At 73.9% G+C, this 55,383-nt stretch carries 53 protein-coding genes and 7 tRNA genes (1 of these 60 cut by a window edge); 22 read left to right on the top strand and 38 right to left on the bottom strand.

Translation table 11 applies throughout. From position 1 onward, the window contains the following. On the top strand, positions 1–810 hold the 3' portion of the coding sequence (locus tag ACSU53_RS26060) for a hypothetical protein (RefSeq protein ID WP_437031524.1). Its footprint begins 846 nt before the window's first position; the window shows 810 of its 1,656 coding nt (coding positions 847–1,656); its start codon lies off the left edge, out of view; it ends in the stop codon at positions 808–810. Between the two features lie 127 nt (positions 811–937). On the opposite strand, the gene ACSU53_RS26055 is transcribed toward ACSU53_RS26060, so the two are convergent. From ACSU53_RS26055 to ACSU53_RS26040, 4 genes are all read right to left on the bottom strand, one after another. Then, positions 938–1,486, bottom strand: coding sequence for an HIT family protein (locus ACSU53_RS26055; RefSeq protein ID WP_432058776.1), 549 nt, complete (start codon positions 1,484–1,486; stop codon positions 938–940). A 91-nt stretch (positions 1,487–1,577) separates the two neighbouring features. Beyond that, positions 1,578–3,554, bottom strand: a complete 1,977-nt coding sequence (gene thrS, locus ACSU53_RS26050; RefSeq protein ID WP_437031522.1) for a threonine--tRNA ligase — start codon at positions 3,552–3,554, stop codon at positions 1,578–1,580. A 93-nt stretch (positions 3,555–3,647) separates the two neighbouring features. After that, positions 3,648–4,946, bottom strand: a complete 1,299-nt coding sequence (locus tag ACSU53_RS26045; protein ID WP_437031520.1) for a hypothetical protein — start codon at positions 4,944–4,946, stop codon at positions 3,648–3,650. After that, a complete protein-coding gene (locus ACSU53_RS26040; RefSeq protein ID WP_437031517.1) occupies positions 4,943–5,509 on the bottom strand; it encodes a DUF4365 domain-containing protein in 567 nt (188 codons plus the stop codon). Before ACSU53_RS26040 ends, ACSU53_RS26045 begins: the two co-directional genes overlap by 4 nt. 169 nt (positions 5,510–5,678) lie before the next feature. Here ACSU53_RS26040 and ACSU53_RS26035 point away from each other — a divergent pair, with 169 nt between their 5' ends. Continuing rightward, positions 5,679–6,404 carry a 3'-5' exonuclease gene (locus tag ACSU53_RS26035; protein ID WP_437033410.1) on the top strand — a complete coding sequence of 242 codons (726 nt, stop codon included), beginning with the start codon at positions 5,679–5,681 and terminating at the stop codon, positions 6,402–6,404. Positions 6,405–6,463: 59 nt separating this feature from the next. On the opposite strand, the gene ACSU53_RS26030 is transcribed toward ACSU53_RS26035, so the two are convergent. From ACSU53_RS26030 to ACSU53_RS26015, 4 genes are all read right to left on the bottom strand, one after another. Beyond that, positions 6,464–6,535: transfer RNA gene (locus tag ACSU53_RS26030), tRNA-Val, on the bottom strand. Between the two features lie 39 nt (positions 6,536–6,574). Then, entirely contained in the window at positions 6,575–7,024 is a 450-nt protein-coding gene (locus ACSU53_RS26025) for an SRPBCC family protein (RefSeq protein ID WP_437031515.1), read from the bottom strand. A gap of 433 nt (positions 7,025–7,457) precedes the next feature. Then, positions 7,458–7,529 (bottom strand) — tRNA-Val (locus tag ACSU53_RS26020). Between the two features lie 101 nt (positions 7,530–7,630). Next, positions 7,631–8,092, bottom strand: a complete 462-nt coding sequence (locus tag ACSU53_RS26015) for a TIGR02611 family protein (RefSeq protein ID WP_437031513.1) — start codon at positions 8,090–8,092, stop codon at positions 7,631–7,633. 191 nt (positions 8,093–8,283) lie between these two features. Here ACSU53_RS26015 and ACSU53_RS26010 point away from each other — a divergent pair, with 191 nt between their 5' ends. Together ACSU53_RS26010 and ACSU53_RS26005 are read left to right on the top strand one after the other, a co-directional pair. After that, complete coding sequence (locus tag ACSU53_RS26010) at positions 8,284–8,697, top strand: SsgA family sporulation/cell division regulator (RefSeq protein WP_004002642.1); 414 nt, start codon at positions 8,284–8,286, stop codon at positions 8,695–8,697. A gap of 349 nt (positions 8,698–9,046) precedes the next feature. Beyond that, positions 9,047–9,610, top strand: a complete 564-nt coding sequence (locus ACSU53_RS26005) for a CGNR zinc finger domain-containing protein (RefSeq protein ID WP_437031511.1) — start codon at positions 9,047–9,049, stop codon at positions 9,608–9,610. Positions 9,611–9,690: 80 nt separating this feature from the next. On the opposite strand, the gene ACSU53_RS26000 is transcribed toward ACSU53_RS26005, so the two are convergent. Further along, on the bottom strand, positions 9,691–9,843 hold the full coding sequence (locus tag ACSU53_RS26000; RefSeq protein WP_362093212.1) for a hypothetical protein: 153 nt from the start codon (positions 9,841–9,843) through the stop codon (positions 9,691–9,693). A gap of 221 nt (positions 9,844–10,064) precedes the next feature. Continuing rightward, positions 10,065–10,508 (bottom strand): hypothetical protein, encoded by a 444-nt coding sequence (locus ACSU53_RS25995; RefSeq protein WP_437031509.1) that lies wholly within the window; start codon positions 10,506–10,508, stop codon positions 10,065–10,067. 491 nt (positions 10,509–10,999) lie between these two features. Between ACSU53_RS25995 and ACSU53_RS25990 the strand changes: the two genes are divergently transcribed. Continuing rightward, positions 11,000–11,524, top strand: a complete 525-nt coding sequence (locus ACSU53_RS25990; protein WP_437031507.1) for a DsbA family protein — start codon at positions 11,000–11,002, stop codon at positions 11,522–11,524. Between the two features lie 46 nt (positions 11,525–11,570). Here the strand turns inward: ACSU53_RS25990 and ACSU53_RS25985 are convergent, their stop codons facing one another. The 3 genes from ACSU53_RS25985 to ACSU53_RS25975 all read right to left on the bottom strand — a co-directional run bounded on the left by ACSU53_RS25985 (position 11,571) and on the right by ACSU53_RS25975 (position 14,331). After that, complete coding sequence (locus ACSU53_RS25985) at positions 11,571–12,395, bottom strand: GNAT family N-acetyltransferase (RefSeq protein WP_437031504.1); 825 nt, start codon at positions 12,393–12,395, stop codon at positions 11,571–11,573. Positions 12,396–12,459: 64 nt separating this feature from the next. Continuing rightward, positions 12,460–13,281: an aminotransferase class IV gene (locus tag ACSU53_RS25980; protein ID WP_437031502.1), complete on the bottom strand. Its 822-nt coding sequence runs from the start codon at positions 13,279–13,281 to the stop codon at positions 12,460–12,462. Then, positions 13,282–14,331, bottom strand: coding sequence for a chorismate-binding protein (locus tag ACSU53_RS25975; protein ID WP_437031500.1), 1,050 nt, complete (start codon positions 14,329–14,331; stop codon positions 13,282–13,284). Between the two features lie 177 nt (positions 14,332–14,508). Between ACSU53_RS25975 and ACSU53_RS25970 the strand changes: the two genes are divergently transcribed. The 5 genes from ACSU53_RS25970 (at position 14,509) to ACSU53_RS25950 (ending at position 14,986) form a co-directional block, all read left to right on the top strand. Beyond that, positions 14,509–14,581: transfer RNA gene (locus ACSU53_RS25970), tRNA-Gly, on the top strand. Positions 14,582–14,618: 37 nt separating this feature from the next. Further along, a tRNA-Cys gene (locus ACSU53_RS25965) sits at positions 14,619–14,692 on the top strand. A 1-nt stretch (position 14,693) separates the two neighbouring features. Further along, a tRNA-Val gene (locus ACSU53_RS25960) sits at positions 14,694–14,765 on the top strand. 34 nt (positions 14,766–14,799) lie between these two features. Further along, positions 14,800–14,871, top strand: a tRNA-Val gene (locus ACSU53_RS25955). Positions 14,872–14,914: 43 nt separating this feature from the next. Continuing rightward, positions 14,915–14,986, top strand: a tRNA-Val gene (locus ACSU53_RS25950). 70 nt (positions 14,987–15,056) lie between these two features. On the opposite strand, the gene ACSU53_RS25945 is transcribed toward ACSU53_RS25950, so the two are convergent. The 3 genes from ACSU53_RS25945 to ACSU53_RS25935 all read right to left on the bottom strand — a co-directional run bounded on the left by ACSU53_RS25945 (position 15,057) and on the right by ACSU53_RS25935 (position 16,770). Continuing rightward, positions 15,057–15,338 carry a zf-TFIIB domain-containing protein gene (locus ACSU53_RS25945; RefSeq protein WP_164438894.1) on the bottom strand — a complete coding sequence of 94 codons (282 nt, stop codon included), beginning with the start codon at positions 15,336–15,338 and terminating at the stop codon, positions 15,057–15,059. 81 nt (positions 15,339–15,419) lie between these two features. Then, a complete protein-coding gene (locus tag ACSU53_RS25940; RefSeq protein WP_437031498.1) occupies positions 15,420–16,385 on the bottom strand; it encodes a phosphotransferase in 966 nt (321 codons plus the stop codon). Positions 16,386–16,560: 175 nt separating this feature from the next. Then, positions 16,561–16,770: a hypothetical protein gene (locus ACSU53_RS25935; protein ID WP_437031496.1), complete on the bottom strand. Its 210-nt coding sequence runs from the start codon at positions 16,768–16,770 to the stop codon at positions 16,561–16,563. Positions 16,771–17,332: 562 nt separating this feature from the next. Here ACSU53_RS25935 and ACSU53_RS25930 point away from each other — a divergent pair. Continuing rightward, complete coding sequence (locus tag ACSU53_RS25930; RefSeq protein WP_437031494.1) at positions 17,333–18,778, top strand: protein kinase domain-containing protein; 1,446 nt, start codon at positions 17,333–17,335, stop codon at positions 18,776–18,778. Positions 18,779–18,883: 105 nt separating this feature from the next. Here the strand turns inward: ACSU53_RS25930 and ACSU53_RS25925 are convergent, their stop codons facing one another. From ACSU53_RS25925 to ACSU53_RS25885, 9 genes are all read right to left on the bottom strand, one after another. Beyond that, on the bottom strand, positions 18,884–19,702 hold the full coding sequence (locus ACSU53_RS25925) for a TrmH family RNA methyltransferase (protein ID WP_437031492.1): 819 nt from the start codon (positions 19,700–19,702) through the stop codon (positions 18,884–18,886). 65 nt (positions 19,703–19,767) lie between these two features. Beyond that, positions 19,768–21,000, bottom strand: a complete 1,233-nt coding sequence (gene cobA / locus ACSU53_RS25920; RefSeq protein ID WP_437031489.1) for a uroporphyrinogen-III C-methyltransferase — start codon at positions 20,998–21,000, stop codon at positions 19,768–19,770. Between the two features lie 234 nt (positions 21,001–21,234). Further along, positions 21,235–25,341: a nicotinate-nucleotide--dimethylbenzimidazole phosphoribosyltransferase gene (cobT, locus tag ACSU53_RS25915; protein ID WP_437031487.1), complete on the bottom strand. Its 4,107-nt coding sequence runs from the start codon at positions 25,339–25,341 to the stop codon at positions 21,235–21,237. Positions 25,342–25,710: 369 nt separating this feature from the next. After that, entirely contained in the window at positions 25,711–26,919 is a 1,209-nt protein-coding gene (cbiE, locus tag ACSU53_RS25910) for a precorrin-6y C5,15-methyltransferase (decarboxylating) subunit CbiE (RefSeq protein WP_437031485.1), read from the bottom strand. Between the two features lie 124 nt (positions 26,920–27,043). After that, on the bottom strand, positions 27,044–27,682 hold the full coding sequence (locus ACSU53_RS25905) for a GNAT family N-acetyltransferase (RefSeq protein WP_437031483.1): 639 nt from the start codon (positions 27,680–27,682) through the stop codon (positions 27,044–27,046). Positions 27,683–27,852: 170 nt separating this feature from the next. Further along, positions 27,853–28,683, bottom strand: coding sequence for a MetQ/NlpA family ABC transporter substrate-binding protein (locus ACSU53_RS25900; RefSeq protein WP_437031481.1), 831 nt, complete (start codon positions 28,681–28,683; stop codon positions 27,853–27,855). Between the two features lie 80 nt (positions 28,684–28,763). Further along, the gene (locus ACSU53_RS25895; protein WP_164334018.1) at positions 28,764–29,501 is read right to left on the bottom strand and encodes a methionine ABC transporter permease MetI; all 738 of its coding nucleotides are present in this window, start codon (positions 29,499–29,501) and stop codon (positions 28,764–28,766) included. Next, positions 29,498–30,535, bottom strand: a complete 1,038-nt coding sequence (locus ACSU53_RS25890) for a methionine ABC transporter ATP-binding protein (RefSeq protein WP_437031478.1) — start codon at positions 30,533–30,535, stop codon at positions 29,498–29,500. Before ACSU53_RS25890 ends, ACSU53_RS25895 begins: the two co-directional genes overlap by 4 nt. 403 nt (positions 30,536–30,938) lie before the next feature. Next, a complete protein-coding gene (locus ACSU53_RS25885; RefSeq protein WP_437031476.1) occupies positions 30,939–31,589 on the bottom strand; it encodes an HAD family hydrolase in 651 nt (216 codons plus the stop codon). 115 nt (positions 31,590–31,704) lie between these two features. Between ACSU53_RS25885 and ACSU53_RS25880 the strand changes: the two genes are divergently transcribed. Continuing rightward, complete coding sequence (locus tag ACSU53_RS25880) at positions 31,705–32,064, top strand: hypothetical protein (protein WP_437031474.1); 360 nt, start codon at positions 31,705–31,707, stop codon at positions 32,062–32,064. 1 nt (position 32,065) lies between these two features. Continuing rightward, positions 32,066–32,482, top strand: a complete 417-nt coding sequence (locus ACSU53_RS25875) for a hypothetical protein (protein WP_437031472.1) — start codon at positions 32,066–32,068, stop codon at positions 32,480–32,482. A 111-nt stretch (positions 32,483–32,593) separates the two neighbouring features. Here ACSU53_RS25875 and ACSU53_RS25870 read toward each other — a convergent pair whose 3' ends face one another. From ACSU53_RS25870 to ACSU53_RS25860, 3 genes are all read right to left on the bottom strand, one after another. Beyond that, positions 32,594–33,091 carry a GNAT family N-acetyltransferase gene (locus ACSU53_RS25870; protein ID WP_437033408.1) on the bottom strand — a complete coding sequence of 166 codons (498 nt, stop codon included), beginning with the start codon at positions 33,089–33,091 and terminating at the stop codon, positions 32,594–32,596. Between the two features lie 45 nt (positions 33,092–33,136). Next, the gene (locus tag ACSU53_RS25865; RefSeq protein WP_437031470.1) at positions 33,137–33,643 is read right to left on the bottom strand and encodes a sigma-70 family RNA polymerase sigma factor; all 507 of its coding nucleotides are present in this window, start codon (positions 33,641–33,643) and stop codon (positions 33,137–33,139) included. A 75-nt stretch (positions 33,644–33,718) separates the two neighbouring features. Next, entirely contained in the window at positions 33,719–34,894 is a 1,176-nt protein-coding gene (locus ACSU53_RS25860) for a glycerophosphodiester phosphodiesterase (protein ID WP_437031468.1), read from the bottom strand. A 588-nt stretch (positions 34,895–35,482) separates the two neighbouring features. Between ACSU53_RS25860 and ACSU53_RS25855 the strand changes: the two genes are divergently transcribed. Then, positions 35,483–36,154: a lysophospholipid acyltransferase family protein gene (locus tag ACSU53_RS25855; RefSeq protein WP_437031466.1), complete on the top strand. Its 672-nt coding sequence runs from the start codon at positions 35,483–35,485 to the stop codon at positions 36,152–36,154. A 200-nt stretch (positions 36,155–36,354) separates the two neighbouring features. Here the strand turns inward: ACSU53_RS25855 and ACSU53_RS25850 are convergent, their stop codons facing one another. From ACSU53_RS25850 to ACSU53_RS25830, 5 genes are all read right to left on the bottom strand, one after another. Next, a complete protein-coding gene (locus ACSU53_RS25850) occupies positions 36,355–37,884 on the bottom strand; it encodes an MFS transporter (protein ID WP_437031464.1) in 1,530 nt (509 codons plus the stop codon). Next, positions 37,881–38,456, bottom strand: coding sequence for a TetR/AcrR family transcriptional regulator (locus ACSU53_RS25845; protein WP_437031462.1), 576 nt, complete (start codon positions 38,454–38,456; stop codon positions 37,881–37,883). Before ACSU53_RS25845 ends, ACSU53_RS25850 begins: the two co-directional genes overlap by 4 nt. Before the next feature lie 434 nt (positions 38,457–38,890). After that, positions 38,891–39,862 carry an aldo/keto reductase gene (locus ACSU53_RS25840; protein ID WP_437031460.1) on the bottom strand — a complete coding sequence of 324 codons (972 nt, stop codon included), beginning with the start codon at positions 39,860–39,862 and terminating at the stop codon, positions 38,891–38,893. 363 nt (positions 39,863–40,225) lie between these two features. Beyond that, positions 40,226–41,659, bottom strand: coding sequence for an argininosuccinate lyase (argH, locus tag ACSU53_RS25835; RefSeq protein WP_437031458.1), 1,434 nt, complete (start codon positions 41,657–41,659; stop codon positions 40,226–40,228). Between the two features lie 97 nt (positions 41,660–41,756). Then, positions 41,757–42,950, bottom strand: a complete 1,194-nt coding sequence (locus tag ACSU53_RS25830) for an argininosuccinate synthase (protein WP_403642680.1) — start codon at positions 42,948–42,950, stop codon at positions 41,757–41,759. Between the two features lie 477 nt (positions 42,951–43,427). Between ACSU53_RS25830 and ACSU53_RS25825 the strand changes: the two genes are divergently transcribed. From ACSU53_RS25825 to ACSU53_RS25805, 5 genes are all read left to right on the top strand, one after another. Beyond that, complete coding sequence (locus ACSU53_RS25825; protein WP_437031455.1) at positions 43,428–44,015, top strand: pyridoxamine 5'-phosphate oxidase family protein; 588 nt, start codon at positions 43,428–43,430, stop codon at positions 44,013–44,015. 3 nt (positions 44,016–44,018) lie between these two features. After that, entirely contained in the window at positions 44,019–44,744 is a 726-nt protein-coding gene (locus tag ACSU53_RS25820; RefSeq protein WP_437031453.1) for a L,D-transpeptidase family protein, read from the top strand. A 75-nt stretch (positions 44,745–44,819) separates the two neighbouring features. Further along, positions 44,820–46,202: a ferredoxin reductase family protein gene (locus tag ACSU53_RS25815; protein WP_437031451.1), complete on the top strand. Its 1,383-nt coding sequence runs from the start codon at positions 44,820–44,822 to the stop codon at positions 46,200–46,202. 41 nt (positions 46,203–46,243) lie between these two features. After that, a complete protein-coding gene (locus ACSU53_RS25810) occupies positions 46,244–47,404 on the top strand; it encodes an FMN-binding protein (protein WP_437031449.1) in 1,161 nt (386 codons plus the stop codon). A 55-nt stretch (positions 47,405–47,459) separates the two neighbouring features. After that, the gene (locus ACSU53_RS25805) at positions 47,460–48,197 is read left to right on the top strand and encodes an FAD:protein FMN transferase (protein ID WP_437033406.1); all 738 of its coding nucleotides are present in this window, start codon (positions 47,460–47,462) and stop codon (positions 48,195–48,197) included. A gap of 334 nt (positions 48,198–48,531) precedes the next feature. Here the strand turns inward: ACSU53_RS25805 and ACSU53_RS25800 are convergent, their stop codons facing one another. From ACSU53_RS25800 to argC, 5 genes are read right to left on the bottom strand one after another with little or no spacing between them, the layout of a single operon-like run. After that, the gene (locus tag ACSU53_RS25800; RefSeq protein ID WP_192230094.1) at positions 48,532–49,071 is read right to left on the bottom strand and encodes an arginine repressor; all 540 of its coding nucleotides are present in this window, start codon (positions 49,069–49,071) and stop codon (positions 48,532–48,534) included. 7 nt (positions 49,072–49,078) lie between these two features. Next, positions 49,079–50,287: an acetylornithine transaminase gene (locus ACSU53_RS25795; RefSeq protein WP_437031447.1), complete on the bottom strand. Its 1,209-nt coding sequence runs from the start codon at positions 50,285–50,287 to the stop codon at positions 49,079–49,081. Beyond that, positions 50,284–51,213, bottom strand: coding sequence for an acetylglutamate kinase (argB, locus tag ACSU53_RS25790; protein ID WP_437031445.1), 930 nt, complete (start codon positions 51,211–51,213; stop codon positions 50,284–50,286). Before argB ends, ACSU53_RS25795 begins: the two co-directional genes overlap by 4 nt. After that, on the bottom strand, positions 51,210–52,361 hold the full coding sequence (argJ, locus tag ACSU53_RS25785; RefSeq protein ID WP_437031443.1) for a bifunctional glutamate N-acetyltransferase/amino-acid acetyltransferase ArgJ: 1,152 nt from the start codon (positions 52,359–52,361) through the stop codon (positions 51,210–51,212). Before argJ ends, argB begins: the two co-directional genes overlap by 4 nt. Then, a complete protein-coding gene (gene argC / locus ACSU53_RS25780; RefSeq protein WP_437031441.1) occupies positions 52,358–53,386 on the bottom strand; it encodes an N-acetyl-gamma-glutamyl-phosphate reductase in 1,029 nt (342 codons plus the stop codon). The genes argJ and argC overlap by 4 nt, the downstream gene beginning before the upstream one ends. A gap of 261 nt (positions 53,387–53,647) precedes the next feature. On the opposite strand from argC, the gene ACSU53_RS25775 reads away from it, so the two are divergent. From ACSU53_RS25775 to ACSU53_RS25765, 3 genes are all read left to right on the top strand, one after another. Next, positions 53,648–54,016, top strand: coding sequence for a DUF6193 family natural product biosynthesis protein (locus tag ACSU53_RS25775; RefSeq protein ID WP_437031438.1), 369 nt, complete (start codon positions 53,648–53,650; stop codon positions 54,014–54,016). A gap of 220 nt (positions 54,017–54,236) precedes the next feature. Further along, the gene (locus ACSU53_RS25770) at positions 54,237–54,632 is read left to right on the top strand and encodes a hypothetical protein (protein ID WP_437031436.1); all 396 of its coding nucleotides are present in this window, start codon (positions 54,237–54,239) and stop codon (positions 54,630–54,632) included. 107 nt (positions 54,633–54,739) lie between these two features. Next, positions 54,740–55,282 (top strand): sugar O-acetyltransferase, encoded by a 543-nt coding sequence (locus tag ACSU53_RS25765; RefSeq protein ID WP_437031434.1) that lies wholly within the window; start codon positions 54,740–54,742, stop codon positions 55,280–55,282. Positions 55,283–55,383 lie beyond the last annotated feature (101 nt).

Genomic DNA, 55,383 nt, shown 5'->3' with positions numbered 1-55,383 from the left:
CCCGCCGACCCGGACCGCGAGATCAACCCCTTCCGCAGCTGGGACGTCATCAAGGCGATCCACGACCGGCTGCGCATGCTGGAGCGCGGTCCGCTGCACACCGGCGGTTTCACCAAGCCCTCCGTCCGCCACTGGATCGTCACGCCGATCGGCGAGAACGCCACCGCCGTGTCCCGGCCCGAGGGCACCGACGTGGAGGCGTACCAGGTCAAGCCGCACGCCATACAGGAGATCTGCAACAAGCAGCAGTTCGGCGCCGGCGACCGCCACTACCTCGGGGTCCAGTGGACCCTGTGGGACGGCCAGCTCGTCATCACCATGCTGATCACGGTGACCGTCCTCCACGAGACCCTGCGCATCGAGGTCACCGGCCACGCACTGGGCCCCGTGCACCCCCTGTTCACCACGAAACCGGCCGCCAAGGAGAAGACGGTCCAGAAGTCGGTGAAGTTCTGGGAGACCCGCACGGTCAAGCTCCCGCTCGTCGACGCGGACGAGGTGGTGCGCCTCGCCGCCCGAGCGCCGCTGACCTGGTACCCGCCGCTGCTGTACTGGCTGGGCGGCAAGCTGACCCTGCCCGAGCCGTTCGGCCTGCGGCACGCCTGGGCGGACAAGCCGTGGCGGCACCGCTTCATGGCCGACGACGCGCTGCGCGCCGCGACGCCCGTTCTGCGCGCGGTGCACTCCGCCGCGATCAAGGTCCTGGCGGAGAACGGCGTGGACACCGAGAAGTTCGGCGCCCGCTCCTCGGCCCTCAGCGGGGCGGTGCAGGAGGCGGCGCCCAAGAAGGCCGACCTCTACGACGCCTGAGGCGGGTGCCCCGGCCGGGGCACCCGCCGGCGCCGCGCCCTCCGGCCGCCCTCGTCGCGTCGTCGCCTTGTGTCCTCGCGTCGCGTCGCGTCGTCGTCGCCGGCTCGCTCGTCGCCGGTTCAGGCATTCAGGCCGAGGGCCAGGCGTCCGCCAGCATCTTGCGGGTGTCGCCCAGCAGTTGCGGCAGCACCTTGGTGTGCCCCACGACCGGCATGAAATTGGTGTCGCCGCCCCAGCGCGGGACGACGTGCTGGTGCAGGTGAGCGGCGATCCCGGCGCCGGCCACGGTGCCCTGGTTCATGCCGATGTTGAAGCCGTGCGCGCCGGAGGCGGCCCGCAGCGCGGTCATCGCCTGCTTGGTCAGCTCGCCGAGCTCGGCCGTCTCCTCGGCGGTGAGGTCCGTGTAGTCGGCCACGTGCCGGTACGGCACCACCATGAGGTGGCCCCCCGTGTACGGGTACAGGTTGAGCACCGCGTAGACGCGCTCACCGCGCCGCAGCACCAGTCCGTCCTCGTCGGACTTGGCCGGGATCGAGCAGAAGGGGCAGCCGTCGTCGGCACCGGGACCGGTCGGCTTGTTCTCGCCCTGGATGTAGGCCATCCGGTGCGGCGTCCACAGACGCTGGAACGCGTCCTGCGTCCCCACTCCCCACTGCTGCTCCGGCTCACTCGTCATGCGTGCAGCATATGGCGTCCCGGGGGGAGTACGGGACGGGCCCCCGGGGGATCGAACTCCCGGGGGCCCGTACCGTGGCGGGTCGGGCGGGTCAGACCTGTGCGCGCTCCTCGACGGCCTTCACGATCTTCGCGATGGCCTCGTCGACGGGGATGCCGTTCTCCTGGGAGCCGTCGCGGTAGCGGAAGGAGACGGCCCCGTTGGCCATGTCCTCGTCGCCCGCGATGACCATGAACGGCACCTTCTGCTTCTGGGCGTTGCGGATCTTCTTCTGCATGCGGTCCGAGGAGGAGTCCACCTCGACCCGCAGCCCGCGGGTCCGCGCCTGGGCCGCGAACCGCTCCAGGTACTCGACGTGCGCGTCGCCGATCGGGATGCCGGTCGCCTGCACCGGGGCCAGCCACGCCGGGAAGGCGCCCGCGTAGTGCTCCAGGAGCACCGCGAAGAAGCGCTCGATGGAGCCGAACAGCGCGCGGTGGATCATGACCGGGCGGGTCTTGGAGCCGTCCGCGGCCGTGTACTCCAGGTCGAAGCGCTCCGGCAGGTTGAAGTCGAGCTGGATGGTCGACATCTGCCAGGTGCGGCCGATGGCGTCCTTGGCCTGCACGGAGATCTTCGGTCCGTAGAAGGCGGCGCCGCCCGGGTCGGCCACGAGTTCCAGGTTCTGCTTCTCGGCGACCTGGCGCAGCGTCTCGGTGGCCTCCTCCCACGCCTCGTCGGTGCCGACGAACTTCTCCGGGTCCTTGGTGGACAGCTCCAGGTAGAAGTCGTTCAGGCCGTAGTCGCGCAGCAGGTTCAGGACGAAGGTGAGGGTCTTGTCGAGCTCCTCCGACATCTGCTCGCGGGTGCAGTAGATGTGCGCGTCGTCCTGGGTGAAGCCGCGGGCGCGGGTCAGGCCGTGCACGACGCCCGACTTCTCGTACCGGTACACGGTGCCGAACTCGAACAAGCGCAGGGGCAGTTCACGGTAGGAACGCCCGCGCGCGTCGAAGATCAGGTTGTGCATCGGGCAGTTCATGGGCTTGAGGTAGTAGTCCACGCCCTCGTCGAGCTGCATGGGCGGGTACATGCCGTCGGCGTACCAGTCCAGGTGGCCCGAGATCTCGAAGAGCTTTCCCTTGGTCGCGTGCGGGGTGTAGACGAACTCGTAGCCCTCCTCCTCGTGCCGGCGGCGCGAGTAGTCCTCCATGACCCGGCGGACGATGCCGCCCTTGGGGTGGAAGACGGCGAGGCCGGAGCCGATCTGCTCCGGGACGGAGAACAGGTCCAGCTCGGAGCCGAGCTTGCGGTGGTCGCGCTTCTCGGCCTCGGCGAGGAACTCCAGGTGCGCCTTCAGCTCGTCCTTGGACGGCCAGGCGGTGCCGTAGATGCGCTGGAGCTGCTTGTTCTTCTCGCTGCCGCGCCAGTAGGCCGAGGCGTTGCGCATCAGCTTGAACGCCGGGATGTTCCGGGTGGTGGGCAGGTGGGGGCCCCGGCAGAGGTCCTTCCAGCACAGTTCGCCGGTCTTGGCGTCCAGGTTGTCGTAGATGGTCAGCTCGCCGGCGCCGACCTCGACGTCCGCGCCGTCGTCGTGCGAGGCGGCGCCCTTGAGGCCGATCAGCTCCAGCTTGTAGGGCTCGTCGGCGAGTTCCGCGCGGGCCTCGTCGTCGGTGACGACGCGGCGGACGAAGCGCTGCCCGCGCTTCTGGATCTCCTGCATCTTCTTCTCGATGGCCTTGAGGTCATCGGGGTGGAACGGCCGGTCCACGTCGAAGTCGTAGTAGAAGCCGTCCCGGACCGGCGGGCCGATGCCCAGCTTGGCCTCGGGGAACAGTTCCTGCACGGCCTGGGCCATGACGTGGGCGGTGGAGTGACGGAGGATGTTCAGGCCGTCCTCGGAGGAGATCTCGACGCCCTCGACGGTCTCGCCGTCGCGCACTTCCCAGGAGAGGTCCTTGAGCTCGCCGGACACACGGGCGGCGATGACCGAGCGGTCGCCGGCGAAGAGCTCGGCGGCCGTAGTGCCCGTCGTCACCACGCGTTCTTCCCGCTCGGAATCGCGTTGGATGATCACACGGACGTCTGACACCGGTCTCTCCTGACTGAAGGCTGTGGTCGCGGCGCCGTACCGGAGCGCACGCATGGGTGCGATCGTACCGACCCGGGCGGGGCCTGTGCGAAATCATTCCGCCGCGGCCGCCCCCGGCCGCCCGCCGTCGCCGCCGGCCCGGGTGCCCGGGCCGGTCCCGTCGGGGGCGGCTCCGGGAATCCCGCCGAAGCCGCCCGCCGCCTCCGCGTGTTCCTTCAGTGCCTTCATGAGCCGGTCGCGTTCGGCCTCCTCGCCCTCCAGGGGCACGACCTCCTCGACGCCGGTCATCCGGCGGAAGCCGCTCCGGCTCTCCAGCCGGCCGCGCACCCGGACGGGCAGTCCGGCGAGGTGGGCCTCGCCGGCGGTGCGGTAGTCCGTCTCGTCGAGGGCGAGCCGTACGGAGCCGAGGGCGGCGCCGGCCAGGACGCGCAGGCGCACGGTGCCGCCGCCGCCCGGGCCCGGCCGGTGCAGGCGGACCACGGTGCCGGTGATCCGCACCGGCACGGAGGGCTCGGCCTGCCGGTAGCGGGCGCCGGCCTCGCGCAGGGCGGGCAGGTCCCCGGGGGAGAACTCGACGGGGTCGGCCAGGTCCGTGCAGCCGTCGGGCACCCCCGCCGCCGGGGCCCAGGCGACGCCGACGCGGGCGCCCTCGGTGCCCTGGACGAGGGCGACGAGTGCTTCGGTGAGGTCGTGGCAGACCCCGGCGGCGACGGCGGTGTCGAAGGCGTCGGGCGAGCCGGTGGCGCGGCGGTAGTCGACGGCTTCGCGGGCCGCGTACAGGGCGTGGTGGAGGCGGACGGCGAGGGCGCGGCCGGTGTGGACGGGGACGAAGGCGGTGAGGCGGCGGCCGCCGGGCGCGGGGGCGACCAGGACGTCGTCGAGGGCGGCGGCGGCCGGGCGGCGGTGGCGGGCGCCGTGGTAGCCGGCCCGGGCGCGGGCGGCGAGGGCGGCGGCGAGCAGGGTGCGGCGGGCCGCGCCGCGCAGGTCCTCCTCGGTGGTCCAGCCACTGGCGCCGCCGGGAGCCGTCGGGGCGTCGCGCCACCAGCGGATCTCGTCGCTGGGGACGGCGAGGGCGACGAGGATCTCGCGGGCGGCGGGGGTGCCGGCGCGGGCCAGTGCGGTGAGGGCCTCGGCGAGCAGGTCGTCGCTGTCGGGGAAGGCGCGGCTCACCGGCACCAGCAGGCTGGTCGTGCCGTGGGCGGGCCCGGGCGGGGTCCAGCGGCCGTAGCGTCCGGGGGTGCCGCCGCGGCGCAGCCAGCCGTGGCGGTGCAGGAGTGCGGCGAGCACGGCGGGGTCGGCGTCGCCGGGTGCGGGCGGCCGGCCGTGCCAGGCGGCGTCGGCGGGGTGCGGGCGGGCGGGGCGCGGGGGCTCGCCGGTGGGGCGGTGGGTCACGGTGTCCCTCCGGTCCCGACCCGGGCCATGATCTCGCACAGCGCGCGGTCGTCGAAGACGTGCGTGGTGGGGATGCGCACGGTGGTGCGGGTGCGGCCGGTGACGGGGTGTCCGGCGAGGTTCGCCCAGTAGCAGCAGTGCCGCAGTTCGAGGCGGTCGTGGCCCGCCCGCAGCCAGTCGTCCGGGGAACGCGGGACGAGCATGACGACGAGGATCTTGTGCACGGTCACGGGGGTGCGGGCCAGCTTGACCAGGTGCGCGTTGTCGAGCGTGAAGGAGAAGGAGCGGCCCGGCGGGCCGGGCGCGACCTGGTACGTCGCCTTGAGCTGCACCTTGATGGTGATCTCGTCGTCGACGGTGTGCCCCGGGGCGCTGTGGCTGACGTGCCAGTCGATGCCGTTGTCCGGGAAGGGCTGGGACAGCGAGCAGCCGGCCGCCGCGGCGACGGCGTGCAGGTAGGCGACCTGCAGGGTCTCCATGCAGGCGGTGGTGGCGAGGGAGCCGCGGGAGGGGGCCGTGCGCCCGGGCAGCAGCCCGCCCCGTTCGGGCTGCGCTACGGCCATGGCCAACAGCCTTCCAGAACCAGTGTTTCCCCGTACCGGGCCGCTGAACTGCGCGGACCCGTACTCCTGTTGTCTCCTTCCGGCGTACGGCGCAAACGGGGCGGGTATCACCCGGGCGGGGCAGCGGACGGTGCGTCAACTGCCGAAGGTGAACGAGGGGTTGTTGGGTATGGCGTGCTGGTACGAGGGGCCGTTGGCCGCTTTCGACACGGAGACGACGGGCGTGGACGTGGAGACGGACCGGATCGTGTCGGCCGCCGTCGCGATCCAGGAGGCTCCGGGCAGCCGTCCGCGGATCAGCCGGTGGCTGGTGAATCCGGGTGTTCCGGTGCCGGCCGCCGCGACGGAGGTGCACGGTCTGACGGACGAGCAGGTGCAGCGCCACGGGCGCTGGCCGGCTCCGGTGATGTACGAGATAGCCCAGGTGCTCGCGGAACAGGCGCGGGTGGGACGGCCGTTGGTGGTGATGAACGCGCCGTTCGACCTGACGCTGCTGGACCGGGAGTTGCGCCGGCACCGGGCGTCGTCGCTGAACCGGTGGTTCGACCGGACGCCGCTGCTGGTGCTGGATCCGCGGGTGCTGGACAAGCACCTCGACCGGTACCGCAAGGGCCGCCGCACGCTGACGGACCTGTGCGCGCACTACGAGGTGCCCCTGGACGGGGCGCACGACGCGGCGGCGGACGCGGTGGCGGCGCTGGAGGTGACGCGGGCGGTCGGCCGGCGGTTCGCGGCGCGGCTGGAGCGGCTCTCGCCGGGCGAGCTGCACACCCTGCAGGCGGTGTGGCACGCGGCGCAGGCGCGCGGGCTGCAGACGTGGTTCGCGCGCAACGGTTCCCAGGAGGCCGTGGACCCGGCCTGGCCCCTGCGCCCGGACCTGCCGGCGGCCGCTTAGGGGAGACGGTGCCCGGGAACGACGAAGCCGGTCCGTCGGGGACGGACCGGCTTTCCCGGTGGGCGATACTGGGTTCGAACCAGTGACCTCTTCGGTGTGAACGAAGCGCTCTCCCACTGAGCTAATCGCCCGGGAACGGACTGAACCATACAGGTCCCGGGACGCTTCCTTCAAACCGCTTCGAGGTGCCAGGCCAGGCCGCGCCGCCCGGCGCGCATCATCAGGGCGTGGTTGGCGCGGAAGAGGCAGTGCGCGGGCAGGGCGAGGCGGCGCAGCAGCGGCTTGCGGACCTCGGCCTCCTGCTCGTACCGGGCGAGGCAGCCGCCGGTGCGCACGGGGGTCACGGTCCAGCGGGCGCGGCCGGTGATGTCTCCGTCGAGGCCGACCTCCAGGATTCCGGCCGCGGGGTCGCGCCGGCGCGTGCGCAGGACGACGACGAGGTCGTAGGGCAGGACGGAGCGGATCCGGGCGGTGCCCGCGGTGGCGTCGGTCCGGGTGACCTCACGGACCTGGGGCCACCAGCGGGGGTAGTCCTCGACGCGTTCCAGGATCCGGTAGACGACGGGTGCGGGTGCGGGCAGGGCCCACCGGCTGCGGAAGCGGTAGTGGTTGGGGTCCATGCCCGGAGTGTGCCCGCGCGGGGCGGGATCTCTCCGGAACGTGGTCCGGCGTGGTGTCCGAAGTGGTCCGGCGGGGCGTGCCGTTGGGTGGGGCCGAGCCGTTCCGGACGACGGTGTGCGGCATTCGGGCGGCGGCGGTGCCGGGAATTCGCCGGTATTCCGCAACGCGTGCGCGGAAGGGGTGGATTCCCGCCGGATACGCGAGTGTTGGCTTCTTCGGGGAAGTCCGGGAGCGGCCGGAAGTCGCTGTCGGAGGCGTTCTGCGGATTCCGCTTCCCGGTGCCCCCGCGCTCTCGCGGGCGCGGTGCGGCCGGTGCGGCGCCCCGCACGAAAAGTAACGGGCCGTCACCGCAGCGCGGGAACGGCTGTGAGTGTTCCTCCCCCACGTCAGCGGCCCGGCCCACTGATCGTGAGCCGGGCCGTCGTGTTCCGGTGGGCGATACTGGGTTCGAACCAGTGACCTCTTCGGTGTGAACGAAGCGCTCTCCCACTGAGCTAATCGCCCGGACGCAGGAAGAACATTACCCCATGTCAGGGGGTGCTCATGACCACCGGAGGCCGGGCCGCCGCTCCCCGGTCACGGGAGCGGCCGGCCGAGCCGCGGGGTCACTGGTCCTTGATCTTCCAGGGCATCTCCAGGCCGAACTTCCACAGGTAGACGCCGGCCAGCGCGCCCGCGATCACCAGGCCGACCGAGGTCAGGATGAGGTTGCGGCGGCGCACTTTCGGGTCCAGGGCCCGCTGGGCGGCCTCGGTGACCTTGCGCTTGGTCCAGCGCAGCACCAGCTGGGCCCAGGCGAACTCGGTCCCCCAGATCGCCATGCCCGCGAAGATCACGACCCAGCCGGGCCCCGGCAGCACCAGCATCGCGGCGCCCGCGGCCACGACGGCCAGGCCGACGACGAAGACGCCGACCTGCCAGCTGACGTGAAGGGTCCTGCGGGCCTGGATGAAGGCGGGCGCCCGGGAGCCGAGCGGCCGCCCCTGGGGTTCCCCGTCCTCCTCGGCCCGGCCCGCTCGGTCAGCTGTCATGGTCGCCTCGCCGGCCTTGTCACTCCCCGTGTTCATACGCCCAAACCCTACCGGAGCGATTCGCATCACCGGAATGGGCGCAGCGGACGATCGATCTCTCGGCCGGAAGGGTTACGTAAACGCACGCAAAACACGCAGAGGGGTTTACAACGGCACCGTAGGTGGCATGTCGATTTCGCCGACGTGCGAATCCCCGAGCGCACACTGAGCGAAAGGCCCTGGCGCTTATGAACACCACGGTCAGCTGCGAGCTGCACCTGCGCCTCGTTGTGTCGAGCGAGTCCTCCCTGCCTGTCCCCGCAGGCCTGCGGTACGACACGGCCGACCCCTACGCCGTGCACGCCACCTTCCACACCGGAGCCGAGGAAACCGTCGAGTGGGTGTTCGCCCGCGACCTCCTCGCCGAGGGACTTCACCGCCCCACGGGCACCGGCGACGTCCGCGTCTGGCCGTCGCGCAGCCATGGCCAGGGCGTCGTCTGCATCGCGCTCAGCTCCCCGGAGGGCGAGGCACTGCTCGAGGCCCCGGCGCGGGCCCTGGAGTCCTTCCTGAAGCGCACCGACGCCGCCGTGCCGCCCGGCACGGAACACCGGCACTTCGACCTCGATCAGGAGCTCTCGCACATCCTGGCGGAAAGCTAGGCGGGACTCCCCCAGCAGCCCGGCGCCGTCGACTCGGGGTGACGGCTCGGGCCAGGACAGCCGTGCATCACGGCACGCGACGGCGTCGGCACCGCGGATCTCCGCGGTGCCGACGCCGTCGCGTCGTGTGGGCCGCCCCTACGGCTCCCTGGGGCCGCAGCGTCGTGGCACGATGCCGGAACGTGCGCGTCCGGTCACGCCGGGTCGCGGGGCGGGAACTCGCGGCCGCCGCCGGACGTTGTACTCGAAACCATGTGCGGGTCGGTACGGGTGTTCCCCCGGGGCGGAGCCACTACCATCGGCCAGCAATCGGCGGGCGCCCGCCCGACCCCAGGCCAGGGAGCGAATCGTGCTGATCACCCACGACACCCGGTGTGCGCTCGACACCGTGGTGGATCTGGTGAACTCCGCGCCGGAGGACGACACGGCGCCGGACGGACTGCCGGATGTCGCGGCTCTCGAGCTCTTCGTCCAGAAACACGCCATCAGTGAGGTCGGGACGCTCTCGGACTTCGACCTGTCGGCCGTGCGCACGCTGCGGTCCCGCTTCGCCGCCGTCTTCGCGGCCTCCGACGCCCGCACGGCGGCGGGGCTGATCAACGAGCTGATCGCCGCCGCCGGCACCACGCCCCGGCTCACCGACCACGATGGCTACGACTGGCACGTGCACTACTTCGCCCCCGGCGCGTCCGTGGCCGACCACCTGGCCGCCGACTGCGGCATGGCCCTCGCCTTCTTCGTGGTCGCCGGGGAGCAGGAGCGGCTGCGGCGCTGCGAGGCGCCCGACTGCCGGCACGCCTTCGTCGACCTGTCCCGCAACCGCTCGCGGCGCTACTGCGACAGCCGGACCTGCGGCAACCGCCTGCACGTGGCCGCGTACCGGGCGCGGCGCAAGGAGGCGTCGGCGGGCTGACCGCCCGGCCTCGGCGGCAGGGGGCGCGGTGCCGTGCCGACGCGGCCCCGACGGGTGGCGCCGGGTACCGCGGGTACGGCTCACAGCCACAGCAGGTCGTGCAGGGCAGCCGTGAGCAGCAGACACCCGATCACCGCCAGGAAGATCATCAGCGGTGGCTGGGAAAGGGCGAAGAGGCATCCGCGCGGCTCGTCCTGCTGCCTCGCGGCATCGCTCTGTGTCGTGTCCAGCATCTCGCCGCGATAATGACGCATCGGCCGCGGCGAAGCGATCAACGCTCACCGGGTGAACGCTGGACCGCCGATTGCGTGATCAACGCTTCGGGTTGTGATCACTTCCGGCCGTGCCGCGTCCCCCTGTGACGTTTCTGCCCGGCCGGGGCCCGCGGGATCCGGCGGATCACCGAGCGCCCCGGCCCGGCCTCCGGGGTGGTGCCGGCGGGCGGTGTGCAAGGTCAGATGCCGTGCTTCTTCAGGATGGCCTCGATGTCGCTGAAGTCGTCGTCGCCGCCGCGGGCGGCCGGTGCGGGCCGGGTCTCCTGGCGGGGGCCGCCCTGGCCGAGGGAGGGCGCCGAGGCGGCCGGGGCCACCGCGCCCTGCTGGGCCGCCGCCCGGGCCGCCTTGCGCTCCTTGCGCGTGCCGCCGCGGCGGCGCTCCACCGCACGGGTCGTCGCGAACATCACCCAGGACAGACCGAGCAGCCCGAAGCCCGCCCAGGCCAGAGGGCTGAAGGCGGTGTCGGCCAGCCACTCCACCACGCCCGCCATGACGAGGCCGATGGGGACCAGGGAGTAGGCGGCGATCCGCGTCGCGGTCAGGAAGCGCCTGCGGTAGGCCGTGATCACCGCGATGCCCAGGCCGGCCGCGGACACGGCGGAGCAGACGGTCTCGGCAATCATCCGGTCCTCCAGGCTGGGAGTGCGGGCGCTGTGGGCCCTTCGTCCCTTCCATCCTGCACCTTCCGGCCCCCGCCGGGCCATGCCGGGGTGCGAGATCAGGGACATCTCCGGGTCGGCTCCTCCCCAGGTGCCGGTGCCGCGCGTGCCGGTGCCGGAGGAGGGTCTGTGCCGGTACCGGAGGAGGGTGCGCCGCGGCCGAGCGCGGCACGAGTCCGTCCGGAGTGGGGCGCTCCCCCGGCCACGGTCCGGGCCGGCCCGCGGCGGGGTGCGGACCGGGCGGGTGGCCCGGCAGGGCGGGGTGGCCCGGCAGGGCGGAGTGGACCGGCAGGGCGGGTGGCCCGGCAGGGCGGGCGCGGCACAGGGCCCGGGGCCGCCGCGCGGAGCCCTCACGCAGAACGCCGCCCGCCGGAACCGTTCCGGCGCGGAGCCCTCGGGGGCGGGCCGTCGGGGCCGTTGTGGGCGTCGCGGGCGGCGGCTGGGAGACTGTGGCCATGAGTGAGTCCTCCCCCGCCGCCCCCTCCGCGCCCGTGCTCGACGTGTGGTGCGAGCTGCAGTGCCCGGACTGCCGTACCGCCCTGGACGACGTGCGCGCGCTGCGCGCCCGCTACGGCGACCGTCTGGAGGTACGCCTGCGGCACTTCCCGCTGGAGAAGCACAAGCATGCCTTCGCCGCCGCCCAGGCCGCCGAGGAGGCGCTGGTCCAGGGCCGGGGCTGGGAGTACGCGGAGGCCGTGCTCGGGCGGACCGCCCAGCTGGAACGGGCGGGCGAGTCCGTCCTGGTCGAGACCGCGCGGGAGCTGGGGCTGGACGCCGAGGAGTTCGACACCGCCCTGATCGACGGGCGGCACATCCTGATCGTCGACGCCGACCACGCCGAGGGCAAGGCGATCGGCGTGACCGGGACGCCGACGTACGTGATCGGCGGGGAGCGGCTCGACGGGGGCCGGAGCCAGGAGGGCCTGCGCGAGCGCGTCGAGGAGATCGCGGACCGTCTCCTCGCCGCCCGGTCGGACTGAGCGTGTGCCCGGGCCCGGGCCGCGCGCCCCCGGCCCGGGCGCCCCGTCAGAGCAGGGGCTTGTACATCGCGTACTGCGTGGTCGTGTAGCCGAGCGAGTCGTAGAGGCGCTCGGCCGGGGTGTTGTCCGCGAAGACGTTGAGCCCGATGAGGCGCTTGCCGGCGGCGAGCGCCTGGGCCTCGGCCGTCAGCATCAGGCTGCGGCCGTGGCCCCGGCCGCGGTGGCGGGCGTCGGTCTCGACGTCGAAGACGTAGGCGCCCTGCCCGCGGACGGAGAGCCAGAGGGTGCCCACCCGGGTGCTCTCGTGCTCCAGCACGCTGAAGATCATGCCCTCGCTGGTGCGTCCGTCGGGCAGCAGGACGGCGTGGTCCCGCTCCGACTTGGCGCGGGCCTCGGCGCCCGGCACCCCGCGCTCGCTCCAGCTGTGCGCGTAGTCGGTCTTGCCCTGTTCGAGGTAGGGCCCGAACTCGTCGTCGGTCATCGGACGGACCCGGCTGCCCGCGGGAAGGGCGGGCGGGGGGCCGTCGAGGGTCTTCTCCATGTTCCGGTTGCGCACCACGTAGCCGAGCGCCGTGGCCAGCCCCAGTCCCGCGGTGGAACCGGCGGGAACGGACACCTCGATGCGGCGGCAGCCCCAGCTGCGTGCCACCTCCTCGGCGGCGAGCGCGGCCACCGTGCCGCGGCCCCGGCGGCGGTCCGGTTCCTGGATGCGCAGGGTCATGATGCGGGCCACCGCGTCACCGAAGACGGGGTCGGTGCCGAGGTGGACCGCGCCGACCGGGCGGCTGTTGACGCACACCTGGTAGTGGCGCGAGCGGGTCCCGTCGGCGTTCTGCTGAAGCGGCTCGGCCGGCCGCAGGGTGGTGGTCATCACGGGAGTTCTACCCGCTGCCGGGCGCCGGGTCAGCCGAATTCCGGGGTGCTGTCGGACACGCTCACGGGTCGAGGTCGGCCGCCGAGCGCTCGTCGAAGACGCGCATCGCCTTGGCGGTCACCGGGCCGGGTGCGGCGGGCAGTTCGCGGTCGTCGACGCGGTGCACGGCCTGGACGTCGCGGAGGGTGGAGGTCAGGAAGATCTCCTCGGCCCGGTCCAGGACGTCCAGGGGCAGGTCGGTCTCCTCGGCGCCGGTCCACTCGACGGCCAGGGCCCGGGTGATCCCGGCGAGGCAGCCGGAGGCGACGGGCGGGGTGTGCAGCGTCCCGTCGAGGACGACGAACACGTTGGAGCCGGTGCCCTCGCAGAGCTGCCCCACCGTGTTGGCGAACAGCGCCTCGCTGGCGCCCCGTTCCCGGGCCCGGGCGAGGGCGACGACGTTCTCCGCGTAGGAGGTGGTCTTCAGGCCGGTGAGGGCGCCGCGTTCGTTGCGGGTCCAGGGGACCGTGACGACGGCGGTGGTGTCGGGGCGGCGGGTGGTCTCCCCGAGGGCGACGACGAGGGTGGTGCCGTGCTCGCCCCGGTCGGAGCCGAGCGGGCCGTGGCCACCGGTGTAGGTGATCCGCAGCCGGCCGAGCGGCATCGGATTGGCGTCCAGGACGGCGGCGCACGCGCGGCGCACCTCGTCGAGGTCGGGGTCGGGCAGGCCGAGTCCCCGGGCCGAGCGGGTCAGCCGGTCGAGATGGCGGGTGAGCGCGAACGGCCGGCCGTCCACGGCCTTGACCGTCTCGAAGATGCCGTCGCCCACGGTCAGCCCGTGGTCGAGGACGGAGACGCGGGCGGAGTCGATGTCCTGCAGCCCGCCGTCGAGCCAGATCTTCACCTATCGGATCCCTTCACTCACCGCGTGGGTGCCCGACGCTACCGCGAGCAGCCTGGACGCCTTCAGTTCGGTCTCCCGCCACTCCCCCTCGGGGTCGGACCCCCAGGTGATGCCGGCGCCGGTGCCGAACCGGAGCACCGCGCCGCCGTCCGCCCGGCGTTCGATCCAGAAGGTGCGGATGCCCACGGCCAGTTCGGCGGTGCCGCGGTCGGCGTCCACCCAGCCGATGCCCCCGCAGTACGGTCCGCGGGGGCCGTTCTCCAGCGCGTCGATGATCCGCAGGGCGCTCGACTTGGGGGCGCCGGTGACGGAGCCGGGCGGGAAGGCGGCGGCGAGCAGCTCGGGCCAGCCCGCCCCGTCGCGCAGTTCCCCGCGGACCGTGGACACCAGGTGCACGAGTCCCGGGTGCTTCTCGACGGCACACAGGTCGGGCACGGAGACGGTGCCGGTGGCGCAGACCCGGCCGAGGTCGTTGCGGACCAGGTCCACGATCATCACGTTCTCGGTGTAGTCCTTCTCCAGCAGGTCGGCCTCGGTGCGGCCGGTGCCCTTGATCGGTCCGGACTCGACGGTGCGGCCGTGGCGGCGGAGGAAGAGTTCGGGCGAGGCGGTGGCGATCTCCACGCCGTGCGCGGGGAGGCGGATCGTTCCTGCGTAGGGGGCGGGGTTGCCGCGCGCCAGCAGGGCGGTGAGCCGGTCCACGTCGGCGTCGGCCGGGACGGGCGCGGACAGCACCCGGCAGAGGTTCGCCTGGTACACCTCGCCGGCCGCTATGCGGTCGCGGATCGCCCGGACGCCCGCCGTGTACGCGGCGTGGCCGAGGGACGACGTCCAGTCGTCCGGGGCCGGTCCCCGCCAGGCGTCCGGCGCCGGTGCGGGCACCGCCTCCTCGCGCACGTCCCGGAAGCGTGCGCAGGTCAGACGGCCCTCGAAGTCCGCGCAGACGGCCCAGAAACCCGTCGAGTCCAGCGCCGAGGGGTCGTCGGTGACGTCGAGGAGACCGGTGGCGACGCGGGTGCCGAAGCGGGCGAGAGGTGGGAGGTCGTGCACCCGACGAGTGTAGGGCGGGCGCCGTTGCGGTGACGTCGTCACGTCCGTCACGGCGCGCTGACCAGGGACGTGAGCGGGCGCAGCGCAGCACGCTGCACAAACGCGTTTTTGTGCTGGCCCCGGAATCCGCTAGAGTTCACCTCGTCGCCGGGACGCGCAAGCCGACCGAAACGACAGGCGGACGTAGCTCAGTTGGTAGAGCGCAACCTTGCCAAGGTTGAGGTCGCGAGTTCGAACCTCGTCGTCCGCTCGAAGGAAGAGGGGTCTTCCCGGTCCCCTACACTCCTGGTGGAGTGGCCGAGAGGCGAGGCAACGGCCTGCAAAGCCGTCTACACGGGTTCAAATCCCGTCTCCACCTCCAAGGACGATTAGCTCAGCGGGAGAGCGCTTCCCTGACACGGAAGAGGTCACTGGTTCAATCCCAGTATCGTCCACTGGATCTTCGACAGATCATCGACGGTCCGTCCCGCGCGATTAGCTCAGCGGGAGAGCGCTTCCCTGACACGGAAGAGGTCACTGGTTCAATCCCAGTATCGCGCACGCAGTGCCCACGCCCGGCCACGGCCGGTGACCGTGGACCCGAGGACGATTAGCTCAGCGGGAGAGCGCTTCCCTGACACGGAAGAGGTCACTGGTTCAATCCCAGTATCGTCCACACCACCGGAACCCCCGGCCGCCGTCGCGGCCGGGGGTTTTGCCGTCCCGGGGGACGGCGGGGCCGGGACTCAGCTGGAGAACAGCATGCGGCCGAAGCTCTTCTGGCGGCGGTGGCCGTAGTGGGCGCCGTGCGGCGCGGCACCCCAGGCGGGCGGCTGCGGGGCCGCCGGGTATGCCTGCGGAGCCGCGGGCGGCGGCGGGGCGGGCTGCGCCCACTGGGCCTCCAGCCGGGTCAGCGACTCCAGTTCGCCGTAGTCCAGGAAGATCCCCCGGCACCCGCTGCACTGCTCGATCTGAACGCCGTTGCGGTTGTAGGTGTGCATCGGCGCGTGGCACTTCGGACACTGCATGTCGGCTCCAACTCCCTGCTGTTCGGTCCCGCTTCACCTGTCGCCAGGACAGACTCCGTCCGGACTCCGGTCGGTTGCACCCTACGGCGTCGGTTCCGGCGCCAACTCCCCCGCGGCGGGCTCCGGTACCTCCGCCATCCGGGCGCAGGCGTCGACGAACGCCTCCTCGACGTCGTCCGGCGCACGGCCCTCCGCCAGGCAGGCGGCGATCACGCGGGCGGCGGTCTGCACGGTCAGCGCCCGCGCCGGGACGTCGAGCACGGGCCAGGGGTCGCCGGCGGCGGGGACGGCCGGTCCGCCCGAGGCCCGGTAGGCGCCGAGGAACCGCGCCCACTCCGCCGGGGCCAGCAGGCCGCAGGCGAACCAGGCGGCGGGCCGGGCGAGGTCCCAGGCGGGGGCGCCCAGCCCCACGTCGTCCACGTCGATCAGCCGCCAGGTCCCGTCCGGGAGGCGGACCAGCTGGCCCAGGTGGAAGTCGCCGTGGCAGAGGGCGGCCGGGCCCGGCGCCGGTCCCGCGCCCCGGACCCGGCCCGGCAGCGCCGCCCAGGCGCGCAGCACCGCGACGGCGGCCGGGTGACCGCCCGCCGCGTCCCCGAGGTGGGCCACGGCCTGGGCCGCCTTGGCCGGGCCGCGGCTCACGGGCACCGCGGCGGCGGCCGGCACGGGCGCCCGGTGCAGCCGCGCGAGCAGCGTGGCGGCGGCTTCCCAGGGGGCGGCGTCGGGGTCGTCCGGGTCGACGGGCTCCGCGTACGGCCAGCGGGTCACGGGGCGGCCGTGCAACGGCACGGGGGCCCGGTCGAGCGGGGCGAGGAACACGCCGGGGAGCCGTGCGGCGGCGGCGAGCCGGCGCGTCAGCCGGGCGGGGTCGTCGTCCGGGGCGTGCGCTTTGGCGACGATGCGGCCGTGGCGCACGACGAGACCGTCGGGGCGGTCGGCGAGCGTGCCCTCGGGGCAGCGGCAGCGAGGGGGCGGGCCGTCCGGGTGCGCGGCGGCGCGCGCCTGCGCGGCGAGCGCGGTGGTGAGGGGGTCGGCGGAGGCGGTGGTCACGGGGGCAGGATGCCAGGCGGGGCGGTGTGCCGTGTGTGCGGTGTGCGGACAGGACGATGCCGGCGCAGCTCCCCAGCTGCGCCGGCATCCTGCCGTCCGCCGCACCCCCGTCCCCACGGGGTTTCATGGGCCGATGTCCCCGCCCGGACCGCTCTTCCGGGCCTGGGGCCGCTGTTCAGCGCCCCAGCATCTCGCCCACGGACGACGCCTGTGTGGCCACTGTCTCCCACCCGTCGAAGACGAGGAGGAGCAGGACCGCCAGGGGAAGGGCCATCAAGGTCGCCACCAGCGGGTGGCGGCGGCCCTCGCGGCGCGGCCGGAACGCGACGGCGCCGGCCATCCGTTCCCGCGTGCGGACCAGGGTCCGCGGTGCCGTGTGGGCCATGATGGTCCCTCTCCTGAACCGTTTCTGTTGTCCTTGGCAGCGGCGGGCGTCGAACCTCGGGGGACGAGTGCTGCACCCGCCGCTTCGACATCGAATCTAGGCTCCCGGGGCCGCCCGGGCGTCATGCCCTCGTACCGAATGCCGGGCCTCCCAGGGGATGAGCCATGCCCCGCGGTGTACTCCCCTGGGTGGAGACGGACCGCGGTGACTCAGGGAGATCCCCGAGGGGACGGGGAGTGACGTCACTCACTCCTTCCGGTCGCTGGCCGGGCGCGGCGCCGTCCGCGCGCCGCTCCGCCGGCCGGTGCGCGGCCGGTGGACGCCGGGCGGGCGACGGGTCCGGGCGCCGCGTCGCGAACGGTTCCCCAATGATCAACGTCCGTACGGGGTCGGCCGGTTGGCACCGGTGGGCGGGCTCGGCGGCGCGCGGCCGCGGGGGCTGACCCGTGCTCAAGTGTGCAGCCCGCCAGGGACAATCGGCCGCCGCGGGAGGGCGCGGCCTCTGCGCACCGGCGGGTGTGGAAACGTAAGCTGTGGCACGTCACAGGACCGGGCAGCGGGGATGAACATGGCGATGATGCGCCTGAGGCGCGAGGACCCGCGCGTCGTCGGCTCTTTCAGGCTTCACCGACGGCTCGGCGCGGGCGGGATGGGCGTGGTCTACCTGGGCTCCGACAAGAAGGGGCAACGGGTCGCGTTGAAGGTCATCCGGCCGGATCTGGCCGAGGACCAGGAGTTCCGCTCCCGGTTCGCGCGCGAGGTCTCGGCCGCCCGTCGTATCCGCGGGGGCTGCACGGCCCGGCTGGTGGCCGCCGATCTGGACGCGGACCGCCCGTGGTTCGCCACGCAGTACGTGCCCGGGCCGTCGCTGCACGACAAGGTCGCCGGGGAGGGCGCGCTGGGCGCGGCCGAGGTCGCCGCGATCGGGGCGGCGCTGTCCGAGGGGCTGGTCGCGGTCCACGAGGCCGGTGTGGTGCACCGGGACCTGAAGCCGTCCAACATCCTGCTGTCCCCGAAGGGGCCGCGGATCATCGACTTCGGCATCGCCTGGGCCACCGGCGCCTCGACCCTCACCCACGTGGGCACGGCGGTGGGCTCGCCCGGGTTCCTCGCTCCGGAGCAGGTGCGGGGAGCGGCCGTCACGCCCGCCACGGACGTGTTCTCGCTGGGCGCCACGCTCGCCTACGCCTCGATGGGCGACTCCCCCTTCGGGCACGGGAGTTCCGAGGTGATGCTGTACCGGGTCGTGCACGAGGAGGCGCAGCTGGACGGGGTGCCGGACGCGCTCGCGCCCCTGGTGCGGGCCTGCCTGGCGAAGGACCCCGAGGAGCGGCCCAGCACGCTCCAACTGTCGCTGCGGCTCAAGGAGATCGCGGCGCGCGAGGCGCAGGGCCTGTCCGACTTCCGTCCCCCGGCGCCGCGCGGCGCCGAGACGGACCGGGCGGCCGGGCGGCCGGCGGACACCTACCCGGAGCCGGAACGGCGGCGCCCGCAGGGGCAGCAGGCCGGCCGGGGCGACCAGCCGGGCACGCCCGCGCCGCGCCCGGGTGCGTCCGACCGGAGTTCCGTGCCGTCCCGGGGCGGGTCCGGCCCCCGCCGCGGGGGCGGTGTGCCCGCCTCGCGCGGGGGGTCCGCCTCGCGGGGCGGCGCGGCGCGCGGCGGTACGCCGTCGCGGTCCGGGTCGCGGACCGGAGGGCAGACCGGGGGTCGCGGCACGCGGCCGGGAACCGGGGCGCGCCGTCCGGGGCAGCGGCCGACGGGGCCCCGGCTGCGGCCGGCCAATCCGCGGCTGCTGCGGCAACGGCTGTTCGTGTTCGTGGTGGTGACCCTGGTGGTGGCGCTGGGCATCGCCCTGGTGCAGGGCTGCCAGGCCGCCGCGCAGGGGCACGGCGGTCCCGGCGGCGGGGACACCGGGACACAGCACCGGGGCGAGCAGTGGGAGCCCCCGGCGGACCGGGGTCCGATGATGTCCCAGCGGTACCACTCCACGCTGGAGCGGGACGACTGACCCGCGCCCGGCCGTCCGGAGTCCGCAGGGCCGCCGCCCGCCCGGCCGCACGGGCCGGACGGCACCTGAGCGGCGGGCGGTGAGAGCCGTGCCGTACCGCGGGTGTCAGGTGCCGGGGTGTCCGGTGGCGACCGCGTAGAAGGCGACCGCGGCGGCGGCACCGACGTTGAGGGAGTCGACGCCGTGCGACATCGGGATGCGCACCCACTCGTCGGCCGCGACCAGGGCCTGGGTGGACAGCCCGTCCCCTTCCGCCCCCAGCATCAGCGCCACCCGGTCCATCCGGTGCGGGGCGGCCTCGTCGAGGGGGCGCGCCTTCTCGTCGGGGGTGAGGGCGAGCAGGGTGAAGCCCGCCTCGCGGACCGACTCCAGCCCCTTGGGCCACGCCTGGAGCCGGGCGTAGGGGACGGAGAAGACGGCGCCCATGGAGACCTTGACGCTGCGGCGGTACAGCGGGTCGGCGCAGTCCGGGGAGAGCAGCACCGCGTCCATGCCGAGCGCTGCGGCGGACCGGAAGACGGCGCCGATGTTGGTGTGGTCGTTGACGGACTCCATGACGACCACGCGGCGGGCCGTGCGCAGCAGTGCGTCCGCCGCGGGCAGGGGCTTGCGCCGCATGGAGGCGAGTGCCCCGCGGTGCACGTGGTAGCCGGTGACGCGTTCCGCCAGGTCGGGGGCGACGACGTAGACGGGGGCGGGCAGTTCGTCGATGACGTCGCGCATCACGTCGACCCACTTGGCCGAGAGCAGCATGGACCGCATCTCGTAGCCGGTCTCCCTGGCCCGTCTGATGACCTTCTCGCCCTCGGCGATGAAGAGTCCCTCGGCGGGCTCGCGCCGGCGGCGCAGTTCGACGTCGGTCAGGCCCGTGTAGTCGTGCAGGCGGGGGTCGTCGGGGTCCGAGACGGTGATGGGATCGGCCACGGGGTGATACTGCCTTGTCCTGGGTCGGGTGCCGACGGCGGGGACCGGCCATCGGGCACCTGCGGTCACTTCGGGTCTGCGGGGCCGACGCCGACGACGTCGCCGATGACGATGACGGCGGGCGGCCTGACCTCCTGCCGCACGACGGTCTCGCCGACGGTGGCGAGGGTCGCGTCGACGCGGCGCTGGGCGGCCGTGGTGCCCTCCTGGACGAGGGCGACCGGGGTGTCCGGGGACTTGCCGTGCGCGATCAGGGCCTCGGCGATCCGGCCGATCTTGTCGACGCCCATCAGGACGACCAGGGTGCCGCCCAGCTTCGCCAGGGACGGCCAGTCGACCAGGGAGCGCTCGTCGTCGGGCGCGACGTGGCCGCTGACCACGGTGAACTCGTGCGCCACCCCGCGGTGGGTGACCGGGATGCCGGCGGCGCCCGGGACCGAGATGGAGCTGGAGATGCCGGGGACGACGGTGCACGGGACACCCGCCTCGGCGAGCGCCACGAGTTCCTCCATGCCCCGCCCGAAGACGTACGGGTCGCCGCCCTTGAGCCGGACCACGGCCTTGCCCTGCCGGGCGTGCTCGATCAGCGCGTTGTTGATGGCCTCCTGGGCCATGAACCGCCCGTAGGGGATCTTCGCCGCGTCGATCACCTCGACATGCGGGGGCAGTTCGGCCAGCAGGTCGCGCGGTCCGAGCCGGTCGGCGATCACCACGTCGGCCTCGGCGAGCAGGCGCCTGCCGCGCACGGTGATCAGGTCGGGGTCGCCGGGGCCGCCGCCGACGAGGGCGACGCCCGGGGTGCGGCGGCGGTGCTGCGGGGCGACGAGGGTGCCGTCGCGCAGGCCCTCGACCACGGCGTCGCGGACGGCCGCGGTGTGGCGGGGGTCGCGGTCCTTGGCCTCCGTGGTCAGGACGGCCACGGTGACGCCCGCGCTGTGACCGGTCGCCGGGGTCCAGGCGGTGGCCTCGTCGGCGTCGTCGGCGCGCACGCACCACACGCGGTGGCGCTCGCCCTCGGCGGAGGCGCGGGTGTTGGCGTCGGGGTCGCTGGTGGCGATGAGGGCGTACCAGGCGTCGGTGAGGTCGCCCTCGGCGTAGCGGCGCCGCTCCCAGGTGATCTCGCCGGCGTCGGCCATGGCCTCCACGGAGGGGGTGGCCGAGGGCGACACCAGGACGATGTCGGCTCCGGCCGCGATCAGCGCGGGCAGGCGCCGCTGGGCGACCTGGCCGCCGCCGAGGACGACCACGCGGCGCCCGGCAAGACGGAGGCCCACGGGGTAGGCGGGGTGTTCGGCCATGAGGGTCGGCTCCTCGTACGGGCGGCGTGCGGTGGGCGCTACGGCACTGGAGCGGCCCTGACGTGCGGATTCTAGACCCACCGCGGGAGGGCCCCGGCGGGGTGCCCGGCATGCGGCGGGCGAGCGGCACGGCGCCGGGAGCCCCGGCCGGGGGCCGCCTCCGCGGCGGGACGCCGCGCGGGCGCCGGGAGGCGGGGCCCCGCCGGGCGGTCGGCGGGCCCCGGACGGGACGGACTACTTCTCGGTGACCCCCGCCGAGTCGAACGTGGCCACCTCGTGCATGGCGCGGGCCGTGCTCTGCACGAGCGGCAGGGCCAGCAGCGCGCCGGTGCCCTCGCCGAGGCGCAGGTCGAGGTCGACCAGCGGGCGCAGACCCAGCTTGTTGAGGGCGGCCACGTGGCCCGGCTCCGCGCTGCGGTGTCCCGCGATGCACGCGGCCAGCACCTCGGGGGCGATGGCGCGGGCCACCAGGGCGGCGGCTCCGGCGCTGACGCCGTCGAGGATGACCGGCGTCCGCAGGGACGCGCCCCCGAGCAGCAGTCCGACCATGGCGGCGTGCTCGAAGCCGCCGACCGCGGCGAGGGCGCCGAGCGGGTCGGCCGGGTCCGGCTGGTGGAGTTCGAGGGCACGGCGGACCACGTCGGTCTTGCGGACCAGGGTCTCGTCGTTGATGCCGGTGCCGCGGCCGGTGACCTCCGCCGGGTCGGCGCCGGTGAACACCGAGATCAGGGCCGCGGACGCGGTGGTGTTGGCGATGCCCATCTCACCGGTGAGCAGCGCCTTGTTGCCGGCCGCGACCAGGTCACGGGCCGTCTCGATGCCCACCTCGATGGCCTGCTTGGCCTCCTCGCGGGTCATCGCGGGCCCGGTCGTCATGTCGGAGGTACCGGCGCGGATCTTGCGCGGCAGCAGGCCCGGGGTGGCCGGCAGGTCGGCCACGACGCCGACGTCGACGACGCACACCTCGGCGCCGACCTGGGCGGCGAAGGCGTTGCAGACCGCTCCCCCGCCGAGGAAGTTGGCCACCATCTGCGCGGTGACCTCCTGCGGCCAGGGGGTGACGCCCTGGGCGTGCACCCCGTGGTCGCCGGCGAAGACGGCGACGGCGGCGGGCTCCGGGATCGGCGGCGGGCACTGCCGGGACAGGCCCGACAGCTGCGCGGAGATGATCTCCAGCATGCCGAGCGCGCCGGCCGGCTTGGTCATGCGCTTCTGGCGCTCCCAGGCTTCCCCGAGGGCCTTGGCGTCCAGCGGGCGGATCTGTGCGACGGTTTCGGCGAGCAGGTCGTGGGGGTCCTCTCCGGGCAGGGCGCGACGGCCGTACGTCTCCTCGTGCACGACCCAGGACAGCGGACGGCGCTTGGACCAGCCGGCCTGCATCAGCTCGGGCTCGTCCGGGAACTCGTCGACGTAGCCCACGCACAGGTAGGCGACGACCTCCAGGTGTTCCGGGAGGCCGAGGGCGCGGACCATCTCCCGCTCGTCGAAGAAGCTGACCCAGCCGACGCCGAGGCCCTCGGCGCGGGCGGCGAGCCACAGGTTCTCCACCGCGAGCGCGGAGGAGTAGGGGGCCATCTGCGGCTGGGTGTGCCGACCGAGGGTGTGGCGGCCGCCGCGGGTGGGGTCGGCGGTGACGACGATGTTCACCGGGGTGTCGAGGATGGCCTCGATCTTCATTTCCTTGAACTGCTTCGCCCGGCCCTTGGGGAGGGACTTGGCGTAGGCCTCGCGCTGGCGCATGGCCAGTTCGTGCATGCCGCGCCGGGTCTCGGCGGAGCGGATGACGACGAAGTCCCAGGGCTGCGAGTGGCCGACCGAGGGCGCGGTGTGCGCGGCCTCCAGGACCCGGAGCAGCACCTCGTGCGGGATGGGGTCGCTGCGGAAGCCGTTGCGGATGTCACGCCGTTCGCGCATCACCCGGAGCACGGCCTCGCGCTCGGCGTCGTCGTACCCGGGGGCGGCCGGACCGGCGGGACGCGGGTCCGCGGCCCCGTCCGGCGCGGGGCCGGTGCCGGACGCGTCGTGGTCCGGTGCCGGCGCCCCGTCCGCGCCGGCACCCCGGGTGTCCATGTCGTCGGCCTGCTGGAGCAGTGCCTCGTCGCCGTCGGCCGCGTCGGCCGCGCCCTGCGGTGCGCGGGGCGCGGGCACGGCGGCTACGGGCTGCTCCTCGGCGTGGCTCTGCGGGTGCGGCGGCGTCGGCGCGAGGTGCGGGGTGGTGGGCACGGCCCCGTCCACCGGGACGAACGCGCCGACGGGCTGCGCCGGTTCCACGGCCGGGGGGACGGGTGCGGCCGGGGACGCCTGCTCGGCGGGCGTACCGGCGGTGACGTCCTGGCCCTGGTCCTGGTTCTGGTCCCCTGGGGCCTCGGCCGTCGGTGCCGGGGCGTCGGCGGCCTGCGGGGGCTGCGTCACCCAGGCGTCGGGGCCGGGCTGCGCGGGGCCGGCGGGCGGGCCCGCGGGCGCGGGCTGCTCGGGCGACCCCTCCGCCCCCGGCACGGCCGACGCGGCGGGCGGTGTGTGCTGCGGGCCCTGCGGGACGGAGGTCTCCTGGTCCGCCTCCGGGACGGCCGGGACGCCGTCCTGCGCCGGGAGGGGTACGTCGGTGACCGCCGGGACGGTGGTCGTCTCCGGCACCGCTGCGGGGGCGTCCTGGGCGTCGGCGCCCGGAGCCGCCGGCTCGGCGGACAGGCCGGGGTCCTGGTGCGGGGCGGCCGGGCCGGGCGGGGTGGCCCCGGGCGCGGCGACGGCTCCGTCGGCAGCCGGGGCGGCGGGCAGCGCGGGCTCCACCGGCGCGGACGCGTCGGCCGGGGCCGCCGGGTCCGGGGCGTGCGGGCCGGGCTCCGGGGCCTGGGCGCCCGGCGTCTCCGGGGCCGCGGTCGCGCCGTCGGGCGCGGCGGTGCCGGGGCTCGCCGGGCCGGCCGGGGAGGGCGCGGCGGTCGGGTCGGGCGCGCCGGTCGGGTCGGGCGCCAGGGCCGCCTCGGGGGCGGCGGGGGCTTGGTGCGCCGCCTCGGGGGCGGCGTCGGGCGTCGCGGTCTCGGGGCGGTCGGCGGGCTCCGCGCCGGAGGGCTCGGCGGTCACGGGGACGGCGTCGGCCGCGGAGGGGTCGGACGGCTCGGCGGGCTCGGCGGAGGCCGCCGGCTCGACGGGGGCGGAGTCCGCGACGGGGGCGGGACACGCGGCAGCGTCCGCCGCGTCCGGGGACTCGGCCGTGGGGCCGTCGGCCAGGACCTCCGCGTCGGACACGACGGAAGCATGCTCGGCCTCGGGGACGACGGGAGCGGCCTCGGGCTCGGGCCCGGCGGGAGCGGGCTCGGCCTCGGGCCCGGAGGCGGCGTCGGCCGCGTCCGCCGGGACGGGCGCCTGCGCGTCCTGGGCCGGAACCGTGGGGCCGGCCGGCGCGTCCTGCGCGGGCTCCCGCACCGCGGTCCGGGCGCCCTCCCCGTCGGTGCCGCCCTCGGCAGCCATGGGCTCGTCGGCCCCGGTCGCGTCGGTCCCGGTCTCGTCGGCCCCGCCGGCGTCCGCGCCGGGTCCGGCGTCCGGCACCGGGCCGGCGACGGCCTGCGGGCCGTCCGGCGCGGGAACGTCCCCGCTCGCCGGGTCCTGCTGCGGGACGACCGCCGCCGGGGCGGGGTCCGCGGTGGTCACGACGCCGGGCTCGGCGGGCGCACCGGGGTCCGGCGCGGGCGCCTCGGCCGTCCCGCCCGTCTGCGGGCCCTGCTGCCAGGTCTCGCCGGGCACCGCGGCCGTGGGGGCGGCGGAGGCGGCCTGCGGGTGGACGGTGCCCACGCCGGCGGCCCCGGCGGGCACCGCGGCCTGCGCGGTCCAGGGGGCGGCTCCCTGGGGGGCGGCCTCCGAAGCCCGGGGCACGTCCAGGTACTCGGGGCCGACGGTCGCCGGGCCCGTGTGGCGGGCCGGCACGTCGGCGGGGCCGCGGTCGGCGAGCGAACGGACCGGGCTCGCGGACGGGGTGGGGATGGGCGGGCCCAGGTGCAGCGGGCGGCGCGGCGCGGCGGCCGCCTGCTCGTGCGGGGCGGCGTGCCCGGGCGTCCGCTGCTGCGCCGGGTCGGGCAGGCGGACGCCGCCGAGGTCGACCGATCCGCTGTCGCGGCCGTCGGTCTCGTGCGGGCCCGGCTGGTGCACGGTCTCGACGACCGGCTCGGGCGCGGGCGGCGCCACCTCGTTGCCCCAGGCGCCCTGGGCGCCGGGGAGCAGCAGGTCTTCTTCCTCGGGGGAGGGCTCGGAGAGGTAGGTGTACGCGCCGGGCGCCTGGACGCCCTGCTGCTCCACCGTGCCTGCGTTCTCCGGCTGTCCCTCGCCCGGAACCTGGCCGGTGTCGGTCATGCGTACCCCTCGCCCATCGGTTAGTGCTCCTACGACCCGCTCGCCCGGAACGGCGCACCGACCGCCCCACACTGAAGAACGAGCGTGCGTCCCCAGCGGCACGAACGGCCGGTCCAAAAAAGGCGACAAAGCCATTCACTGGCATTCTCGCGGCCCTTCGGCCGTCGCGTCAGCTTGATCGGCGACGGTTCCGCTGTGGACTGCGCCACGTTGCGCGCCCTCCGGTTGTGCCGTACCACACACGCCCCAAAACAGGCGCGTTTTCGGGACATTGGCCGACGAGCCGGCGAGCGTCCGAGTTGCGGTACAACGGTCGGTCAGCCTACCGCGCGCGGTACGACAAGCCGATCAGGGGGACGGGCCCGGGGATCAGGCCTCGCGGGCGGGCAGCACGCCGCTGAGCAGGAACGCGACGCTCCGCTCGGTCTCCGTCCAGGCCCGGGTGTCGAGTTCGACGGACTGGAGCAGGGCGCACTCGACCCGGTAGCCGTGTTCGGTCAGGTCGCGGCCGACGCGTTCGGCGGCGTCGCGGGTGGCGGCGTGCGTGACGATGCGCTGGGGACGCCGGTCGGCGACCGCGGAGACCACGGCCGCTCCCCCGCCGCCGACCCGGACCACGTCGGGTTCGGGCAGGTTCTCCAGGACGTGCGGGGCGGTGCCGTGGACGACCTGGAGCTGGACGCCGTAGCGGCGGGCGGTGGCGTCGGTGCGGGCGCAGGCCCGGGGGTCGGTGTCGACGGCGATGACGGCGGCGCCGGCCCGGGCGGCCTCGGTGGCGAAGGTCCCGCTGCCGCAGCCGATGTCCCAGACGAGGTCGCCCACGCGGGGCCCCAGGCGGGCGAGTTGGGAGACCCGCAGGAGGTCCCGTTCGCCCTCCCCGAGGTCGCCGCCGTGGGCCTCGGCGGGCAGCGTCCAGCCGCGCGGGCCGGCGGCGGGGTCGCGTCCGGCGATCCAGCCGGGGTCGGCGGGGCCCGCGGCACCGCCGACGACGATGACGACGTTGGGGTCGCGCCAGGTGTGGTCGGCGGCCTTGTCGGAGGTGACGACGCTGACCTGTTCGCGGGCGGTGCCGAGTTCCTCGCAGATCACGAAGGTGCGGTGGACGCCGTCCATGAGCAGGCCGAGTTCGGCGGGCCCGGCGCCGGGCGAGGTCAGGACGGCCACCTTGGGGTGGGCCCGGCAGACGTTCACCGCGCGGCGCAGGGTGCGGGGGTGGGCGACCACCACCTGGGCGTCGTCCCAGGGCATGCCGGCCCGGGCGAAGGCGGCGGCGACGGAGGAGACGGCGGGGACGACCTCGACCTCGAGCCCGAACTCGGGGGCGCGCAGGGTGCGGACGACACCGAAGAAGCCGGGGTCGCCGTCGGCGAGGACGACGGCGGTGCCGCGGTGGCCGGCGATGCGGCGGGCGGCGAGCGCGAGGGAGCCGAGCCGGATGCGTTCGGCGCCGGCGGGCACCTCGGGGAGTGCCAGGTGGTGGGCGGCGCCGGCCACCAGGGTGGCGGCGCCCAGCGCGGAGCGCGCCGCGGCGGTCAGCGGCGAGCCGTCCCAGCCGATCACCGTGACCCGGTCGGCCATCGTCGTCAGTCTCCAGGTTCGCGCAGGTCGGGGTGGTGCGCCCGGCAGGAGGGCGGGCCCCGTGAGGGTACCCGGTGCGGTCGCGGGCCGGGGCCGGCGGTGGTGCCGTCGACGGGGGCGGGGATCAGTTCCAGTCGGGGAACGAGGTGTAGCCGCCGGTGTCGGCGAGGTGCTCGGAGGTGCCGTCGAGATCCTCGGGGAGCAGGCTCCAGACGATGAAGTCGGTGCGCACGTCGGTCCATCCGCCGTCCTCGGTGCGCAGGTGGGCTATGCAGGCGTTGCGCAGGACGCCCTCGCTGATGCAGCCGATCTTCTGGGCGACCTGCTGGGCGGCGGTGTTGTCGGCGGCGGTGCGCAGTTCGATGCGCTGCAGGCCCTGGTCGCCGAACAGCCACCGGGCGGTGGCCAGGGCGGCCTCGGAGGCGTAGCCCTCGCCGCGGGCCCAGGGGGCGACGATGTAGGACAGTTCGGTGGACCGGATGTGCCAGTTGGTCCGGGAGAGCCGGACGACGCCGACGAGGCGCTGGGTGAGGAACTCGGCGACGGCGAGGTCGAGTCCGCGTCCGGCGGCGCGTTCGGCGGGCGCGGACTCGGTGATCCAGGTGCGGGCCGCCTGTTCGGAGAACGGCTGGGGGACGTCGGTCCAGGCGGCGACCTGCTCGTCGTTCATCATGGCGGTGAAGGAGGGCACGTCGTCCGCATCGAGGGGACGCAGCACCAACCGCTCCGTGCTGATGGAGATGTCGGGGAAGGTGCTCGTCATGCGCCGCTCCGTAACTGAGAGACCGTCGGGTGCTGCTGAACTGCCCAGCATGCAGCATGAAAGCACTCCGCCGCACCACGGGGTGCGCCCCCGCTCGCACGACGGCGCGAGGGGCACCCCGCCCTGCGGCGGAGTGCCCCTCGTGGGTGTTCCCGGACGGCGGGTCCCGGTCAGAAGGAGGCGACCACGGAGCCGGCGTACGTGTCGTCGATGAACTTCTTCACCTCGGGCGAGGTGAGGAGATCGGCCAGCTTCTTGACGCGCGGGTCGTCCTCCTGCCCCTCCTTGACGGCGAGGAGGTTGCTGTTGGGGTTGTTCTTCGCGGACTCCAGGACGAGGGCGTCCTCGGCGGGCTTGAGGTCGGCCTCGATGGCGTAGTTGCCGTTGACCACCGCGGCGTCGACGTCGTCCAGGGAGCGCGGCGTCTGGGCCGCCTCCAGCTCCTTGAACGTGAGGTTCTTGGGGTTGTCGGTGATGTCCGCGGGGGTGGCGGCGGTGCCGACGCCGTCCTTGAGGGTGATCAGGCCGTTGGCGGCAAGCAGCTGCAGGGCGCGGCCCTCGTTGACGGTGTCGTTGGGAACGGCGATGGTGGCGCCGTTCTTCAGGGCATCGGCCTTGTCGACCTTGTTGGAGTACAGGCCGAGCGGCTCCAGGTGCACGTCGACGACGGACGTGATGTGGGTGCCGTTCTTCTTGTTGAAGTCGTCGAGGTAGGGCTGGGTCTGGAAGAAGTTCGCGCCGACGGAGCCGTCCTCGGTCGCCGTGTTCGGCGTGACGTAGTCGGTGAACTCCTTGACCTCCAGCTCCAGGCCGGCCTCCTCGGCCAGGTTGTCCTTCACGAAGGTGAGGATCTCGGCGTGCGGCACGGGGCTGGCGGCGACGACCAGGGGGCCGGAACCGTCGGAGGAGGCGCTGTCCTGGTCGGAGCCGCAGGCGGTGAGGCCGAGGGCGAGGGCGCCGGTGGCGAGGAGGGCGGTGGTGATCTTGGCGGTGTTACGCACGAAAAGTGCCTTTCCTTGGGTGGTACGACCCCTTGGGGCAAGGGGCGCGGCGCGAAGCGCCGTCGTTCTGGGGTGGGGGGTCAGGCGACCTTGCTGATGTCGGCCGCGGCGGGTTCGCCGGCCTTCAGCAGGCGCAGCCTGGGTCCGGGGCCTGAGCGGGCTCCCCGGCGGTGCAGGGAGCGGGCCGCGTAGTCGCCGGCGAACTGGATCAGGGAGATGACCACGGCGAGCAGGGCGACGGTGACCCACATCAGGCCGGACTCGAAGCGCTGGTAGCCGTAGCGCACCGCGAGGTCGCCGAGGCCGCCGCCGCCGACGGTGCCCGCCATGGCGGAGTAGCCGATGAGGGCGATGACCGTGGTGGTGGTGCTGGCGATCAGCGAGGGCAGCGCCTCGGGGACCAGGACCTTGCGGACGATCGTCCAGGTGCTGCCGCCCATCGACTGCACGGCCTCGACGAGCCCGTGGTCCACCTCGCGCACGGCGGTCTCGACGAGCCGGGCGAAGAAGGGGATGCCGCCGATGGCGAGGGGCACGATGGCGGCCTCGCTGCCGATGGTGGTGCCGGTGACCCAGCGGGTGAAGCTCATCAGGGCGACCATCAGGATGATGAACGGCATGGAACGGCCGACGTTCACGATCTGGCCGGTCACCTTGTTCACCACGGTGTTCTGGATCAGGCCGCCCTTGTCGGTGAGGACGAGGAGCACGCCGATCGGCAGGCCGACGACGACGGAGATCGCGGTGGACCAGCCGACCATGATCAGGGTCTCGACGGACGCCTGCTCCAGCAGCGGCTGCATCTCGGACCAGGTCACTGGGCGCCCTCCTTGACGAGCTGGGGCCGTTCCTGGCCGATGACGTCGATCTGCAGGCCCTGCTCGCGCAGGAAGCCGACCGGGACGACGTTGTCCTCGTAGCGGCCGGGGAGCTCGATGCGCATCCGGCCGACCTGGAGGCCGCCGACGGTGTCGATGGCCGCGCCCAGGATCGATATGTCGATGTTGTAGGTGCGGGAGAGCTGCGAGATGACCGGCTGGGTGGCGCTCTCGCCCTGGAAGGTGACGTCGACGACCGTGCGCTCCTCGCCGGTCGCCTCGCCGCCGAGCGGGAAGAGGGCGGCGGCGAGCTGGGAGCCGGGGGTGGCGAGCAGGTCGGTGACGGTGCCGGACTCCACGATCCGGCCGTGCTCCATGAGGGCGGCCGAGTCGCAGATGGACTTCACGACGTCCATCTCGTGCGTGATGAGCAGGACGGTCAGGCCGAGCTGGCGGTTGAGGTCGCGCAGCAGGGACAGGATGGAGCGGGTGGTCTCCGGGTCGAGCGCGCTGGTCGCCTCGTCGGAGAGCAGCACCTTGGGGTCGCCGGCCAGGGCGCGGGCGATGCCGACGCGCTGCTTCTGGCCGCCGGACAGCTGCGCCGGGTAGGACTTCGCCTTGTCGGCGAGGCCGACCAGGTCGAGCAGTTCCAGCGCCCTGCGGGAACGTTCCTTCCCCGACGTGCCGAGGATCTCCAGGGGCAGTTCGACATTGTCCTGCACGGTGCGCGAGGACAGCAGGTTGAAGTGCTGGAAGACCATCCCGATACGGCTGCGGGCCCGGCGCAGTTCGCGTCCGGCGCGGGGGCCGCGGCCGGCGAGGGCGGTGAGGTCCTGCCCGGCGACGGTCACGGTGCCGGAGGTGGGGCGCTCGAGCAGGTTGACGCAGCGGATCAGGGAGGACTTGCCGGCGCCGGACTGGCCGATGACGCCGTAGACCTCGCCTTCGCGGACGTGCAGGTCGACGCCGTCCAGGGCGGTGACCTCGCGACCGCGTGAGCGGTAGACCTTGGTCAGGCCGGAGGTGGTGATCACGTGGGTATCCGTCACTCTTGAGTGCGCGGCGCGTCGGGGGCACCGGGCACGTGCATGCGGGAATCGGGGCGGCCGGGCGCGGCGGTGTCCTCCGGGGCGGACCGGCGGGATGCCGGCCGGGGGGAGGATGCGCGCGGGGGCGTGGCTCGGACGGGCATGCGGGACATGCGGCCGGACACGAGCCGGCTCTCGCTTCGGGGCGCGAGGCTCAGGTGGTGCGGGGGCCCTCTAGAAGGCGCACATTCGGAGCGAACCCATACAACGAGCACCGGGCGGCTGGTGCGCCTCGGTCGCAGGAGTGCGGTCGCTCGTCGTGGTCATGAGAGCAGTAAACCAGACATTCGCTGCTGACCGGCCACCGCTGTCCAGCATGTGGACCGCCGTGGACACCCATCCGCGCACTTCAGTGGCGTGCCGTGATCTCGATGCCCGCGCCGGTGACCTGTACGGACACGGCGGACAGGTCCGGCACCACCAGGTCGGCCGTGAGCTCTTCGGCCCGGTGGGTTGTGGCCAAGGCCACGGTCCGCATGCCGGCGGCCCGTCCGGCCCGCAGTCCGGCGGGAGCGTCCTCGAAGACCACGCAGTGCGCCGGGTCCACGCCGAGGGTGCGGGCGGCGAGCAGGTAGGGCTCGGGGTCGGGCTTGCCCCGGGTCACGTCGTCGGCGGCGACGAGCGTCTTGGGCAGGACACCGACGGCGTCCAGGCGGGCCTCGGCGAGCCTCCGGGTCGCGGAGGTGACCACGGCCCAGCGTTCCGCGGGCAGGGCGTCGAGCAGGTCCCGGGTGCCGGGCAGCAGGCGCACTCCCCCGTTCGGGACGTCCTCGACCTCCAGGTCCTCGATGCGCGCGACGGCCTGGGCGACCACGTCGGCGGGCAGCAGGTCGGCGGCGATCTCGGCGGCCGTGCGCCCGTGCAGCTCGACCCGGCCGAACCGGTCCGCCGTGATCCCGTACTCCGCGGCCCACCGGGTCCAGCAGCGGCGCACGGACTCCAGGGTGGACACCAGGGTTCCGTCGTTGTCGAACAGGAGGGCTTGCGCATGAATGGTCATGCCATCGACCTTACGGGTTCGGGGCCCGGGACCCCGAAGGACCGGCGGCCCCCTCGCCGGTCCTGTACCGGGGCCGCGCACGGCGGGGGTTTTCGGGCGTAATAAGGTCACTGCCATGCTTGATGTCCTGACGCTGGTGACCGGCGTCGCCGCGCTGCTGCTCGCCGCCTGGTGCGGCTGGGCCGCCTACCGGGACCAGCCGACGAAGGACTGGCACTTCATCGGCATGGCCGTGGTCACGCTGCTCGCGCTGGTGCAGCTGATCGTCGGAGTCGTCCAGCTGGCCCGGGGCGAGAAGCCGGAACAGGGGACGACGATCTTCGTGGCGTACCTGCTGGGCGCCTTCGCGTGCGTGCCCGCCGCGGGCTTCATGTCGCTGGGCGAGCGCACCCGGTGGGGTTCGGTGACGGTCGCGGCGAGCGGCTTCGTGCTGGCCGTGCTGGAGGTCAGGCTCTATGACATCTGGGGAGGCTGAGGTGACCGTGACGCGTGAGAAGCCGGCACGGGCCCGGCTGATCGGCGGCCCCGGGCTGCTCCTGGTGTGGCTGTACGGGGTGATGGTGGTCGGCGCGGTGTCGCGTTCGGTGTACCAGATCGCCACCGAGTTCGACCGGGCGCCGCTCGCCTACACGCTGTCGGCGCTGGCCGGCGTGGTCTACGGGTTCATCACCTACACGCTGGTACGCGGCGGCGAGACGGCCCGCAGGGCGGCGCTGGTGTGCTGCGCCGCCGAACTGGCGGGCGTGCTGACGGTGGGCACCTGGACCCTGCTCGACCCGTCCGCCTTCCCCGACGCGACCGTGTGGTCGGACTACGGCATGGGATACCTGTTCATCCCCGTCCTGCTGCCGCTCACCGCGGTGTACTGGCTGCGCCGGGCCCGCACCCCCTGACCGGCCGGGCCGGCCCCCTCGCGCGAGCGGCTCCGCGGTCCGCGGGGCGCACCCGGGGACGGCGGAGCCGCAGGACCGGACGCGGGAGGGCGGCCGGGGCGTCGGGAGGGGTCAGGCGGTCGTCGCGTACGACTCGGCCGTCTTCTCCAGGACGATCATCGGGACGCCGTCGGCGCCCTGGGAGGTGCCCACGCGCTGGTAGCCGACCTTGCTGTACAGCCGCAGGTTGCTCTCGCTGCGGTGCCCGGTGTGCAGGCGGAAGGTGCGGGCACCCCGCTCCTCGGCGAGCGCCGCTTCGGCGGCCCGCAGCAGCCGCGCGCCGATGCCATGGCCCTGGAGCCGCGGGTGGACGCAGAGCTTGCCGATGGCGGCGGCGCCCTCCTCGGTGATCGTGCCGCGCACCGAGCCGACGACCTCGTCGCCGAGCCGGGCGACGTAGACGCAGTCGGCGGCGACCTCCGCGCGGACCGATTCGAGGGTCTGCACCAGCGGGTCGATGCGGTAGTTGCCGTAGAGGGCCGCCTCGCTCTGGAAGCACAGGTACTGCAGCCTGAAGATCTGCTCCGCGTCCTGCCCGGTCGCCGCAGAGATGGTCACGCTCATGCCCATGTGCGCACGCCTCCCGCTCATCTGATCACCTGTTGTCCCTCACTCCTATCCCCCTCGTTCGCCGGCCGCAACCTCCGGCGCGAGCAAACGACGCAGACATCCCAGGCATCGGGAACGTTCCGGGCCGAGACTGCCCTGTGAGATACCCAACTCGCCTGCGATTTCCCGGTATGTCGGGTCATGCGGCGCCAGCAACGCCCCGATCAGGCGGGGGCACCTGCCGGGCAGCCGGCGCACGGCGTCCCGCAGGGCCCGGCCGCGCGCGGCGGCGAGCGCGAGGCGTTCGGGGTCCGCGGCGCCCGGGTCGGCGGCATCGGCCGGCAGCGACGCCTCGCGGCGGGCGGCGCGACGGCCGCGGCGCGCCTCCGCGCGGACGGCCCGGCGCAGCCAGCGGCCGGGGTCGGGCGGCGGGCCCTCGGCGTCGAGGCGCTCCAGCAGGCGCAGCCAGACGGCCTGTTCCAGGTCGGCCGGTTCGCCGCCGGACGCGTACGCCTCGGCCGACGCCTCCGCGGCGAGCAGCGGACGCAGGGAGGTGACCAGGTCGTGGGTCATGTGACCGACGACGCGGCCGCCCCGGGCGGGGTTGCCCGGGGCGGCCGTTCCTCACCCCTTCCGGGGCGGGCGGGTTCAGCGGTTGACGAAGTCCTCGCGGGCCAGCACGGCGGTGTCCGGGTGGTCGGTGAAGACACCGTCGATGCCGGTGGCGAAGTAGGCCCGGTAGGCGCCGAAGACGTCACCGTAGGCGTCCGGCTCGGAGCCCCTGCGGAAGTCGGCCGGCAGGAAGGGGTTCTCGTTGCGCATCGTGTACGGGTGCAGGATCAGCCCCGCCCGGTGCGCGTCGCGGACCAGGGTGGTCGGCTCGGTGAGCCGGCCCGCGGAGTCGCGCGGGACGACGAGGTCGAGGGTGGGGCCGATGCCCTGGGCGTAGGAGGCGATCTCCTTCAGCCCGCGGCGGGTGATCAGGTCGGCGACGGTCCGCGGGTCGCCGGACTCGACGAAGTCCCAGGGGCGGGTGTCGGCGCCGGACAGCAGGACGACGAGCGGGTTGTCCACCAGCCGGTTCAGGCGCTGGACGCTGGTCGGCTCGAAGGACTGCAGGATCACCGGGGAGTTCCGGCGGTCCTTGCGGTGCTTGCGCAGCAGCCGGGCGACCCGCTCCTCCAGGCCGAGGCCGAGCGCCCGGAAGTAGGTCGGGTGCTTGATCTCGGGGTAGATCCACACCTGCTTGCCGCGCCTGCGGGTCTGCTCGTCCTGCCAGCGCAGCACCTCCTCGAAGGTGGGGATCTCCCAGCGGCCGTCGTAGAGGGTGTTGTGGGGGCGGTTGGCCGGGATGCGCTCGACCGCGCGCAGCCGCTTCAGCTCGGCGAGGGTGAAGTCCTCGGTGAACCAGCCGGTGACCCGCACGCCGTCGAGGGTCTTGGTGGTCCGGCGGCCGGCGAACTCGGGATGGTCGGCGACGTCGGTCGTGCCGCCGATCTCCGGTTCGTGGCGGCAGACGACGTGGCCGTCCCGGGTGGGGACCAGGTCGCCCGCCTCGACGATGTCGGCGCCCAGGTCGAGGGCGAGCTGGTAGGCGGCGAGGGTGTGTTCGGGCCGGTACCCGCTGGCGCCCCGGTGCCCGATCACGGTGGGGACGGGCAGGTCCTCCAGCCCTCTGCCGCGGTCCGCGCGCGGGGCGGCCGCCGCGGTACCGCCCGCGCCGAGGACCGTGGCCCCGGCACCCACCACCGCCGCGCCCAGCAGCGCGCGCCGTCCGGTTCCGCCCGCCTGCTCGTTCGACTCCCGCGACTCCCGCGTTCCCATGAGCGCTCTCTCCTGCCGTCGGCTGGTCCGGTGCGGGGCCGATCGTAGGGGGGCGCGGGTGACGGACGGGAGACCCCGGACCGAACACATGGGTGACGCCGCGTGTCGTCTTCCGCCGTAGGGACGTCGTAGGTGGGGTGCCGTGGGGATGTCGTGGGGCGTGGTGTCGTGGACGTGGGTGTCGTGGGGCGTGGTGGGGACGTCGTGGGCCCGGCCGCCCGTCCGTCGTGCTGCCCGGCGGGCGCCGTGGGCCCGCCGAACCGGTGCCGGCGCGGTGCCGGTGCCCGCGCCCGCGCCCGGGCCTGTGCCCGCGCCCGTGCCCGGGCCGGGAACATGATGGATCGTCCGGTTCGGCCGGGCGGAGCGGGGCACCCGGCCGGACGTGCGGGTGCGGGCGACGTCCGTCACACGGTGACGGGAGTGTTGCCGGCGGGGCATGACGGGCGCCGCAGGTAAAACAGTGTCAAGGGGGCGTAAGACCTCGGTGAACCCCTTGATCCCGATGTGCGCGCCCCCCGGCGCCGCGAGTAATGTCCTCACCTGCACAGACTCGTCCATACCGCCAACCCGTTCCCACCGGAGGGCCCGTTGTCCCGGTTCGCGCTCATCAAGGCAGTGCTCGGTCCGATCATGCGCCTGATGTTCCGCCCACGGGTGGAAGGCGCGGAGCACATCCCGTCCGACGGTCCGGTCATCCTGGCCGGCAACCACCTGACATTCATCGACTCGATCGTCCTGCCCCTCGTCTGCGACCGTCAGGTCTTCTTCATCGGCAAGGACGAGTACGTCACCGGCAAAGGCCTCAAAGGCCGCCTGATGGCCTGGTTCTTCACCGGCGTCGGCATGATCCCGGTCGACCGGGACGGCGGCCGGGGCGGTGTGGCCGCGCTGATGACGGGCCGGCGCGTGCTGGAGGAGGGCAACGTCTTCGGCATCTACCCGGAGGGCACCCGCTCCCCCGACGGCCGCCTCTACCGGGGCCGCACCGGCATCGCCCGGCTCACCCTGATGACCGGCGCGCCCGTCGTCCCGTTCGCGATGATCGGCACCGACAAGCTCCAGCCCGGCGGCGCGGGCCTGCCGCGGCCGGGACGGGTCACGGTGCGGTTCGGCGAGGCGATGGAGTTCTCCCGCTACGAGGGCATGGACCGCGACCGCTACGTGCTGCGCGCGGTGACCGACTCGGTGATGACCGAGGTCATGCGGCTGTCGGGTCAGGAGTACGTCGACATGTACGCGAGCAAGGCGAAGGCCGCGTAGCACCGCGTCGACGGCCGGGGGCACCGGGCCCCGCGCGCCGGACGCGCCGAGGGACACCGCGATGTGCCCCGCATCCCACCGTCCGGGACGGTGGGATGCGGGGCACATCGCGTCGGTGGCCGAGTCGGCGGCTGCCGGGCGTGGCCGCCCCGGCCCGCGGGCGCGGGAGACCCGTCCGGTGCACCGGACCGGCCGGCCCGTCAGCCCTCGGCCGCCTCCTCCAGGCGCTGCCCGCGGAGCATGAACCAGGCCGCCACCGCTGCCGCCAGCAGCACCGTGGCGCCCACGCCCGCGGCCAGGGTCAGGCCGTCCACGAAGGCCTGCCGGGCCGATTCGAGCATGGCCGCGGCAGTGTCGGCGGGCAGGGCGGCGGCGGCCTCCACCGCACCGCCGAGCGACTCGTGCGCGGCGGCGGGGGTGCCCTCCGGGCCGGGGAACCCGCGGTAGACACCGGTCACGATGGAGCCCAGGACGGCGATGCCGAGGGCGGCGCCGAGTTCGTAGGCCGTCTCGGACACGGCCGAGGCGGCGCCCGCCTGCTCCTTGGGCACGCTGGAGAGGATCACGTCGGCCGTCACCGTGAAGGCGAAGCCGGCGCCGAGCCCGACCACCAGGAGCGCGGTGCCGAGCAGCGGGTAGCCGGTCGACTGGCCGATGACCGTGAGGGCGGCCAGGGACAGGCCGATGGCGGCGAGCCCGCCGGAGACGACGGCGCGCACCGACAGGCGCCGGGCGGCCCGGCCGGCTACCAGTCCGGCGGTCACCGCACCGATCGCGGCGGGCAGTTCGGCGAGACCGGCCTCCAACGGGCGCCTGCCCTGGACGAGTTGCAGGTACTGCGACAGGAAGAACACCAGCCCGGACAGCCCGAGGATGGTGAGGAGGTCGGCCAGTACGGCTCCGCTGAAGCCGCGGTGCCGGAACAGCCGCATGTCCAGCAGCGGTACCGGGAGCCGGAGCTGCCGGCGGACGAAGCCGTACAGGGCGGCGGCGCCGAGCAGGCCGGCACCGGTGGCGGCCGGGCCGAAGCCGTGCGAGGCGGTCTCCTTCACCGCGTAGACCACGCCGACCATGCCGACCAGGGACAGCACGACGCTGGCCAGGTCCCAAGGGCCGGGGTCCGCGGTGCGGGACTCGGGGAGCATCCTGATGCCGACGAGGACCAGGACGGCCATCACGGGGAGGTTGATCAGGAAGACCGAGCCCCACCAGAAGTGTTCGAGCAGGAACCCGCCCAGGATCGGCCCGACGGCGGTGCCCGCCGAGGCGGTCGCCCCCCAGATGCCGATGGCGAGGCTGCGTTCGCGCGGATCGTGGAAGAGGTTGCGGATCAGGGCGAGGGTGGCCGGCATCAGCGTCGCACCGGCGACGCCGAGCAGGGCCCTGGCGACGATCAGCATCTCGGGGCTGGTGGCGTAGGCGTTCAGGACGGAGACGGCTCCGAAGGCGGTGGCGCCCACGAGCAGGATCCGCTTGCGGCCGATGCGGTCGCCGAGGCTGCCCATGGAGACGAGCAGACCGGCGATCACGAAGGAGTAGATGTCCCCGATCCAGAGCAGCTGGGTGCCCGACGGGGCCAGGTCCTCGCTGATGTAGGGGGTGGCGAGGCCGAGGACGGTCGCGTCGACGGCCACCAGCAGCACGGCGAGCACGAGCACGCCGAGCGCCAGCCACCGGCCCGGTCGTTTCCTCACCTCGTCGGTCCCGGCGGGTCGGACGGTGCTGGTCATGAGTGGTTCTTCTTCCTCGCCTGCGCGGTGTCGGGGCGCCGGACGCCGCCGAGCAGCAGTTCGACGATCATGTGGGTGAAGTCCTTGGGGGCGACGCGGCCCTCGGCCACGGCCCAGGCGGCGGAGGCGAGCAGGCCGTAGAGCGCCTCGGTGAGCCAGGCCGGGCTCAGGTCGACGCGGAACTCGCCGCTCTCCTGGCCGCGCAGGAACAGGGCGGCGACCGCGTCGTCGATCCTGGTCCAGCCCTCGTTCTGCTCCCCGCCCTCGAAGAGCTGGTTCTCGGTGTAGAGGAAGGCCAGCAGGCCGGCGTGGGGTTCGATCCGGCCGACCAGGCGGCGCACCGCGTCGCTCGCGGGGCCCTCATCCGGCCGGGCGTCCTGCAGCGCGGCCTCGCACTCCTCGATGGCGAGCGCCTCCAGCGCCCGCACCAGCGCGTCCCGGCCGGCGAAGTGCCGGTGGAGGGTGGCACGGCTGATGCCGGCCGACCGGGCGACCTCGTCCATGGTCGAGGTGGGCTTCCGGGTCAGCTGGGAGGCGGCTGCGCGCAGCACCTGTTCGGGGTCGATGGCCATGGGACGAGATTAGCGCACGTGAGACATTCTCGTCTCACCCGGGGCGGCAACGTCTCAGAGTGAGACCGGTGTCACCTGAGCCGCCCGCCGGCCGGTTCGGATCAGCGGCGGTCGGCGACCGGCGGCGGCCAGGCGTGGGAGGGAGCGGGAGCGCAGGGGCCGCCGGTCCGGGCTTCCGGTGCGGCGGCGCGGTCCGGCGACCGGGCGGCCACCGGCAGCGGCGCCGGGCCCGCGATCAGACGGCATGGACAGGGCCGGACCGGCTGGACCGACGCACAGACGGCCCGGACCGGCGCCGGGCCCGCGCCGGGCCGGCGCACGGGGTGACGGCGACGAGCGCCCTGGCCCTGGCCCGGGAACAGGGAACAGGGCCGCTCGGACGAGCGCCGGAGCCGGCCACGGACAGGCGGCGCGGGCGAGGCCCGGCCCGGTGATCAGTGCCAGGGCAGCCGTGCGCGCCGCTCCCAGTAGGCGTCCGGTGTCTCGGCCAGCGCCGCGAGGCCCGCGAGGCGGTCGTCGTCGAGGTCGACCAGCGGGGCGTGCAGGTTGGACGCCAACTGCACCACGGTCGCTGCCCCGGACAGCACCACGCCCGCCCAGGGGTGCCGCAGGACATGGGCGAGGGCCACCGCGTCGCTGCCCAGGCCGGCCTCCTCGGCGACCGCCCGCAGCGGCTCCGGGGCGTCGGGGCCGGCCAGCCGCCCGTTCGCCACGGCCTCCTTGACGATCACGGTGAGCCCGGCGTCGTGGGCCTCGGCGAGCGCCGGACCGGCGGAGGTCTCCAGCACGTTGTACGTGGCCTGGACGGTACGGAAGAGGGGCTCGCCGTCGACGGTGACGGCCAGCGCGGCCCGGATGGCGTCGGCCTGGGCGGGGCCGCTGGTGGAGAAGCCGACGGTGAGCCCGCCGGCCGCCGCCTCGGCGAGCCGGGCGTGCAGTTCCTTGTCGCCGAGGGCGGGGCTGTCCGGGGTCACGGAGTGGATCTGGTACAGGTCGAGCCGGTCGCCGAGCAGGGCCGCGGACTCGGCGCGCTGCCGTTCGTAGGCGGCCAGGGAGTGGTCCTTGACCTCGTGCCGCTCGGCGTCCGTGGACCAGTCGGCGGTGTAGGTGTAGCCCCACTTGCTGCCCACGACCACGTCGTCGGCGTCGGGACGCCGCCTGAGCCAGTCGGCGAGGAACTCCTCCGCGCGGCCGTACGAACGGGCCGCGTCGATGTAGCGCACGCCCTGGGCGTAGGCCGCGTCGAGCAGGTCGTGGGTACGGGCGCGCAGGGCCTCGACGGTGCGGTTCCCGCCGAGGTCGTGGTCCCGGCCGAGGTTGATGTAGCCGGGGCGGCCGACCGCGGCGAGGCCGAGGCCGATGTGGCAGGTGGGGGTCGTCGCTGTGGCCAGGCGGGCGAAGGGCATCGGGGGCTCCGTCGGTCGGCTCCGGTACGGACGTCCGACCCAACGTAACCCGCGCCGCCCCCGGGGTCCGCCGGAACGGCATCGGGGGTGGGCCGACGGCGGTCCGTCCCGCCCGGGGCGGGCCGACGGGGCAGGGGGGACGCGCCCCCTGCGCACGGTCGGTCCTGCGTCCGTCGGCGGTCCGCCCGGCCGTCCCCCGCCCGCCGGGTGTCCGGCGGGCGGACGGGCGCAGCCGGCCGGGGCCCGCGTCCCGTACCGGGCACCCCCGCCGGGACGCCACCGAGACGCCCCGGGGATGCGGGCCGGTACGGCGGTACGGCGCCGCGCGCGGAGAGCCCGCGGCCCTCCCCGCCGGCGTACGGGTCAGCTCCTCCGCTTGGCGGTGGCCCACGCGTGCTGGGCCGCCACGTCCGCCCTGACCTCGGCCAGCTGCACCGCGACCGCCTCCGGGGCCGTGCCGCCCCGGCCGTTGCGGGAGGCCAGGGCGCCGGGAACGTCCAGCACGGACCGCACCTCGGGCGTGAGGTGGGCGGAGATCTTCGCGAACTGCTCGTCGGTGAGCTGGTCGAGTTCCTTACCCTCGGCCTCGGCGGCCTTGACGCACTCGCCGGCCACCTCGTGCGCGACGCGGAACGGGACCCCCTGCCGGACCAGCCACTCGGCGATGTCGGTGGCCAGCGAGAACCCGGCCGGGGCCAGTTCCTCCATGCGCTCGCGGTGCACGGTGAGGGTGGCCATCATGCCGGTGAAGGCGGGCAGCAGGATCTCCAGCTGGTCGATGGAGTCGAAGACCGGCTCCTTGTCCTCCTGGAGGTCCCGGTTGTAGGCGAGCGGGAGGGCCTTGAGGGTGGCCAGCAGGCCGGTCAGGTTGCCGATCAGGCGTCCCGACTTGCCGCGCGCGAGTTCCGCGATGTCCGGGTTCTTCTTCTGCGGCATGATCGACGACCCGGTGGAGAAGGCGTCGTGCAGGGTCACGAAGGAGAACTCCTTCGTGTTCCAGATGATGACCTCCTCGGCGATCCGGGAGAGGTTCACCCCGATCATCGCGGTGATGAAGGCGAACTCGGCCACGAAGTCGCGGGAGGCCGTGCCGTCGATGGAGTTGGCGGCGCTGCCGTGCTCGAAGCCGAGGTCCTTCGCGACCGCCTCCGGGTCCAGCCCGAGGGAGGAGCCGGCCAGCGCACCCGAGCCGTACGGGGAGACGGCCGTGCGCTCGTCCCACTGGCGCAGCCGCTCCGCGTCCCGGGACAGCGCCTGGACGTGGGCGAGGACGTGGTGGGCGAAGAGGACCGGCTGGGCGTGCTGGAGGTGCGTGCGGCCGGGCATGGCCACGTCCGGGTGGGCCTCGGCGAGGCCGATCAGCGCGTCCTGGAGTTCGGCGACCAGGCCGCCGATGACCCGGGCGTGGTCCCGCAGGTACATCCGGAAGAGGGTGGCCACCTGGTCGTTGCGGGAGCGGCCCGCGCGGAGCTTGCCGCCGAGGTCGGGGCCGAGGCGCTCCAGGAGGCCGCGTTCCAGTGCGGTGTGCACGTCCTCGTCGGCGATGGTGCCGGTGAAGGAGCCGTCGGCGACGTCCGCCTCCAGCCGGTCGAGGCCGGCGATCATCCTGGTCAGCTCGTCCTCGGTGAGGAGTCCCGCGGAGTGCAGCACGCGCGCGTGCGCTCGCGAGCCGGCGATGTCGTAGGGGGCGAGGCGCCAGTCGAAGTGGACGGACGCGGACAGTTTCGCCAGGGCCTCGGCGGGACCGTCGGCGAAACGGCCGCCCCAGAGCCGTACGTCACCGCTGTTGCTGCTCACTTGCGTTGCTCCTCGAAGGCTGTGGAAGTGCCGCCGCCTCCTCACGTGGGGTGAGGAGGCGGCAGCCAGGCTAGTGCGTGTGAGGGCCGTCGGACGGCTACGCCAGGTCCCGCTTCGCCGCGATCTTCGACGACAGGCTGTAGATGTCGATGAAGCCCTTGGCGGCGGACTGGTCGAAGCTGTCGCCGGTGTCGTAGGTGGCCAGGTTGAAGTCGTACAGCGACGACTCGGAGCGGCGGCCCGTGACGACGGCCCGGCCGCCGTGCAGGGTCATCCGGATGTCGCCGTCGACGTGCTGGTTGGCCTCGTCGATGAAGCCGTCCAGGGCGCGCTTGAGCGGGGAGAACCACTGGCCGTCGTAGACCAGTTCGCCCCACCGCTGCTCGACCTGCCGCTTGTAGCGGGCCAGTTCGCGCTCGACGGTGACGTTCTCCAGCTCCTGGTGGGCGGTGATCAGGGCGATGGCGCCGGGCGCCTCGTACACCTCGCGGGACTTGATGCCGACGAGGCGGTCCTCGACCATGTCGATCCGGCCGACGCCCTGGGCGCCCGCGCGCTCGTTGAGCTGCTGGATCGCCTGGAGCACGGTGACCGGCTTGCCGTCGATGGCCACCGGGACACCCTGCTTGAAGGTGATGACGACCTCGTCGGGCTCGCGGGCGAGGGCCGGGTTCTGGGTGTACTCGTAGACGTCCTCGATCGGGGCGTTCCAGATGTCCTCGAGGAAGCCGGTCTCGACGGCGCGGCCGAAGACGTTCTGGTCGATGGAGTACGGCGACTTCTTGGTGGTCGCGATGGGCAGGCCCTTGTCCTCGCAGAAGGCGATGGCCTTGTCGCGGGTCATGGCGTAGTCGCGGACCGGGGCGATGCACTTCAGGTCGGGGGCGAGGGCGACGATGCCGGCCTCGAAGCGGACCTGGTCGTTGCCCTTGCCGGTGCAGCCGTGGGCGACCGTGGTCGCGCCGTGCTTCTGGGCGGCGGCCACCAGGTGCTTGACGATGGTGGGCCGCGACAGCGCGGAGACCAGCGGGTAGCGGTCCATGTAGAGGGCGTTGGCCTTGATCGCCGGGAGGCAGTACTCGTCGGCGAACTCGTCCTTGGCGTCCGCGACCTCGGCCTCGACCGCGCCACAGGCCAGGGCGCGCTTGCGGATGACGTCCAGGTCCTCGCCGCCCTGGCCGACGTCGACCGCAACGGCGATGACCTCGGCGCCCGTCTCCTCGGCGATCCAGCCGATGGCGACGGAGGTGTCCAGACCGCCCGAGTAGGCGAGTACGACGCGCTCGGTCACGGGTTTCTCCTTACAGTGCATTCGCTGATATGCATGAGTATGCAGAACCACGCATGATTCGTCAATCCAGCTGGTCGGAGCGGTGCATACGGGGTGTACGGCGAGGGGGTCGGGCATCGACCACTCCCCCGGGCCCCCGGAAATGAACGGCGGCGGCCGTCCGCACGTACCACTCGCCGGACGCAGGGCCGCCTGCACGCTCACCCGGTGACGTGCCAGGCGCTGTGGCCGCCCCGTGTGAGCGCCGGCCGGGGCGGCCACGGACGTGCGCCTCCCTCGCGACGGAGTGCGGCGACGCCGCCCGGCGGAAGGAGGCGGCGGTGCGGGCGGAGGCCGGCCGGAAGCCCGGGACGACCCCGGAGACGACCGCGGGAACGCGCCGGGAACCGGCCAGGACCGGCCACGGACCGGCCACCGGCCCGCCGAGGCCGGGCAAATCCTTAGACAGCCGAAAGACTTTCACCCATACTCGTGACCATGGGAAAGACCTATGAGCGCATCGAGGGACGGCTGCGCACCTTCATCGAGGAACAGCCGGTCTTCTTCACCGCCACCGCTCCCCTGTCCGCCGACGGCACCGTCAACCTCTCACCCAAGGGACTGCGCGGCTCCTTCGCCGTCCTGGACGAACACACCGTCGCCTACCTCGACTTCGCCGGTTCCAACGCCGAGACCATCGCCCACCTCCGGGAGAACGGCCGGATCACCCTCATGTGGTGCGCCTTCCAGGGCCCGCCGAACATCGTGCGGGTCCACGGCCGGGGGGAACCGGTCTTCCGGGACGACCCCCGCTTCCCCGGGCTGCTGGCCCGCTTCCCCGACATCGACCACGGCTCCCACGGCCTGCGCGCCGTCATCGTCGTGACGGCCGAACTGATCCGCGACACCTGCGGCTACGCGGTGCCCTTCATGGCGTACGAGGCGGAACGCGACCTGCATGCCAAGCGGTTCGCCCGGGAGGACGACGCCTCACTCGACGCCTACTTCACCAAGAAGGAGCACATCGCCACGAGCATGGACGGACTGCCCGGGCTGCCGTTGCCGCTGCCCCCGTCTACCGTCTGAGCCATGCGCCCAGGTGCCGCCCCCGCCGCCGTCCTCGTCTGCCTCTGCCTCCTCGTGCTCGGCGCGGGCCGCCCGCCCGCCGGCCGGCCGGCATCCGCCGCGGCACCGCTGCCGGAGCGGATGGCGGACACCGGGGGCGGCACCCAGCTGATCACCGCGGTGGCCCGGGACACCCGCTCGACCACCGGCACCGTGACCTGGTGGGACCGCCGGGGCGGGCGCTGGGTGGCGGCCGGTTCCGCCCCGGCCCGCTTCGGGGCCAACGGGCTGGCCGACGGCGCCACCCGCCGGCAGGGCACCAGCACCACCCCGACCGGCCTGTACCGGCTGCCGTACGCCTTCGGCATCCGCCCGGCGCCGGCCGGGACCACCTACCCCTACCGGCCGGTGCGCGAGGACTCCTGGTGGTGCCAGGACAACGACTCCCGCCACTACAACCGCTGGACCGAGCCCCGCGCCGCCGACTGCCGGGCGGCCGAGGCCGAGCACCTGATCACCTACCGCGAGCAGTACGCGCACGCCCTCGTCGTCGCCTTCAACTACCGCGAGCCGGAGCGCGGCCGGGGCGCCGGCATCTTCCTGCACGTCAACGGCAGGGGCGCGACGGCGGGGTGCGTCTCGGTGCCCGCCGCGGACATGCGGCGGATCCTGCGCTGGGCCGTGCCGGAGCGGCGGCCGCACCTGGCGATCGGCACCCGCGGCGGGGCCACCGCGATCACGCGCCACTGACCTCGAATTCCGCTGAACGCTGCAGCGTCACGGCACGTATCTGTGGGCCAAGGGCCAAGTCCCCACGGAGGAACCGTGACCACCACGCTCGCCGGCGGCCGTGCCGCCCGCCGCCAGACGATGCGCCGCATCCGCCCGCGCCGCTCCCCCGCCGTGCCCCTGCTGCTCGCCGTGGGGGCGGGCGCGGTGGCCGTGCTGTGGCTGTGGTGGACGAACACCCCGTCCATCGCGGACACCACCGGCCGGGTGATCGCCGCGGGCCGCATCACCGGCCTGCTCGCCGGCTACCTGATGGCCCTCGTGGTGCTGCAGATGGCGCGGGTGCCCGCGCTGGAACGCCGGGTCGGCTCCGACCGGGTCGCCCGCTGGCACGCCATGAGCGGCCGCTACACCGTGAGCCTCGTCATCGCCCACGTCTTCCTCATCATGTGGGGGTACGCCCTCCAGGCGGGCAGGACGCTCGGCGACATCGTCCAGCAGACGATCACCTCGGTCAACGAGCTGCCGGACATGGGCAAGGCGGCCATCGGGACCGGCCTGCTGTTCGTGATCGCCTTCATCTCCATCGGCCCGATCCGGCGCCGCCTGCCGTACGACGGCTGGTACCACGTGCACCTGCTCACCTACGCCGCGGTGTACTTGACGTTCTGGCACCAGATCACCACCGGCAACGAGTTCGCCGTGGAACCGTCGGCGAAGACGTTCTGGTACGGGCTCTACGGCGGCGTGACCGCGCTCGTCCTGTGGTACCGGGTGATCACGCCGATCCGCCTCAACCTGCGGCACCGGATGCGGGTCGAGGCGGTCGTCGAGGAGACGCCCGGCATCACGTCGGTGCTGATCAGCGGGCGCAAGCTGCACCGGATGGGCGCGGAGGCGGGGCAGTTCTTCCGCTGGCGCTTCCTGGCGCCGGGCATGCGCTTCAGTTCCCACCCGTACTCGCTGTCGGCGGCGCCCCGCCCCGACATGCTGCGCATCACCGTCAAGGCGATCGGCGACCACAGCTCCCGGCTGCGCGAGCTGGAGCCCGGCACCCGGGTGTGGGCCGAGGGCCCCTACGGGGCGCTCACCGCCCAGCGGCGCAGCCGCGGCAAGGTGCTGCTGGTGGCCGGCGGGGTGGGCATCACCCCGATGCGGGCGCTGTTCGAGACGTTGCCCGGCGCGGCGGGCGACATCACGCTGCTGTACCGGGCCAACACCACGCAGGACCTGGCCCTGTGGGGCGAGCTGGCGAAGATCGCCGACGAGCGCGGCGCGCGCCTGATGTACGCGGTGAACAGCCCGGAGGGCGAGCGGCCCGACATCTCGGCGGAGAGCCTGCAGCGCAAGATCCCGGACATCGACCGGCACGACGTCTTCATGTGCGGGCCGCCCGGATTCGCGCAGTCCGTGTACGAGGCACTGCGCGGCGCGGGAGTCCCCGCTCGCCGCATCCACCACGAGTCGTTCGAGATGTGAGCGACGGGCCGTCCACACCCTTTCAGGAGCTTGGGAAAACGATGAGGAAGTCTCACCCCGTCCGGCGTGCCGTGCTGGCCACCGCCGCCACCGTCTCGGGCATCGTGCTGCTGCTGTCGCTGAAGCCGGGTTCGGACCCCGGGTCGGCCGACGCGGCGGGCGGCGCGGTCCCGCCCGCGGCGGCCCAGTCCCCGCAGGGCGGCGCACGGACCATCGGCGACGGCTCGGTCACCGGTGACGCGGAGCAGACCCAGTACGGCGCGGTCCAGGTCCGGCTGACCGTGAGCGACGGAAAGATCACCAAGGCGGAGGCGGTGCAGGCCCCCAAGGGCGGCCAGAGCGACCAGATCACCGCCAACGCCGTACCCAAGCTGAACCAGGCCGCCGTCGCGGCGCAGAGCGCGGACATCGACAGCGTGTCCGGGGCGACCTACACCAGCACCGGCTACAAGAAGTCGCTGCAGTCCGCGCTCGACAAGGCGGCGAAGGCGGCCGCCGGCTCCGGGCAGGGCGGCGGCAGCGCCCAGGCGCGCACGGTCACCGGGGACGCGGCGCAGACCCAGTACGGGGCGGTCCAGGTCCGGATCACCGTCGCCGGCGGGAAGATCACCAAGGCGGAGGCCGTGCAGGCGCCCAAGGGCGGCCAGAGCGACCAGATCACCGCCAACGCCGTGCCCAAGCTGAACCAGGCGGCGGTGGCCGCCGGGTCCGCCGACATCGACGCCGTCTCCGGGGCGACCTACACCAGCACCGGCTACAAGAAGTCGCTGCAGTCCGCGCTCGACAAGGCGAAGAAGGAGGCACCCCCGGCGTCCTCCGGCTCCTCCGGCTCCTCGGGCTCGTCGGGCTCGGGCTCGGCGGGGTCGTCCGGCTCCTCGGGCTCGGACGGTGGCGGGAAGCAGCAGGGCGGCGGGGCGAAGGCCCTGAAGAACGGCACCTTCACCGGGGACGCCGAGAAGACCCAGTACGGGACGGTGCAGGTCCGGATCACCGTCGCCGGCGGGAAGATCAGCAGGGCCGAGGCGGTCCAGGCGCCCAAGGGCGGCCAGAGCGACCAGGTCACCTTCAACTCCGTGCCCCGCCTGAACAAGGCCGTCGTCGAGGCCGGGAGCGCCGACATCGACGCCGTCTCCGGGGCCACCTACACCAGCGCCGGCTACAAGAAGTCGCTCCAGTCGGCCCTGGACCAGGCCGGTGGCTGACACGGTGGCCGAGCCGGCACAGACTCCCGCCGCGGTGCGTCACGTGGAGGAGACGATGGGGACCGTCTTCTCCTTCGACGTCCGCGGCGGGCAACCCGACGCCGTGCGGGCGGCCCTGTCGGACGCCGTCGCCGGACTGCACCGGGTCGACGAGGTGTTCAGCACCTACCGGGACGACAGTCAGCTCTCCCGGCTCGCCCGCGGGGAACTGACCGTCGAGGAGTGCGACCCCGAGGTCGCCGAGGTCCTGGGCCTGGCGGAGGAGGCGGAACGGGTCAGCGAGGGCTGGTTCAGCCCCCGCTACCGGGGCCGGCTCGACCCCACCGGCATCGTCAAGGGCTGGGCGACCGAGCGGGCTGCGCGGGCCCTGGCCGCCGCGGGGGCCGCGGGCGTGAACGTCAACGGGGGCGGCGACGTCCAACTCCTCGGCGCGCCCGGGCCGGAGCGGCCCTGGCGGGTGGGCGTGTCGGACCCGCTGCGGCCGGGCGGGCTCGCGGCGGTGGTGTCCGCCGCGGGAGTGGCCGAACTGGCCGTGGCGACCTCGGGCACGTCCGAGCGCGGCGACCACATCGTCGACCCGCGCACGGGGCGCTCCGCGGTGACCGACCTGGTCGCGGTGACGGTCGTCGCCCCCAGCCTGACCTGGGCGGACTGCTGGGCCACCGCGGCGTTCGCGATGGGCTCGCGGGCCGGGCTCGCGTGGCTGGAGTCGCTGCCGGACGTCGAGGCGCTGCTCATCACCGCGGGCGATGAGGTGCGCTGTACGGCGGGGCTTGCGGGGTGGCTGGGGTGAGGGCTGCGGGCCGTGGGGGGCTTTTCGCGCAGTTCCCCGCGCCCCTGGGGAGTGGGGCTGTCGGTCGTGGTGGGGTGGGGGGCGTTTTCGCGGTCCTGGGAGTTCTCTCCGGGGCCCGCGGGGGACGTGCGTGCTCGGGGGCGGTTCAAGGGGCGCGGGGAACTGCGCGAGTGGCCACAGCGGACGCGCAGATGGCCATCTGGCGTACCCCCCAGCCCCTCAGGGGCGCGGGGAACTGCGCGAAAGCCCCCCACAACCCGCAGGTCACCACCGGCAGAGCCACCCCCAGGGGGGCGCGGGGAACTGCGCAAAAACCCCAGCACCCGCGGAGCGCTCAGTGGCCGTTCTGGGCCAGCCGCAGCAGATGGTCGGCCAGTGCCTGACCCCCCGTCGCCTCCCGGCTGATCAGCAGCAGCGTGTCGTCGCCGGCGATCGTGCCGAGGATGTCGTGGAGTTCGGCCTGGTCGATGGCGGAGGCCAGGAACTGGGCGGCGCCCGGCGGGGTGCGCAGGACCACGAGGTTGGCGGAGGCCTCCGCGGAGATCAGCAGCTCCGCGGAGAGCCTGCGCATCCGCTCCTCCTTCGCCGACTCCCCCAGCGGCGCGCGCGGCGTGCGGAAGCCGCCCTCGCTGGGCACCGCGTAGATGAGGTCGCCGTCGGTGTTGCGGATCTTCACCGCGTTCAGCTCGTCCAGGTCCCGGCTGAGCGTCGCCTGGGTGACGGTCAGCCCGTCGTCGGCGAGCAGCTTCGCCAGCTGGCTCTGGCTCCGCACGGGCTGCCGGTTGAGGATGTCCACGATCCGGCGGTGGCGTGCGGTGCGGGTCTGCGGTACGGCAGGCCCGGCGTGCGGTGCGTGGTCCCGCTCCTGGCTCATCGTCGTCTCATTCTCCGGATCGTCCTTCCCCGCCCGCCGGCCGGCCGGCCTCGTCCAGGATGCCGGGGAGCGCCCCGAGGAAGGCGTCCACCGCGTCGTCCCCGAGGGTGAGCGGCGGCATGAGCCGTACGACATCGGGGGCGGGCGCGTTCACGAGGAATCCGGCGTCCTGAGCCGCCTGTTGCGCCTGCGGCGCGAGCGGCTCGGTGAGCACGATACCCAGGAGGAGCCCGGCACCCCGGACATGGTCGACCAGCGGGTGGCCGAGCGCCTCGGTTCCGGCGCGGAGGCGTTCGCCCTGCCGCTTGACGTGGTCCAGGAGTCCGTCGCGTTCGATGGTGTCGAGGACGGCGAGCGCGGCGGCGCAGACGACGGGGTTGCCGCCGAAGGTGGTGCCGTGGCCGCCCGGTGCGATCAGGTCGGCGGCCCGGCCGAAGGCGACGGTGGCGCCGAGCGGCAGTCCGCCGCCGAGGCCCTTGGCGAGGGTGACGACGTCGGGCAGGACGCCGTCGTGCGCCTGGTACTCGAACCAGGTGCCGGTGCGGCCGATACCGGTCTGCACCTCGTCGAGGACGAGCAGCGCGCCGGTGGCGGCGGTGATGGCGCGGGCGGCCTTGAGGTAGCCGGGCGGCGGGACGACGACCCCGTTCTCGCCCTGGATCGGCTCGATGATCACCATGGCGGTGTCCTCGGTGACCGCGGCGGCCAGGGCCTGGGCGTCGCCGTAGGGGACGTGGGTGACGTCGCCGGGCAGCGGCAGGAACGGGTCCCGCTTGCCGGGCTGGCCGGTGAGGGCGAGGGCGCCCATGGTGCGGCCGTGGAAGGCGCCGTCGGTGGCGACGACGTGGCCGCGTCCGGTCATGCGGCCGATCTTGAAGGCGGCCTCGTTGGCCTCGGCGCCGGAGTTGCAGAAGTAGACCTTGCCGTCGCGGCCGAAGAGCTGCAGCAGCCGTTCGGCGAGGGCGACGGGCGGCTCGGCGACGTAGAGGTTGGAGATGTGGCCGAGGGTGGCGATCTGCGCGGTGACGGCCTCGACGACGGCGGGGTGGGCGTGGCCGAGCGCGTTGACGGCGATGCCGCCGACGAAGTCCGTGTAGGCGGTGCCGTCGGCGTCCCACACGGTGGCGCCCTCGCCGCGGACCAGGGGCAGGCGCGGCGTGCCGTAGTTGTTCATCAGCGCGCCCTGCCAGCGCGCCGTCAGTTCCTCGTTGCTCACGACTCCCCCTGGGTGACCGGTGTGTCCGGTGTGTCGTCGGGCACGACCATGGTGCCGATGCCCTCGTCGGTGAAGATCTCCAGCAGGATCGAGTGCTGGACCCGGCCGTCGATGACGCGGGCGGTGGTGACGCCGTTGCGTACGGCGTGCAGGCAGCCCTCCATCTTCGGCACCATGCCCAAGGAGAGCTCCGGCAGGAGTTTCTCCAGCTGGGACGCGGTGAGGCGGCTGATCACCTCGTCGGAGTGCGGCCAGTCCTCGTAGAGGCCCTCGACGTCGGTGAGGACCATGAGAGTCTCGGCGTCGAGCGCCGCAGCGAGTGCCGCAGCCGCCGTATCAGCATTGACGTTGTAGACATGTCCGTCGTCCTGGGAACGGGCGATCGAGGAGACGACCGGGATGCGGCCGTCGGCGAGCAGCGCCTCGATGGCACCGGTGTCGATCTCGGTGATCTCGCCGACCCGGCCGATGTCGACCAGCTCGCCGTCGATCTCGGGCCGGTGCCGGGTGGCGGTGATGGTGTGGGCGTCCTCGCCGGTGAGGCCGACGGCGAACGGGCCGTGCTGGTTGAGCAGCCCGACGAGTTCGCGCTGGACCTGGCCGGCCAGCACCATGCGGACGACGTCCATGGCGTCCTCGGTGGTGACGCGCAGCCCCGCCTTGAACTCGCTGACGATGCCGTGCCGGTCGAGGGCGGCGCTGATCTGCGGGCCGCCGCCGTGCACGACGACCGGCTTGAGTCCGGCGTGGCGCAGGAAGACGACGTCCTGGGCGAAGGCGGCCTTGAGGTCCTCGTCCACCATGGCGTTGCCGCCGAACTTGATGACGACGGTCTTGCCGTGGTGCCGGGTCAGCCAGGGCAGCGCCTCGATGAGGATCTGCGCCTTGGGCAGCGCGGTGTGCTTCCGGGTGGGTGTGTCGCTCATGAGGAGTAGGCGCTGTTCTCGTGGACGTAGTCGGCGGTGAGGTCGTTGGTCCAGATGGTGGCCGTGGCGTCGCCGGCGCCGAGGTCGGCGACGATGTGCACCTCGCGGTAGCGCATGTCGACCTTCTCGCGGTCCTCGCCGACGCCGCCGTTCTTGCACACCCAGACGCCGTTGATGGCGACGTTCAGCTCGTCGGGCTCGAAGGCGGCCTGCGTGGTGCCGATCGCGGAGAGCACCCGGCCCCAGTTGGGGTCCTCGCCGTGGATGGCGCACTTGAGGAGGTTGTTGCGGGCGATGGAGCGGCCCACCTCGACGGCGTCGTCCTCGGTGGCGGCGCCCACCACCTCGACCTTGATGTCCTTGCTGGCCCCCTCGGCGTCGCGGATGAGCTGCTGCCCGAGGTCGTCGCAGACGGCCCGTACGGCCTCGGCGAAGGTGCCGTACTCGGGGGTGACGCCGGAGGCGCCGGAGGCGAGCAGGAGCACGGTGTCGTTGGTGGACATGCAGCCGTCGGAGTCGACCCGGTCGAAGGTGACCCGGGTGGCGTCGCGCAGGGCGCGGTCCAGGCTCTCGGCGTCGAGGTCGGCGTCGGTGGTGAGGACGACGAGCATGGTGGCGAGGCCGGGGGCGAGCATGCCGGCGCCCTTGGCCATGCCGCCGACGGTCCAGCCGTCGCGGGTGACGACGGACGTCTTGTGGACGGTGTCGGTGGTCTTGATGGCGATGGCGGCCTTCTCGCCGCCGTGCTCGGTGAGCCGGCCGGCGGCGGTCTCGATGCCGGGCAGCAGCTTGTCCATCGGGAGCAGGACGCCGATGAGTCCGGTGGAGCACACGGCGATCTCGCCGGCGCCGGTGCCGAGGACCTCGGCGGCCTTCTCGGCGGTGGCGTGGGTGTCCTGGAAGCCCTTGGGGCCGGTGCAGGCGTTGGCGCCGCCGGAGTTGAGGACGACGGCGGTCAACCGCCCGCTCTTGAGGACCTGTTCGGACCAGAGCACCGGAGCGGCCTTGACGCGGTTGGAGGTGAAGACACCGGCGGCGGCGCGGCGGGGACCGTTGTTGACCACGAGGGCCAGGTCGGGGTTGCCGTTCTCCTTGATCCCGGCGGCGATGCCCGCCGCCGTGAATCCCTTCGCTGCCGTCACACTCACGGCGCCACTCCGATCGTCGTCAGCCCGGTGGTCTCGTCGAGACCCAGGGCGATGTTCATGCTCTGGACGGCACCGCCGGCGGTGCCCTTGGTCAGGTTGTCGATGGCGCTGATCGCGACGATCCGCCCGGCCGCCTCGTCCAGGGCGACCTGCACCGCCACGGCGTTGGAGCCGTACACGGAGGCGGTCGCGGGCCACTGCCCCTCGGGGAGCAGGTCCACGAACGGTTCGTCGGCGAACGCCTTCTCGTAGGCGGCGCGCAGCGCGTCGGCGGTGACGCCGGGCCTCGCCTGCGCCGTGCAGGTGGCGAGGATGCCGCGGGGCATGGGGGCCAGGGTCGGCGTGAAGGAGACGGTGACCCGCTCCCCCGCCGCGGCGGAGAGGTTCTGGATCATCTCCGGGGTGTGCCGGTGGCCGCCTCCGACGCCGTAGGGCGACATGGAGCCCATGACCTCGCTGCCCAGCAGGTGCGGCTTGAGCGCCTTGCCCGCCCCGGAGGTCCCGGAGGCGGCGACGATCACCGCCTCGGCCTCGGCGAGTCCGGCCGCGTAGGCCGGGTAGAGGGCGAGCGAGACGGCCGTCGGGTAGCAACCGGGCACCGCGATGCGCTTGGACCCCTCCAGCGCGGCGCGGCGGCCCGGCAGCTCGGGCAGGCCGTAGGGCCAGGTGCCGGCGTGCGGGGAGCCGTAGAAACGCTCCCAGTCGGCGGCGTCGGAGAGCCGGAAGTCGGCGCCCATGTCGATCACCAGCACGTCGGGGCCGAGCTGCTCGGCGACGGCGGCGGACTGCCCGTGCGGCAGCGCGAGGAAGACCACGTCGTGCCCGGCGAGCACCTCGGCGGTGGTCGGCTCCAGGATCCGCCCGGCCAGCGGTCGCAGGTGCGGCTGCAGCGCCCCGAGCGGCTGCCCGGCGTTGGAGTTGCCGGTCAGGGCGCCGATCTCGACCTCCGGGTGGGCCAGCAGCAGGCGCAGCAGTTCCCCGCCCGCGTATCCGCTCGCCCCGGCCACTGCGGCTCGTACCGTCATGGAACCTCCTCCTTAGGGAGCATGACTATACGCTTGCGTGCAGTTTTATGCAATGAGATCCAGTGGCGCCCGTATCACCGCGGACCCCGTGCGGCTGGGCAGCCGATCCCTCGGGTGTGCACGTGGGTCGGCGGGACCCAGCGGCTCGGCGGGCGGGCGGGACGGCGGTCCCGTCGTCGCGCGCCCCGCCACAGAGGCGGGTGCGGCGTCGGAGCGCCGCGTGCATCCGGGCCGGTGCGGGGTCCTGCATACTCGGGCGTCATGCCGACACCTCCGCACAGCGGTCACGCACGCCTGGTGGACGACGCGTGGCAGCGGCTCCGCCGGGAGGCGGGCGGGCTGCCCCACTCCTGGGCTCCCGCCTACCGGGCACTGGTCGAGGCCGCGTACGCCGAGCCGCTCCTGCGCCGCCTGTACCCGTTCACCAGCCACTGGGCGCTCCGCTTCTCGACCACCCCCCGCCCGCACCTGACCCCGACGGGCCCGTGTCTGACGACGCACGGGGACGGCACGTTCGGGGTGGGCGAGGGCTTCCTGACTCCGGACCTCGGCCTGTTCCCCACCGCGGAGGAGGCCGTGGCACGGGCCGTGCGCGGACTGCCGCCCGGGCCGGGTCCGGCGGCCGGCTGACCACGGGTGGTGCGGGGCGGCAGCGGCCGGACCGCCCGCTCCTCCGACGCCGCCCGCCCGGGCGTACCGGCGTGCTGGACGCACCGGTTGCGCTGGACGTACTGAATGTGCCGGACCTACCGGACGACCGTCGGCGCGGCGGCGGACTGAGTACGGCGCCCCGTGCCGGATGAGTACCTGATCAGTGGGGCGAGCCGGCCGGAGGGCGTTCGATCGAGGGGTGAACCCACGCACCCACGCACCGAACGCGCTCCCGGCCTCGACTCCGGCCGCGGCCCCGACCGGCTCCGTTCCCCGGCCGACCGGTTCCCGGCCGACCGCTCGCCGGGACCGCTCCCGCCTCCTGGCCGTCCTCGGTGCCGTCCTGTTCCTGCCGGGCGTGCTGGCGGCCGGGGTGGTGACGCTGGCCTCCGAGCGGGCCTCGCGGTGCCTGACCTACGGCACGCAGTGTGCTCCGGCGCTGCCCGTCGCGGTGTTCGACTGGAGCGTGGGCATCGGCGCCGTCGCCTGTCTCACCGCGCTGATCGCGCCCGTGGTGCGGCTTCGGCAGGCGGCGGTGGCCGTCCAGGTCCTCGCGGAGTGTGCGGCGCTGCTGGTGATTCTCAGCCACGCGTGACGCCTGCCGACGACAACCCGCTCACCCAGGTCGTGCCGTGCGTCTCACCGCCGTCTTGTCCCGCCGCCGTCTTGTCCCGCCGCCGGGGAGACGGAAAGGATCGGGGCATGTCCAGCGACCGCCTCATGCTCATCCGCAGCGCCGAGTTCCGGGCCATGTCCGAAAGGGTCCTGCGCGTCACCGAGCTCACCTCTCGCCTCAACGTCCTGCCGTTCGCGGACGAAGCGGGCAAGGCGGAACTGTTCGAGCAGATCCTCGGCCGGCCGCTGCCGCCGGGAGTCACGATCCATCCGCCCTTCTACACGGACCACGGCCTGAACCTCGATCTCGCCGAGCGCGTCTTCATCAACCAGAACTGCACGTTCCTGGACTACGCCGGTATCCGGATCGGCAAGCGCGTGATGATCGGGCCGAAGGTCACGTTCATCACCAGCGGCCACCCCGTCGATCCCGAGGAGCGGCGGCTGTACCTGACGGGCGCGCCCATCGACGTGGCGGAGAACGTGTGGATCGGCGCCGGGGCCACGATCCTGCCCGGCGTCACCATCGGCCGGGACGCCGTCGTCGCCGCCGGAGCGGTCGTGGCCGACGACGTGCCGCCCGCGAGCCTGGTGACCGGCGCGAAGGCGACCGTGCACCGGCAGTGGTGACGGAGCGGCTCCGCGCCGCCTGCCCTCGCAGCCGGCGTGCCCCCGTGACCGGCTGCCGCCCGGCCGGCCGCCGTCGGCCGCCCGTGGCCGCTCCCCCGGAG

It is taken from the genome of Streptomyces sp. enrichment culture, assembly GCF_964273255.1.
Classification (GTDB): Bacteria; Actinomycetota; Actinomycetes; order Streptomycetales; family Streptomycetaceae; genus Streptomyces.
This window is presented reverse-complemented; position numbering and strand designations above follow the sequence as displayed.

Bases quoted from the DNA above. Each gene is read 5' to 3' on its own strand.
- ACSU53_RS25930 (WP_437031494.1), top strand. From the start codon at position 17,333: ATGAACATGGCGATGATGCGCCTGAGGCGCGAGGACCCGCGCGTCGTC.
- ACSU53_RS25935 (WP_437031496.1), bottom strand. From the start codon at position 16,770: ATGGCCCACACGGCACCGCGGACCCTGGTCCGCACGCGGGAACGGATG.
- ACSU53_RS25945 (WP_164438894.1), bottom strand. From the start codon at position 15,338: ATGCAGTGTCCGAAGTGCCACGCGCCGATGCACACCTACAACCGCAAC.
- ACSU53_RS25990 (WP_437031507.1), top strand. From the start codon at position 11,000: ATGAGTGAGTCCTCCCCCGCCGCCCCCTCCGCGCCCGTGCTCGACGTG.
- ACSU53_RS25860 (WP_437031468.1), bottom strand. From the start codon at position 34,894: ATGGGAACGCGGGAGTCGCGGGAGTCGAACGAGCAGGCGGGCGGAACC.
- ACSU53_RS25820 (WP_437031453.1), top strand. From the start codon at position 44,019: ATGCGCCCAGGTGCCGCCCCCGCCGCCGTCCTCGTCTGCCTCTGCCTC.
- ACSU53_RS25810 (WP_437031449.1), top strand. From the start codon at position 46,244: ATGAGGAAGTCTCACCCCGTCCGGCGTGCCGTGCTGGCCACCGCCGCC.
- ACSU53_RS25825 (WP_437031455.1), top strand. From the start codon at position 43,428: ATGGGAAAGACCTATGAGCGCATCGAGGGACGGCTGCGCACCTTCATC.
- cobT (WP_437031487.1), bottom strand. From the start codon at position 25,341: ATGACCGACACCGGCCAGGTTCCGGGCGAGGGACAGCCGGAGAACGCA.
- argC (WP_437031441.1), bottom strand. From the start codon at position 53,386: ATGACGGTACGAGCCGCAGTGGCCGGGGCGAGCGGATACGCGGGCGGG.
- ACSU53_RS25765 (WP_437031434.1), top strand. From the start codon at position 54,740: ATGTCCAGCGACCGCCTCATGCTCATCCGCAGCGCCGAGTTCCGGGCC.
- ACSU53_RS25995 (WP_437031509.1), bottom strand. From the start codon at position 10,508: ATGATTGCCGAGACCGTCTGCTCCGCCGTGTCCGCGGCCGGCCTGGGC.
- cobA (WP_437031489.1), bottom strand. From the start codon at position 21,000: ATGGCCGAACACCCCGCCTACCCCGTGGGCCTCCGTCTTGCCGGGCGC.
- ACSU53_RS25905 (WP_437031483.1), bottom strand. From the start codon at position 27,682: ATGACGAGCACCTTCCCCGACATCTCCATCAGCACGGAGCGGTTGGTG.
- ACSU53_RS25870 (WP_437033408.1), bottom strand. From the start codon at position 33,091: ATGGGCATGAGCGTGACCATCTCTGCGGCGACCGGGCAGGACGCGGAG.
- ACSU53_RS26010 (WP_004002642.1), top strand. From the start codon at position 8,284: ATGAACACCACGGTCAGCTGCGAGCTGCACCTGCGCCTCGTTGTGTCG.
- ACSU53_RS25880 (WP_437031474.1), top strand. From the start codon at position 31,705: ATGCTTGATGTCCTGACGCTGGTGACCGGCGTCGCCGCGCTGCTGCTC.
- ACSU53_RS25985 (WP_437031504.1), bottom strand. From the start codon at position 12,395: ATGACCACCACCCTGCGGCCGGCCGAGCCGCTTCAGCAGAACGCCGAC.
- cbiE (WP_437031485.1), bottom strand. From the start codon at position 26,919: ATGGCCGACCGGGTCACGGTGATCGGCTGGGACGGCTCGCCGCTGACC.
- ACSU53_RS25850 (WP_437031464.1), bottom strand. From the start codon at position 37,884: ATGACCAGCACCGTCCGACCCGCCGGGACCGACGAGGTGAGGAAACGA.
- ACSU53_RS25805 (WP_437033406.1), top strand. From the start codon at position 47,460: ATGGGGACCGTCTTCTCCTTCGACGTCCGCGGCGGGCAACCCGACGCC.
- ACSU53_RS25840 (WP_437031460.1), bottom strand. From the start codon at position 39,862: ATGCCCTTCGCCCGCCTGGCCACAGCGACGACCCCCACCTGCCACATC.
- ACSU53_RS25865 (WP_437031470.1), bottom strand. From the start codon at position 33,643: ATGACCCACGACCTGGTCACCTCCCTGCGTCCGCTGCTCGCCGCGGAG.
- ACSU53_RS26000 (WP_362093212.1), bottom strand. From the start codon at position 9,843: ATGCTGGACACGACACAGAGCGATGCCGCGAGGCAGCAGGACGAGCCG.
- ACSU53_RS26015 (WP_437031513.1), bottom strand. From the start codon at position 8,092: ATGAACACGGGGAGTGACAAGGCCGGCGAGGCGACCATGACAGCTGAC.
- ACSU53_RS25885 (WP_437031476.1), bottom strand. From the start codon at position 31,589: ATGACCATTCATGCGCAAGCCCTCCTGTTCGACAACGACGGAACCCTG.
- argB (WP_437031445.1), bottom strand. From the start codon at position 51,213: ATGAGCGACACACCCACCCGGAAGCACACCGCGCTGCCCAAGGCGCAG.
- ACSU53_RS26040 (WP_437031517.1), bottom strand. From the start codon at position 5,509: ATGGCCGTAGCGCAGCCCGAACGGGGCGGGCTGCTGCCCGGGCGCACG.
- ACSU53_RS26035 (WP_437033410.1), top strand. From the start codon at position 5,679: ATGGCGTGCTGGTACGAGGGGCCGTTGGCCGCTTTCGACACGGAGACG.
- ACSU53_RS25775 (WP_437031438.1), top strand. From the start codon at position 53,648: ATGCCGACACCTCCGCACAGCGGTCACGCACGCCTGGTGGACGACGCG.
- ACSU53_RS26025 (WP_437031515.1), bottom strand. From the start codon at position 7,024: ATGGACCCCAACCACTACCGCTTCCGCAGCCGGTGGGCCCTGCCCGCA.
- ACSU53_RS25800 (WP_192230094.1), bottom strand. From the start codon at position 49,071: ATGAGCCAGGAGCGGGACCACGCACCGCACGCCGGGCCTGCCGTACCG.
- ACSU53_RS26055 (WP_432058776.1), bottom strand. From the start codon at position 1,486: ATGACGAGTGAGCCGGAGCAGCAGTGGGGAGTGGGGACGCAGGACGCG.
- ACSU53_RS25845 (WP_437031462.1), bottom strand. From the start codon at position 38,456: ATGGCCATCGACCCCGAACAGGTGCTGCGCGCAGCCGCCTCCCAGCTG.